At 63.2% G+C, this 57,310-nt stretch carries 52 protein-coding genes, 2 tRNA genes and 1 pseudogene (1 of these 55 only partly in view); 35 read left to right on the forward strand and 20 right to left on the reverse strand.

Going from position 1 to position 57,310, the window contains the following annotated elements; translation table 11 throughout:
* Positions 1-127: 127 nt before the first annotated feature.
* From CFE42_RS20585 to CFE42_RS20595, 3 genes are all read left to right on the forward strand, one after another.
* Positions 128-218 (forward strand) — tRNA-Ser (locus CFE42_RS20585).
* Between the two features lie 150 nt (positions 219-368).
* Positions 369-836 carry a (2Fe-2S)-binding protein gene (locus tag CFE42_RS20590; protein ID WP_004634339.1) on the forward strand — a complete coding sequence of 156 codons (468 nt, stop codon included), beginning with the start codon at positions 369-371 and terminating at the stop codon, positions 834-836.
* Positions 833-3,130 carry a xanthine dehydrogenase family protein molybdopterin-binding subunit gene (locus tag CFE42_RS20595; protein WP_004634336.1) on the forward strand — a complete coding sequence of 766 codons (2,298 nt, stop codon included), beginning with the start codon at positions 833-835 and terminating at the stop codon, positions 3,128-3,130. Before CFE42_RS20590 ends, CFE42_RS20595 begins: the two co-directional genes overlap by 4 nt.
* A gap of 72 nt (positions 3,131-3,202) precedes the next feature.
* Here CFE42_RS20595 and CFE42_RS20600 read toward each other — a convergent pair whose 3' ends face one another.
* The 12 genes from CFE42_RS20600 to lpxO all read right to left on the reverse strand — a co-directional run bounded on the left by CFE42_RS20600 (position 3,203) and on the right by lpxO (position 17,029).
* On the reverse strand, positions 3,203-3,793 hold the full coding sequence (locus CFE42_RS20600) for a peroxidase-related enzyme (RefSeq protein WP_004634335.1): 591 nt from the start codon (positions 3,791-3,793) through the stop codon (positions 3,203-3,205).
* Positions 3,790-5,670, reverse strand: coding sequence for a CMD domain protein (locus CFE42_RS20605; RefSeq protein WP_004634332.1), 1,881 nt, complete (start codon positions 5,668-5,670; stop codon positions 3,790-3,792). Before CFE42_RS20605 ends, CFE42_RS20600 begins: the two co-directional genes overlap by 4 nt.
* A gap of 5 nt (positions 5,671-5,675) precedes the next feature.
* Complete coding sequence (locus CFE42_RS20610) at positions 5,676-7,244, reverse strand: ABC transporter substrate-binding protein (protein WP_004634329.1); 1,569 nt, start codon at positions 7,242-7,244, stop codon at positions 5,676-5,678.
* A 50-nt stretch (positions 7,245-7,294) separates the two neighbouring features.
* Complete coding sequence (locus CFE42_RS20615; protein ID WP_004634326.1) at positions 7,295-8,296, reverse strand: oligopeptide/dipeptide ABC transporter ATP-binding protein; 1,002 nt, start codon at positions 8,294-8,296, stop codon at positions 7,295-7,297.
* The gene (locus CFE42_RS20620) at positions 8,293-9,297 is read right to left on the reverse strand and encodes an ABC transporter ATP-binding protein (protein ID WP_004634324.1); all 1,005 of its coding nucleotides are present in this window, start codon (positions 9,295-9,297) and stop codon (positions 8,293-8,295) included. The genes CFE42_RS20615 and CFE42_RS20620 overlap by 4 nt, the downstream gene beginning before the upstream one ends.
* The gene (locus tag CFE42_RS20625) at positions 9,294-10,223 is read right to left on the reverse strand and encodes an ABC transporter permease (protein ID WP_004634322.1); all 930 of its coding nucleotides are present in this window, start codon (positions 10,221-10,223) and stop codon (positions 9,294-9,296) included. Before CFE42_RS20625 ends, CFE42_RS20620 begins: the two co-directional genes overlap by 4 nt.
* Complete coding sequence (locus tag CFE42_RS20630) at positions 10,220-11,203, reverse strand: ABC transporter permease (protein WP_004634321.1); 984 nt, start codon at positions 11,201-11,203, stop codon at positions 10,220-10,222. The genes CFE42_RS20625 and CFE42_RS20630 overlap by 4 nt, the downstream gene beginning before the upstream one ends.
* Positions 11,200-12,699 (reverse strand): NAD(P)/FAD-dependent oxidoreductase, encoded by a 1,500-nt coding sequence (locus CFE42_RS20635; protein WP_004634319.1) that lies wholly within the window; start codon positions 12,697-12,699, stop codon positions 11,200-11,202. The genes CFE42_RS20630 and CFE42_RS20635 overlap by 4 nt, the downstream gene beginning before the upstream one ends.
* Positions 12,696-13,670, reverse strand: coding sequence for a LysR family transcriptional regulator (locus CFE42_RS20640; RefSeq protein WP_004634317.1), 975 nt, complete (start codon positions 13,668-13,670; stop codon positions 12,696-12,698). Before CFE42_RS20640 ends, CFE42_RS20635 begins: the two co-directional genes overlap by 4 nt.
* Before the next feature lie 162 nt (positions 13,671-13,832).
* Entirely contained in the window at positions 13,833-14,984 is a 1,152-nt protein-coding gene (locus CFE42_RS20645; RefSeq protein WP_004634315.1) for an ABC transporter substrate-binding protein, read from the reverse strand.
* 213 nt (positions 14,985-15,197) lie between these two features.
* Positions 15,198-15,815, reverse strand: coding sequence for a YSC84-related protein (locus tag CFE42_RS20650; protein WP_004634313.1), 618 nt, complete (start codon positions 15,813-15,815; stop codon positions 15,198-15,200).
* Positions 15,816-16,126: 311 nt separating this feature from the next.
* The gene (lpxO, locus tag CFE42_RS20655) at positions 16,127-17,029 is read right to left on the reverse strand and encodes a lipid A hydroxylase LpxO (protein WP_012435984.1); all 903 of its coding nucleotides are present in this window, start codon (positions 17,027-17,029) and stop codon (positions 16,127-16,129) included.
* A gap of 260 nt (positions 17,030-17,289) precedes the next feature.
* Here lpxO and CFE42_RS20660 point away from each other — a divergent pair, with 260 nt between their 5' ends.
* Entirely contained in the window at positions 17,290-17,850 is a 561-nt protein-coding gene (locus CFE42_RS20660) for a hypothetical protein (RefSeq protein WP_004634309.1), read from the forward strand.
* 26 nt (positions 17,851-17,876) lie between these two features.
* Here the strand turns inward: CFE42_RS20660 and CFE42_RS20665 are convergent, their stop codons facing one another.
* Positions 17,877-18,272: a hypothetical protein gene (locus CFE42_RS20665; RefSeq protein WP_004634308.1), complete on the reverse strand. Its 396-nt coding sequence runs from the start codon at positions 18,270-18,272 to the stop codon at positions 17,877-17,879.
* A 104-nt stretch (positions 18,273-18,376) separates the two neighbouring features.
* Here CFE42_RS20665 and CFE42_RS20670 point away from each other — a divergent pair, with 104 nt between their 5' ends.
* The 9 genes from CFE42_RS20670 (at position 18,377) to CFE42_RS20710 (ending at position 23,713) form a co-directional block, all read left to right on the forward strand.
* Positions 18,377-19,231 (forward strand): DUF4743 domain-containing protein, encoded by an 855-nt coding sequence (locus tag CFE42_RS20670; protein WP_004634305.1) that lies wholly within the window; start codon positions 18,377-18,379, stop codon positions 19,229-19,231.
* A gap of 8 nt (positions 19,232-19,239) precedes the next feature.
* Positions 19,240-20,106: a formyltetrahydrofolate deformylase gene (gene purU, locus CFE42_RS20675; protein WP_004634303.1), complete on the forward strand. Its 867-nt coding sequence runs from the start codon at positions 19,240-19,242 to the stop codon at positions 20,104-20,106.
* Between the two features lie 23 nt (positions 20,107-20,129).
* The gene (gene dnaQ / locus CFE42_RS20680) at positions 20,130-20,858 is read left to right on the forward strand and encodes a DNA polymerase III subunit epsilon (RefSeq protein ID WP_004634302.1); all 729 of its coding nucleotides are present in this window, start codon (positions 20,130-20,132) and stop codon (positions 20,856-20,858) included.
* 71 nt (positions 20,859-20,929) lie between these two features.
* Positions 20,930-21,004: transfer RNA gene (locus CFE42_RS20685), tRNA-Val, on the forward strand.
* A 271-nt stretch (positions 21,005-21,275) separates the two neighbouring features.
* Positions 21,276-22,157, forward strand: a complete 882-nt coding sequence (locus CFE42_RS20690; protein WP_004634300.1) for a site-specific integrase — start codon at positions 21,276-21,278, stop codon at positions 22,155-22,157.
* A 28-nt stretch (positions 22,158-22,185) separates the two neighbouring features.
* Positions 22,186-22,329 carry a hypothetical protein gene (locus tag CFE42_RS20695; protein ID WP_193747943.1) on the forward strand — a complete coding sequence of 48 codons (144 nt, stop codon included), beginning with the start codon at positions 22,186-22,188 and terminating at the stop codon, positions 22,327-22,329.
* 12 nt (positions 22,330-22,341) lie between these two features.
* Positions 22,342-22,605, forward strand: coding sequence for a hypothetical protein (locus CFE42_RS20700; protein WP_004634299.1), 264 nt, complete (start codon positions 22,342-22,344; stop codon positions 22,603-22,605).
* Positions 22,602-22,874: a hypothetical protein gene (locus CFE42_RS20705; RefSeq protein WP_004634298.1), complete on the forward strand. Its 273-nt coding sequence runs from the start codon at positions 22,602-22,604 to the stop codon at positions 22,872-22,874. Before CFE42_RS20700 ends, CFE42_RS20705 begins: the two co-directional genes overlap by 4 nt.
* 293 nt (positions 22,875-23,167) lie before the next feature.
* Positions 23,168-23,713: a 3'-5' exonuclease gene (locus CFE42_RS20710; protein WP_004634297.1), complete on the forward strand. Its 546-nt coding sequence runs from the start codon at positions 23,168-23,170 to the stop codon at positions 23,711-23,713.
* Positions 23,714-23,803: 90 nt separating this feature from the next.
* Here the strand turns inward: CFE42_RS20710 and CFE42_RS20715 are convergent, their stop codons facing one another.
* Together CFE42_RS20715 and CFE42_RS20720 are read right to left on the reverse strand one after the other, a co-directional pair.
* Positions 23,804-25,321 carry a hypothetical protein gene (locus tag CFE42_RS20715; protein ID WP_004634296.1) on the reverse strand — a complete coding sequence of 506 codons (1,518 nt, stop codon included), beginning with the start codon at positions 25,319-25,321 and terminating at the stop codon, positions 23,804-23,806.
* Positions 25,322-25,654: 333 nt separating this feature from the next.
* Positions 25,655-26,089, reverse strand: a pseudogene (locus CFE42_RS20720) (xanthine dehydrogenase family protein molybdopterin-binding subunit); the annotation flags it as partial.
* A 278-nt stretch (positions 26,090-26,367) separates the two neighbouring features.
* Between CFE42_RS20720 and CFE42_RS20725 the strand changes: the two are divergent.
* The 4 genes from CFE42_RS20725 to CFE42_RS20740 all read left to right on the forward strand — a co-directional run bounded on the left by CFE42_RS20725 (position 26,368) and on the right by CFE42_RS20740 (position 33,001).
* A complete protein-coding gene (locus tag CFE42_RS20725; RefSeq protein WP_004634294.1) occupies positions 26,368-27,270 on the forward strand; it encodes a LysR family transcriptional regulator in 903 nt (300 codons plus the stop codon).
* An 867-nt stretch (positions 27,271-28,137) separates the two neighbouring features.
* A complete protein-coding gene (locus CFE42_RS20730) occupies positions 28,138-30,060 on the forward strand; it encodes a PrkA family serine protein kinase (protein WP_004634293.1) in 1,923 nt (640 codons plus the stop codon).
* 55 nt (positions 30,061-30,115) lie between these two features.
* Positions 30,116-31,378 carry a YeaH/YhbH family protein gene (locus CFE42_RS20735; protein WP_004634292.1) on the forward strand — a complete coding sequence of 421 codons (1,263 nt, stop codon included), beginning with the start codon at positions 30,116-30,118 and terminating at the stop codon, positions 31,376-31,378.
* 114 nt (positions 31,379-31,492) lie between these two features.
* On the forward strand, positions 31,493-33,001 hold the full coding sequence (locus CFE42_RS20740; RefSeq protein ID WP_004634291.1) for a SpoVR family protein: 1,509 nt from the start codon (positions 31,493-31,495) through the stop codon (positions 32,999-33,001).
* 90 nt (positions 33,002-33,091) lie between these two features.
* Here CFE42_RS20740 and CFE42_RS20745 read toward each other — a convergent pair whose 3' ends face one another.
* On the reverse strand, positions 33,092-33,370 hold the full coding sequence (locus tag CFE42_RS20745; RefSeq protein WP_004634289.1) for a DUF1488 domain-containing protein: 279 nt from the start codon (positions 33,368-33,370) through the stop codon (positions 33,092-33,094).
* Positions 33,371-33,542: 172 nt separating this feature from the next.
* Positions 33,543-34,202 (reverse strand): response regulator transcription factor, encoded by a 660-nt coding sequence (locus CFE42_RS20750; protein ID WP_004634286.1) that lies wholly within the window; start codon positions 34,200-34,202, stop codon positions 33,543-33,545.
* A 248-nt stretch (positions 34,203-34,450) separates the two neighbouring features.
* Between CFE42_RS20750 and CFE42_RS20755 the strand changes: the two genes are divergently transcribed.
* From CFE42_RS20755 to CFE42_RS20770, 4 genes are all read left to right on the forward strand, one after another.
* Entirely contained in the window at positions 34,451-35,119 is a 669-nt protein-coding gene (locus CFE42_RS20755) for a DUF2589 domain-containing protein (RefSeq protein WP_004634285.1), read from the forward strand.
* Positions 35,120-35,228: 109 nt separating this feature from the next.
* A complete protein-coding gene (locus CFE42_RS20760) occupies positions 35,229-35,981 on the forward strand; it encodes a DUF2589 domain-containing protein (RefSeq protein ID WP_004634283.1) in 753 nt (250 codons plus the stop codon).
* Entirely contained in the window at positions 35,971-36,423 is a 453-nt protein-coding gene (locus tag CFE42_RS20765) for a lysozyme (protein ID WP_004634281.1), read from the forward strand. Before CFE42_RS20760 ends, CFE42_RS20765 begins: the two co-directional genes overlap by 11 nt.
* A 34-nt stretch (positions 36,424-36,457) precedes the next feature.
* On the forward strand, positions 36,458-36,967 hold the full coding sequence (locus CFE42_RS20770; RefSeq protein ID WP_004634279.1) for a hypothetical protein: 510 nt from the start codon (positions 36,458-36,460) through the stop codon (positions 36,965-36,967).
* 17 nt (positions 36,968-36,984) lie between these two features.
* Here CFE42_RS20770 and rnhA read toward each other — a convergent pair whose 3' ends face one another.
* The gene (rnhA, locus tag CFE42_RS20775; protein ID WP_004634278.1) at positions 36,985-37,431 is read right to left on the reverse strand and encodes a ribonuclease HI; all 447 of its coding nucleotides are present in this window, start codon (positions 37,429-37,431) and stop codon (positions 36,985-36,987) included.
* A gap of 39 nt (positions 37,432-37,470) precedes the next feature.
* Positions 37,471-38,376, reverse strand: a complete 906-nt coding sequence (locus CFE42_RS20780; protein ID WP_193747942.1) for a class I SAM-dependent methyltransferase — start codon at positions 38,374-38,376, stop codon at positions 37,471-37,473.
* Here CFE42_RS20780 and gloB point away from each other — a divergent pair.
* The 8 genes from gloB to CFE42_RS20820 all read left to right on the forward strand — a co-directional run bounded on the left by gloB (position 38,375) and on the right by CFE42_RS20820 (position 49,553).
* The gene (gene gloB / locus CFE42_RS20785) at positions 38,375-39,214 is read left to right on the forward strand and encodes a hydroxyacylglutathione hydrolase (protein ID WP_004634275.1); all 840 of its coding nucleotides are present in this window, start codon (positions 38,375-38,377) and stop codon (positions 39,212-39,214) included. The two genes, CFE42_RS20780 and gloB, sit on opposite strands and share 2 nt — an antisense overlap.
* 138 nt (positions 39,215-39,352) lie before the next feature.
* Positions 39,353-40,903, forward strand: coding sequence for a transglycosylase SLT domain-containing protein (locus CFE42_RS20790; RefSeq protein ID WP_004634273.1), 1,551 nt, complete (start codon positions 39,353-39,355; stop codon positions 40,901-40,903).
* A gap of 144 nt (positions 40,904-41,047) precedes the next feature.
* Positions 41,048-42,949 carry a propionate--CoA ligase gene (gene prpE / locus CFE42_RS20795; protein WP_004634272.1) on the forward strand — a complete coding sequence of 634 codons (1,902 nt, stop codon included), beginning with the start codon at positions 41,048-41,050 and terminating at the stop codon, positions 42,947-42,949.
* Positions 42,950-43,294: 345 nt separating this feature from the next.
* Complete coding sequence (carA, locus tag CFE42_RS20800) at positions 43,295-44,431, forward strand: glutamine-hydrolyzing carbamoyl-phosphate synthase small subunit (RefSeq protein ID WP_004634270.1); 1,137 nt, start codon at positions 43,295-43,297, stop codon at positions 44,429-44,431.
* A 21-nt stretch (positions 44,432-44,452) separates the two neighbouring features.
* Positions 44,453-45,127, forward strand: a complete 675-nt coding sequence (leuE, locus tag CFE42_RS20805; RefSeq protein ID WP_004634267.1) for a leucine efflux protein LeuE — start codon at positions 44,453-44,455, stop codon at positions 45,125-45,127.
* A gap of 16 nt (positions 45,128-45,143) precedes the next feature.
* Positions 45,144-48,389, forward strand: a complete 3,246-nt coding sequence (carB, locus tag CFE42_RS20810) for a carbamoyl-phosphate synthase large subunit (RefSeq protein ID WP_004634266.1) — start codon at positions 45,144-45,146, stop codon at positions 48,387-48,389.
* A 199-nt stretch (positions 48,390-48,588) separates the two neighbouring features.
* The gene (gene greA, locus CFE42_RS20815) at positions 48,589-49,065 is read left to right on the forward strand and encodes a transcription elongation factor GreA (protein WP_004634264.1); all 477 of its coding nucleotides are present in this window, start codon (positions 48,589-48,591) and stop codon (positions 49,063-49,065) included.
* A gap of 20 nt (positions 49,066-49,085) precedes the next feature.
* Positions 49,086-49,553, forward strand: a complete 468-nt coding sequence (locus CFE42_RS20820; protein ID WP_004634262.1) for a DUF4149 domain-containing protein — start codon at positions 49,086-49,088, stop codon at positions 49,551-49,553.
* Positions 49,554-49,610: 57 nt separating this feature from the next.
* Here the strand turns inward: CFE42_RS20820 and CFE42_RS20825 are convergent, their stop codons facing one another.
* The gene (locus CFE42_RS20825) at positions 49,611-50,111 is read right to left on the reverse strand and encodes a YhbY family RNA-binding protein (protein ID WP_004634261.1); all 501 of its coding nucleotides are present in this window, start codon (positions 50,109-50,111) and stop codon (positions 49,611-49,613) included.
* Positions 50,112-50,219: 108 nt separating this feature from the next.
* Between CFE42_RS20825 and CFE42_RS20830 the strand changes: the two genes are divergently transcribed.
* From CFE42_RS20830 to pstC, 6 genes are all read left to right on the forward strand, one after another.
* A complete protein-coding gene (locus CFE42_RS20830) occupies positions 50,220-50,885 on the forward strand; it encodes an RlmE family RNA methyltransferase (protein ID WP_004634259.1) in 666 nt (221 codons plus the stop codon).
* Positions 50,886-51,017: 132 nt separating this feature from the next.
* Entirely contained in the window at positions 51,018-52,904 is a 1,887-nt protein-coding gene (gene ftsH, locus CFE42_RS20835) for an ATP-dependent zinc metalloprotease FtsH (RefSeq protein ID WP_004634256.1), read from the forward strand.
* 154 nt (positions 52,905-53,058) lie between these two features.
* On the forward strand, positions 53,059-53,922 hold the full coding sequence (gene folP, locus CFE42_RS20840; protein WP_152458853.1) for a dihydropteroate synthase: 864 nt from the start codon (positions 53,059-53,061) through the stop codon (positions 53,920-53,922).
* Positions 53,923-54,031: 109 nt separating this feature from the next.
* On the forward strand, positions 54,032-55,375 hold the full coding sequence (gene glmM, locus CFE42_RS20845) for a phosphoglucosamine mutase (protein ID WP_004634251.1): 1,344 nt from the start codon (positions 54,032-54,034) through the stop codon (positions 55,373-55,375).
* A gap of 191 nt (positions 55,376-55,566) precedes the next feature.
* Entirely contained in the window at positions 55,567-56,598 is a 1,032-nt protein-coding gene (gene pstS, locus CFE42_RS20850; protein WP_004634249.1) for a phosphate ABC transporter substrate-binding protein PstS, read from the forward strand.
* A gap of 120 nt (positions 56,599-56,718) precedes the next feature.
* Positions 56,719-57,310 carry the 5' portion of a phosphate ABC transporter permease PstC gene (gene pstC / locus CFE42_RS20855; protein WP_004634247.1) on the forward strand. The gene runs 383 nt beyond the window's last position, so only the first 592 of its 975 coding nucleotides appear in the window; its start codon is at positions 56,719-56,721; the stop codon falls past the right edge of the window.

Raw genomic sequence — 57,310 nt, forward strand, 5'->3', positions numbered from 1 at the left:
GCGAGGGGATGCCGACCAGGTAAGTTGAGTCGGCGGTGGGATGCAAAAGGCCTTGTCGGGAGACCGGGCCTTTTGTTCGTGAGGGAAACTTGGCGAGACCGTGCAGTGTGCTACAATCGAGGGCTTCGGAGAGATGGATGAGTGGTTTAAGTCGCACGCCTGGAAAGCGTGTATAGGTTAATAACCTATCGGGGGTTCGAATCCCCCTCTCTCCGCCAGGAATCCAAGGCCCGAGTGCGCAAGTGCTCGGGCCTTTTTGCATTCGCCGATGTTGCCATGTCGAGGTGGACCACTATTGCTGACCTCAGCCGTTTGAACGTACGCTTGGCCAGCAAAAAAGAATCACAACACAAGGAGACCACCGCCCCATGGAACTGGACGTCAACCACAAGCCGGTCAGCGTTGATTGCGACCCGGCCACGCCGCTACTGTGGGTGCTGCGTGATCACCTGAACCTGACCGGTACGAAGTTCGGCTGCGGCGTCGCGGCGTGCGGCGCATGCACCGTACACGTGGACGGCGCGGCCGTGCGGTCGTGCGTGCTGCCGGTGGCGGCTGTGGCCGGCAAGCACATCACCACCATCGAAGGACTTGCCGGCGGCGGGGGCAAACGCCACGCGCTGCAGCAAGCCTGGATTGACGAGCAGGTGCCCCAGTGCGGCTACTGCCAGTCCGGCATGCTCATGGCCGCGGCGGACTTGCTGGCCCAACACCCTGACCCGACGGATGCCGACATCGACGCGGCCGTGACCAACATCTGCCGTTGTGGCACATATCCGCGCATGCGCGCCGCTATCAAGCGCGCTGCCAAGGCGTTGCGGGAGGGCCGCGCATGAACGCGAAGACTACAAAACCGCGCAGCGGACGCCGCCGTTTCCTGCTCGGCGCACTCGGCATTGGTGGCGCACTGGTAGTCGGTTGGGGTGTGATGCCGCCGCGCAGCCGCGTGGGCGATCCGGGCATTTTCCCCGAGCACAACGGCGAGATTGCCCTCAACGGCTGGATCAAGATCACGCCCGAAGGCAACGTCGTGCTTGCCATGCCGCGCGTGGAGATGGGCCAGGGCATCCACACTGCGCTGTCGATGCTGGCAGCCGAAGAGCTGGACATTCCGCTCGCGCGCGTGCGCATCGAAAGCTCGCCGGTGGAACGCATCTACGGCAACGTCGTCGCCATGGGCGACAGCTCGCTGCCGCTGCATCCTGATAGCGCTGACAAGACGTGGGCGCGCGCACTGCACTGGATCATGGCCAAGAGCGCGCGCGAGATCGGCCTCATCATTACCGGCGGCAGCAGCAGCACCGCCGATGGCTGGCAGCCCGTGCGCGAGGCCGCCGCCACGGCGCGTGCGGCGCTGGTGGAAGCCGCGGCGCGCGAATGGAATGCGCCAGTTGCGCAAGTCAGCATCCGCGAAGGCCAGTTGATCGGCCCCGGCGGCAAGCAGTCCACGTTTGGCGAGATGGCCAAGTCGGCGCGTGGTCTCTCTGCGCCGTCCAACGTGACGCTCAAGCCGGCCTCGCAATTCCAGTTGATCGGCAAACCGGCGCCGCGCAACGATCTCGCCGCGAAGACGGATGGCAGCGCGCGATTCGCCATCGACACGCGCCTGCCCGGCATGTTGTATGCCGCTGTCGTGATGTGTCCGGTGTTTGGCGGCAAGCTCAAGACGTTTCAATCGAAAGCGGCGCTTGGCATGCCGGGCGTGCATTACGTGGTGCCGTTCGAGGGCACAGGCGGCGGCGCTCCCGGCGTGGCGGTGGTGGCAGACCATTACTGGCAGGCCCGGCAGGCGCTGGCAACACTCGAACCCGTGTGGGACAACGGCCCGCATGCCAAGCTCGATTCCGCGGGCATTCGGCAGCAGCTTGTCAGCGCCCTCGACAGTGACAAGGGCGGCTTCACGTATCGATCGATGGGCGACGGCCTGAAAGCCTTCGACAAGGCTGATGGCGCCACCCTCGTCGAGGCCGAATACAGCGCGCCGTATCTCGCGCACGCCACGATGGAACCGATTAACTGCACCGCGCAGGTGACGCCGGAAGGCGTGCATCTCTGGGCGCCCACGCAGGTCGCCACGCTGGCGCAGCTGGTGGCGGCGCGTGCGGCAGGTGTCAGCGGCGACAAGGTGCAGATCGATATCCCGTTCATCGGCGGCGGTTTCGGGCGGCGGCTGGAATCGGATTTCATCGGTCAGGCCGTCACCATCGCCACCAAGACCGACGGCAAGCCCGTGCAGGTCATCTGGTCGCGCGAAGAAGACGTCCGCCACGACTTCTATCGCCCGCACGCCATCGCCCGGCTCAAGGCGCGTGTCGAGAACGGCAAGGTCACCGCGATTGCCTCGCGCAGCGCCGGCCAATCGATTCTCGCGGGCGAACTGGACCGTCTGTTCGGTGCGCCGTCAGTGGGCATCGATCGCTACACCGCTGAAGGCCTGTTCGACCTGCCGTACGAAATCGAGCACGAGCACATCGCGCACCTGGCAGTCGATCTGCCGGTTCCCGTAGGCTTCTGGCGCAGCGTGGGGCATTCGTACAACGGGTTCTTCATGGAGGGCTTTCTCAACGAGGTGGCGGCCGCGGCCAAGCTTGACCCGTTGGCGATGCGGCGTGACTTGCTGAAGGACCATCCGCGCGAGCTGAAGGTGCTGGACACGGCAGCGCAGGCCGCCGGCTGGGGGCAGCCGCTGGCACCAGCCGCTGACGGCGCACCGCGTGCGCGCGGCATTGCGCTGCACCCGAGCTTCGGCTCCGTGGTCGCGCAGGTGGTGGAGGTGTCGATGAAAGACGGCAAGCCACGCGTGCATCGCGTTGTGTGCGCAGTCGATTGCGGCACGGTGGTCAACCCGGGCATCGTTGCGCAGCAGATGGAAAGCGCGGTCATCTTTGGCCTGACGGCGGCGCTGTATGGCCGGATCGACATCAAGGACGGCCAGGTCGTGCAGTCGAACTTCCCCGATTACCCGGCGCTCAAGATGGCAGAGACGCCCGTCATCGAAACGCACATCGTACCCAGCACGGCAGAACCCAGCGGCATGGGCGAGGTGGGTGTGCCGCCAATCGGGCCGGCCGTGGCCCATGCCGTGGCGCAGTTGACGGGCAAACCGGTGAGGCAGTTGCCAATGGCGTGACGCCGCTGCGCTGAAATGAAAAAGCCGCAGGTGTGCGCCTGCGGCTTTTTCTTTGGAGCGATGCCGCCTGGCTCAGGCCGCGTCCGGAAACACGGGTTCGCCCAGATTCAGCATCAGTCGATTCGCCCACGCAAAGATGGCCACGGCGTGTATCAGGTCGAGAATCTCCGCGTCGGTCAGGCCAGCGGCCTTGAGGGGCTGCAGGTCTTCGCCGCGCAAGTGCCCTGGGTGCAATGTCAGGTCGATCGAGAACAGCACGATGGCACGTTCACGCGCGTTCGTGCCTGCGATGTGCGGGTCTTCAAAGACTTGCTTGATCACATCGTTGCGCTTGGCCAACTGCTCGAAGCGCTGTGCGTGGACGGATGCGCAATACACGCAGCCGTTGACGCGCGAAACCACCGCGCTGGCGAGTTCGCGCTCGGCACGCGACAGTCCGCCGGGCGCATACATGATCGCGTTGAATGCCGCCGACCGCTGACGCAGGATCTCGGGCTGGTGAACGAGAAACCGGTAGTAGTCCGACGTTTTCGCCTTCGGATGGCTTTCTTCCAGCACGGCGATCTGCTCGGGCGTGGCGCGGTCGAGGTCGACCACATCCAGCCACGCTTGCCATTCAAGCGATTCGTTGGTGAAGCCGTGTGCGCGGATGATCTCGGTCATGCTGCGGTCTCCGTGGAAGCGGTGGCGCTGCCGCTGCCGGCGGCTTCGCGGAGGGCGCGCAAGCCGGCGACGAGCCGCGTCTGATACGACAGGAAAGCGATGAGCTGCGCGAGCGTCACGACGTCGGCCGTGGCGAGGCCCGCGGCGGGCAGGCGCAACAGCGCATCGCGGTCGCCCTCGATGGGGCGCTCGACGAGCGTGCGCGTGAAGGTGAGGATGGCGCGCAGGCGTGCGTCGGTCAGCGTGTCGATATCGCCGTGGTCGACGGCTTGCAACGCATCTGCGTCGACCGGCGTATTCGCGAGGCGTGCGCGGTAGTGTTCGGCCAGTTCAGCCGCCGGTGTCAGGCGGCAGGCGTACAGCGCCACGAGCAGGCGTTCGCCCAACGTAAGGCCGGGCGGGTCTGCGTCGAACAATGCGTTGTAGCTGCCCTGTGTGGCCGTTGCCACCTTTTCGCGGGCATGGCGTAGCGCATGCGTGGGGTTGCCGTCGTCCAGGCCGGCAATCTGGTCGACCACATCGTGTGCGGGCGTGAAATCCATCGATGAAAGACTCCGGGAATCGGGTACGGACGCGCCGCGCGCGGCCACCGCGCTGGCGAGGAAGCGAAGCACTGCTGCCCATGACTGGGCGTCGGCGCGGGCGTTGGCGCGCGGCTCGCCGCCCCCGGTGCTGATGCGGCCCGACACCGGGTGCGCATAGACGAGCTGCGTGGTCGGCACGTATGGGAAGACGATGGCGTGACCCGCGCCTTCGTAATCGAAATGTTGGACGGGGTAGGGGTGGCGTACCTCGGCTAGTTTGGCGGTCACCATGCGCGAGTAGTCGCTCGAGGGCCACGAGCCGTCATCGGTGGCGGAGAGCAGCAGCACCGGTCCACGCGCGCGCTCAATGCGGATGCGCGCACGTGCCACGGCATCGGCATCCTGCAGCGCGGTGCGGATGGCGCGCTCGTGGCGATGCGGCGCGGGGCCTTCGTCGAACGGTGCCCAGGTCGCCGTGCGGTTGCCTTCCCACAGATGCGGCAGCGGCTGACCTCGATACAGCCACGTGGGGCCTTCGCGGCCGACAGCGGGGTCGGCGGCGTTCTGCCCGCTGTGCACGACGGCGCCCGGCACGTAACCGATGACCGCAGATACCGCCTCAGGGAATGTCGCGCCCAGCAGCAATGCCAGTTCACCCCCGCGCGACTGGCCGCTCACGGCAACGAAGTCGTGCAGCGGCTCCACGCGTTTGCGCAGCCAGGCAAGCGCGCGCTCGAAATATTCCAGCGGCGTATTCGAGATGTAGTCCGGCAGCCCCGGCGCCTTGAAGTACGCCAGCGCAAAGGCGGCATAACCGTGCGAGGCATACAGCGCCGCGCGCGGCTCGTTGATGCCACCGCCCGAGCCGTTGAGGATGAGCACGGCCGGGCGCGGGCCCGGGTGCGCATACGGATCGGGCAGGTATAGCGTACCGACCAGACCATCGTCGCGCACATCGTGGCGCGTCACCCCCGGCGCGGCCAGCCGTTGCACGAAGCTCGCGTGGACCGACTCGCCGTTGGCCGTGGCCGTCAGCGTGGTCGTCAACGGCTCTGCGACTGGCTGTGGAAACACCTCGCGTGCCTTGCCGTCTTCCGGGCGCTGGCTCCAGACGATGCCCATCGCGCTGACGCCGGCGTAGTCGCCGGAGACGGGCGCGTCGCGCGTCAGGTCCACGGTGCCTTGCGCATCGGCGACGAACGCGGCGCGGCTGTGCCACAGCACATCATTGCCGCGACGCGTTTGCGCGACGATGCCGACTTGTGTGCCAGGCGCGAGCCCCGTCACGACGATGCCGCGCGATACGTCGATCAGGTCATCCGCCGGCGTCACGCTGAGCGCGAAGGTTCCCATGGCGCTTACTTGCCGTCCTTGGTGACCATCTGGGCCGCGGTGCGATCGCTCGTCATCGGCGTCACCTTCAGGCCCTTCTTGGCGGCCCACACGTTCTGGTAGTGGTACAGCGGCATCACGCCCACGTCATCCGAGACCAGCTTGACCGAGTGGCGCAGGATGGCCGCGCGCTTTTCCACGTTGAATTCCTCGGTGGAGGCGTTCAACGCGTTGTCGACAGCCGCGTTGCTGTAGTGGCCCCAGTTGGATGCGCCCAGACCCTTCTTGGTATCGACGGTGGCCAGCACGTTGACAAGCGCGTAGCTTGCTTCGCCCGTGCCGTTGCCCCACGCCAGCATGCTCATCGCATATTCATTCTTGTTGGCGCGGCCCGAGTAGACCGACCAGGGCACCACTTCCACGCGCGCCTTCACGCCGATGCGCGTCCAGAACTGCGCCACCGCCTGCGCCGTTTCGGGGCCTTGCGGGTAGCGATCATTCGGCACGTGCATCACGAGGTTGAAGCCCTGCGGAAAGCCCGCATCGGCCAGCAGCTTCTTGGCCTGCGCCGGGTCGTAGGCGATATCCTTCACGTCGGGGTTGTAGCCGTACGTGTTCGACGGCATCCACTGGTTGGCGACAGTGGCGGCGCCTTGCAGGATGCGGTCGACAATGGCCTTGCGGTCGATGGCCAGCGACAGCGCACGGCGCACGCGCACATCCAGCAGCGGATTGTTCGGCAGCGGCTTGCCGTCGTTGCCGGTGACGTAATCGTTCGGCCCCTTGCGGAAGCTCGGTTGCAACAGCATCACACGCAAGCCCGGATAGGAAAACACCTTCACGTTGGGCGACTGGCGCAGGCGCGCCAGGTCAGACACCGACACCTTGTCGATGACATCCACCTCGCCTGAGAGCAGGTTGGCCGTGCGCGCGGCAGCATTGTTGATGTAGCGGTAGTTGACCTTCTCCCAGAGCTGTTTGCCGCCCCAGTAGTTGTCGTTGCGCGCCATCACCACGCGATCGCCCGGCACATACGAGACGAACTTGTAGGGGCCGGTGCCCACCACGGCGCGGCCCGCGTTGTAGTCCTCAGTCGACGACTTCTCACCCACATGCTTGCTGACGATGTGCACGGACGCGAGGTTCAGCGGCAAGTCCGGGTTCGGGATGTTCGTCTTGATGATCAGCGTCAGCGGGTCTTTGGCCGTGACGGACTCCACCGTGCGCAGATAGCCCGCGAACGTTGCCACGCTGCCCGGCACGCTGCGCGCGCGCTGGTACGAGAAGATGACGTCATCCGCCGTGAACGGCTGGCCGTCGTGCCATTTCACGTTCGGGCGCAGCTTGAATTCCCACGTCTTCGGGTCCAGCGTCCTCCACGACAGCGCCAGGCCGGGCTGCAGCTGGTTCCACTTGTTCTCGACCAGCAGATCCCAGAAGTGCACGTCGACGGAGCGGTCGCCTGCGTGATTGTTCAACTGCGGGTCGAGCGACGACAGCGGATCGGCAAAGGCAATGTTCAGCGTCTGCGCGCCGGCAGCGCCGGCAGCGGCAAACAGCGCGACGGCAAGCGACGAGGCTAGGAGGCGTTTCACGTGGGTTCCCTTTTTCCTGTTTTTGGAATCGTTGGCTTATTGAATGTCGTTCAGGTCGCGTCGTTCAGGTGGCACGCGCTGATGTGGTTGACCGCAATGCCGCGCAGCGTCGGCGTCTCGGTCTTGCAGCGGGGCATGGCGTGCGGGCAGCGTGGGTGGAAATGGCAGCCCGTGGGCGGATGCAGCGGACTCGGCATCTCGCCCTGAATGGCGGTGAACGTCTTGTGACGGGCCGACAGGCGCGGAATCTCCGCCAGCAAGGTCTGCGTGTAAGGATGGTTCGGGCGGCGGAAGACTTCCTCCGCAGGGGCGGATTCCACCACGCGGCCGAGGTACATGATCACCACCCGGTCGGACAGGTGCTCCACCACGCCCAGGTCGTGGCTGATGAACAGGTAGGTCAGGTTGAGCTGCTCGCGCAGGTCCATGAACAGGTTCAGGATCTGCGCCTGGATCGACACGTCCAACGCTGCCACCGCTTCGTCGCAAACCAGCATCGAGGGCTGCACGGCCAGCGCACGCGCAATGCCGATGCGCTGGCGCTGGCCGCCGCTGAACTGATGCGGGTAGCGGTCGCGCAGGGCGGGGTCCAGGCCGGCGCGTTGCATCTGCGCGGCCACATAATCGGCAAAGTCGGCGCGGTCGGTCAGGCCATGCACGCGCGCCGCTTCGCCAACGATTTCTTCCACGCGCAGGCGGGGGTTGAGGCTGGCGTATGGGTCCTGGAAGATCATCTGGATCTTCAGGCGGGCCGCGCGGGCTTCGTCTGCCGTGAGCATGTCGATAGCCTTGCCGTCCACGCGAACCTCGCCGGCCGAGGGCGGCATCAGGCCCGCAGCAATGCGGCCGAGCGTGGATTTGCCGCAGCCCGATTCACCGACGAGGCCGACGACTTCACCGGGCTGGATCGCGAGGTCGACACCATCGACAGCACGAACGATTGCAGGCGGATGCGCCAGGCCGAAGCGCTGCAGAACGCGATCAGCGGCGCCGACTTTGCGATCGCCAAAGCGTTTGCTGACCTGCTTGAGTTCGACGAGCGGCGTGCTCATGCGACCTCCCGCGAGGAAGCGTGCTGCGCGCCCGGATGGAAGCAGCGCACGAGGCGGTCGGGTATGGGCTGCGTGATGTCCGGGCGTACGCCGCAGACCTCGGTGGCACGCGGGCAGCGCGCCGCAAACGCACAGCCCGCGGGCAGCGACAGCAGGTTCGGTGTCATCCCGGGAATCTGGCGCAGGCGCTGACCGCGCCGGTTCTCGCTGGGCAGGCTGTCGATCAGGCCCATGGTGTAGGGGTGCAGCGGGGCATCGAGCACGGCATCAACCGGACCGTGTTCGACGATGCGCCCGGCATACATCACGGCCACCTCGTCAGCCAGGCCGGCCACGACAGACAGGTCATGCGTGATCCAGATCAGCGCCGTGCCGTGCATGCGCGCGAGCTTCTGCACTTCGGACAGGATCTGCGCCTGGATGGTCACGTCCAGCGCCGTGGTCGGTTCGTCGGCAATGATCAGGTCGGGCCGATGCAGCATCGCAATGGCAATCGCCACGCGTTGGCGCATCCCGCCGGAAAGCTGATGCGGATACGCCCGCAGCCGCTCTTCGGGACTCGGAATGCCCATCAGGCCGAGCGTGTCGCGTGCATGGTCCCACGCCTGCTTGTGGCTCATGCTGCTGTGCGCGCGCACGGCCTCGATCATCTGGGCATCGATGCGCAGCACGGGGTTGAGCGTCATCATCGGGTCCTGGAAGACCATGGCGATGCGATTGCCCTGCAGCTTGCGCAGTTCGCGCGGGGCGAGCTTGGTGAGGTCGCGGCCCTGGTAGAGGATCTCGCCGCCGACCACGCGGCCGGGCGGGTCCACCAGACCCATGATGGAGAAACCGGTGACGGACTTGCCTGAGCCGGACTCGCCGACCAGCCCGAGGATGCGCCCGCGCGCGAGCGAGAACGACACATCGTCCACCGCCGGCAGCACGCCTTCACGTGTGAAGAAATGCGTGCGCAGGTTGCGGACTTCGAGTGTGGTCGCGTTGGTGGACGCCGTCATCGTTGCGCCCTCGGGTTCAGCACTTCGCGCAGGCGGTCGCCCACCAGGTTGATGGCCACCAGCGCCAGCAACAGCGCGATGCCCGGATAGAAACTGATCCAGTACTGGCCTGAGAGCATGTATTGGTATCCGTTGGAAATCAGCAGGCCCAGAGACGGCTCGGTAATCGGCACGCCCAGGCCCAGGAACGACAGCGTGGCTTCCAGCGTGATCGCGCGCGCCACCTGCAGCGTGCCCACGACGATCAGCGGCGGCAGGCAGTTCGGCAGGATGTGCTTGAGCGCAATGCGCCAGCCGGGCAGGGCGAGCGAGCGGGCGGCTTCCACGTATTCGCGGCGACGCTCGACCAGCGCTTGCCCGCGCACCGTCCGCGCGTAATACGCCCACTCCAGCACCACCAGCGTCAGCACGACATTGGTGATGCTCTTGCCCAGATAGGCGAGGATCATCATGGCCACCAGCACCGACGGGAACGACAGCAGCAGGTCGACCGTGCGCATGATGATGCTGTCGACGCGGCCACCGGCATACGCCGCAATGAGGCCGAGCAGCGTGCCGATCACCGCCGCCACGGCTGCCGAACCGATCCCCACGCCCAGGCTGATGCGCAGGCCATAGAGGATGCCTGAGTACAGGTCACGCCCCTGGCCATCGGTGCCGAGCCAGTACGTGAACGTCCCCAAGCCATTCGGCGAACCCGGTGGCAGGCGCGAATCCAGCACGTCGAGCTGCATCAGGTCATACGGATTCTGCGGCGTGATCCAGGGCGCAGCCAGCGCGGCCAGCATCAGGATCACGACCACGGCGAGCCCAAAGACGGCGGTCTTGGATGCCAGAAAATCGGACACCACGCGCCGCCACGGCGATTGCTTGCGCGGGGCGGCAACCGCGGCTGCGGTGGTGGGTTGCGGAGTTGTATTCATCATGCAGCCTCCGCGCTGTCCGCCGCACGCACGCGCGGGTCCAGCAGCCGATACAGGATGTCGACGATCAGGTTGAGCGACACGAACAGGCACACCACAACGATGAGGTACGACACGATGACCGGCCGGTCCAGCGAGTTGATGCTATCGAGAATGAGCTTGCCCGCGCCGGGCCACGCAAAGATGCTTTCCGTCACCACCGCGAAGGCGATGGTCGAGCCCAGCTCCAGGCCCAGCACCGTCACCAGCGGGATCAGCGTGTTGCGCAGCACGTGCGCCAGCACCACGCGCAGCGGTGACAGGCCCTTGGCACGCGCGAACTTCACGAAATCCAGCGGCAGCACCTCGCGCACGCCGGCAGAAGTCAGCCGCAGCACCAGCGAGAGCTTGAACAGCGACAGGTTGACCGCCGGCAGCACGAGGTGCCGCAGCCCATCGACCGTCAGCCACGACCATTCGACGCCGAACAGGCGTGCGGTTTCTCCGCGCCCGCTGGCGGGCAGCCAGCCGAGGCTCACGCTGAACGCCATGATCAGCATCAGGCCCACCCAGAACGTCGGCAATGAGAATCCCACCACGCTGCCCGTCATGAGCAGGCGCGATACCGGATGGCGCGGATACAGCCCCGCGAACAGCCCAAGCGGCACGCCGATCACCACCGCGATGATCAGCGCCGAAAACGCCAGCTCCAGCGTGGCCGGCAGGCGTTGCAGGATCAGCTGGATGGCCGGTTCGTTGTAGACGAAGCTCTTGCCGAGATTGCCATGCAGCGCGCCGTTCAGGAAGGCGAGGTACTGCTCCCACAGCGGTTTGTCGAGGCCCAGTTCGGCAATGATGCGCGCGCGGTCGATCTGGTCGATGTCCTGGCCGATCAGGATGTCGACCGGGTTGCCGATGGCGTGCAGGCCGATGAAGACGATTACCGTCATCACCAGCACGACCAGCAGCGCCTGGCCGATGCGGCGGATTAGCCAACCTGTCATCGGGCAGCCTCCTGGCTGGAAGTGGCATTCGCTTCCACGCCGGGCGGTGGGGCTGGGGTCCATTCATCGCCAAAGATTTCCGGCTCGGCGTAGGCCTGGATGGCGGCGTAGTGCGCGTCGATGTCTTCCTGGTACAGCAACCCGGCGATGCCCTGCGCCAGCCGCTTCGCACCTTCGCTGATGGCCGGGATGTCGCCCGAGACGCTGCCGTGCGTGACGGACGCGGGATAGCAGAAGCAATGCACGCGCGACAGGCCAGGCAGCGTGCCGGGCGTTTTCTCGCGAAATTCGAACGCGTGCCCGAGATCGGGTGAATCGGCGAGTTCCGCGTCTTCTTCGCCGGGGCGCGGCGTGTAGCGGTCGCGCCATTGGCGGATATGCGGTGCCAGAGCGCTGAATTCGGGGCGTGCGGCCCAATCGGTGCGAAAGCCCGTCGAGAAGATCAGGAAGTCCAGTTGGAATACGCCCTTGGTCGTGGCCACGTGCAGCACGCCGTCGTGCTCGTCCACGCCCAGAATGCCGCAGCCGAAATTGAAGCGCGCATTCGGATGCCGCGACACACGCAGCGTGCTGCCGCGCGGCGGGGGAACCTGCTCGACATTGATGTAATGACGGATGCGCCATTTCCAGGCGTCGGGCAGATATAGGTGGCCATGCACGAGCCCTGGGCTGCCCGCACCCTTGCCCTTGTTCACGCGTGGCAGGTCGGGGCGGCGGATCAGCATGTCGACGCTGGCGGCACCGGCTTCCAGTGCCGTTGCTGCCGAATCCATGGCGGATGCTCCGGCGCCGATCACGCCCACGCGCTTGCCGGCCAGCGTGCCGTAATCCATCTCGTCAGACGAATGCGCCCACCAGCGGCGCGGCAGCCGGCGCGCAAAGTCCGGCACGGATGCGCCGCCAAGCCCGTCACGGCCGGTGGCCAGCACCACGCGGCGCGCAAACACGCGCTGCGTCGGTTGGTCAGGCGCGTCGATCAGCAATTCAACGGCGCCATCCACGCGCGGGTGGATGGCCTTTACGTGGTGTTCGTTGCGAACGTCGAGCTGCAGCACGCGGCGGTACCAGCGCAGGTAGTCCATCCATTGCAAGCGTGGGATCTTGTCGAGCACCTCCCACGCATCGGTGCCGAACTGCGCTTCAAACCATGCGCGAAACGTCAACGCCGGCAGCCCGAGCGCAGGGCCGGTCAACTGCTTTGGCGAGCGCAACGTTTCCATGCGCGCCGTCGTCGCCCATGGGCCTTCGAAGCCGGCGGGCGAGCGGTCGAACACCATCACGCCGATACCGAGATGCTTGAGCGATGCCGCGGCCGCCAGGCCTGCCATGCCGCCACCGATGACGGCCACATCCAGCACGGATCGGCCCTCCAACGTGTGCGGCAGCGTCCAGTGCTTCGCGGGCAGCTCCAACCACGACAGGTCCTGGTGCAAACGGGCTTCGAGCGCTGCGAGCCCGGTCACTTGCAGCGCGTTGTCTTGCTGTGCAGCGGTCATGCGGACGCGCCTTCGGTTTCGTTGATGGATTCGCCATACAGCACCTGCAGCATGCTGGCATGGCGTGCCGGAGCGTGCAGCTTGCAGTCCGGCAGCAGGCGCTGTGCCGCGCGCGCGAGGGCGTCGGTCAATGAGGTCACCGCCGCCGACGGCCGCTTGGCCTCGGGGGTGATCACGCCAAAGAAGAAGGGAATGTCGGCGTCGATCGGGCGCACGGTCACGCCGTCGATCGGCACGCCGTAGGCCGTCACCGGCTCCAGCAACGCGACGCCCAGGCCCGCACGCACAGCGGTCAGCGCATTGAGCGAGGCGTTCGTTTCGATGAGCGAGGTTGGCTCCACGCCGGCCCTCGCCAGCGCCTGGTCCAGACGGCGGCGCAATCGATATGGGTTGTGCATCGTGATGATGGGCTGTCCCGCGCAATCGCCCAATACCACGCGCTTGCCGGCCGCCAGCGGGTCGTGTGTCTGCACAGCAGCCACGCACGCGGCTTCGCCGATCCAATGCACGGTTACGCCGCGATGCTCCAGCGGCAGGCTGCTGAGGCCAAGGTCGGCAGCGCCGGTCAGCACGGCGTGCACAACCTGTTCCGGCGAGGCGCTGCGAATCTGGATGTGTTGCGCGAGTTCCGGCTCATCGGCCAACGCAGCGGGCAGCAAGCCGGCCGCCAATGCGGACGTCGCTGCCAGGCGCAGCGGGCGTGCCTCGCCGCGCGCGATTTCTTCGGCACGGGTTCGGATCTGACGTAAGCTGATCAGCGTGTGCTCGACGTCTTCGTACAGCAGGAAACCCTGCTCCGTTGGCGAGACGCGCGGCCCCGCGCGTGTGAACAGGGCGTAGCCGATTTCGGCTTCGAGATCCTGGATGAGCCGGCTGATGGCGGGCTGCGAGCGTCCCAGCAGCTTGCCCGCCGCAGTGACACTGCCGGTCGACATGACCGCGGCAAAGGCTTCGAGTTGTCGGAGTTCCATCCGCCTGTTTGATCCCAGTCATGCATGTGGTTTGTGCATTCTGGTAGAGGCACTATGCGAATTCAAAATAGTATTTTCTTATGTACTCATGCGTTTTGCGCTGGCAACCGCTATGTCCTGCGGTGCAACCCTTGCCGAGGCAGGGTACACCGCCGTGCGGATCTATTTGACGAAGGTGCCGTTTGGCCCGATCACCGTCAGCTCGACATAGTCCGATCCCTTGCGCACGTTCGGGCCGTAGCGGACTTCCAGCCCGCCAAGGTCGATCGTGCCGGCTGATTCCAGCCCCGAGACAAAGCTGGCCCGCGTGGGTGACTTGCCCGCGCGCTTGAGCCCTTCGACCAGCACGCGCGCGGCTGCGTAGCCTTCCATCATGGCGTACGACGGCGTCACCCCCGCAGACTTCGCGCTGGACGCCAGCTCCCGTCCCAGCAACGAAGTCGAACGCACCGGCGACGGCATCACCTGCGAGATCACGACACCGCGCCCCAGCGCCCCGAGCGATTTCGCAAACGCCAGGCCGGCGTTGTTGGACAGCGCGGCAATCTGCGTCACCGTGCCTTGCTTGTTGAGCGCCTCGATCATTGCGCGCGCGGTCGTGGCTGGGCAGGCCAGGATGACCGCTTGCGGGGCGAACTTGCCCACGTCTGCCGTGGCCTTGGCGATATCCGGTTTCAGGCGGTCGACAGTGAAGATGCTGTGCGCGTCGGGCGGCAGCTTTTTCGTGGCGTTGCTGAAGCCGATCTCGGTGTCCTTGCCGAAGGTGTCATTCACGTTGACGAGCGCCAGGCGGCGCAAGCCGAGCGTGTCGAAGTAATGCACCAGCTCGGCAATCTCGGCCTGGTATTTCGCGCGCACCACGAACAGCAGCGGGTCGGGCTGATCGAAGAAGGTTGAAGCACCGGTGGACGGCGCCACCACCGGGGCGCCAAGCGGACGAGCCTCGGTCATGATCGCTTCGGTGTTTGGCGTGCCGCGCGGCAGGAAGAGGGCGAAGACCTGTTTGTCGACCAGCAGCGCATGTGCGTGTTTTTTGGAGGCGGCCGCATCAAAGCCGTCGTCTTCCGAGATCAGTTCGATCTTGCGTCCATTCACGCCGCCAGCGCGGTTCACCGCATCGAGGTAGAGCCTGGCTCCTTGCGTCATCTCCTGGACTTGCTCGCCGGCGGGCCCGGTGAAGCCCGCGGTCTGTCCGATGACGATCTTGCCATCGGTGATGCCTGGCTCGGCCATCGCCGGACCCGACGCCAGCAACAGCCCCGACAGCCATGCGCACGCGATGGCGCGCTGCAAGGCGGCATTGCAACCTGTCATGTCTCCCCCCTTTTTTCTGGGTGATTGTTTTTTGTGTGCCGAGACGGCGAAACCCATCGCAACATCGGCGGGACGATGCTAGCGGAGAAGCCCCGCGGCGCCGCCTCCGGATTTCCCTAGGGCTGCAGCATTGCCGCAACGCTGCGCGCGGGTTCCATGAAAAAAAAACCGCCGTACGAGACGGCGGCATTGGCGCGTTGCGCGAAGTGCAGATCAGTTGTTCTGCTTCGTGATCTTCGTGCCTTCGATCGACGCGCCGGCCATCAGACCTGCGTTGGTCAGGTTGAAGCCGATGATCGGTTGCTGCGCGGTGTTGGTATCGACCGCGCCGTTCACGCCGATCTTTGCCAGGGCCACGGTGGCATCCACGCCGGCTGTCCAGCCTTGGCTGTTCTGGAATTTCTGCAGCGCTTCGTCCGTCATGAACAGGATGATGAGCGCACGCGACTGCGCGCCAGCCTGGAAGCCTACTGACGCCGAGGCGATGTTGTAGTAGCCCAGCGGACGGCCACCGCCGGTACGCAGCACGCCTTCACCGTATTGGCCTCCCACCACAAAGCCGGCGTTTAGCACCGACGGGAACACCAGCACGCCCTTGGCGCGTCCCACCAGTTCACGCGAGCCGTTGGCCGTGGTGTACAGGCGCGAGAGCACCGAATCTGCCTGCGAGTTGGTGGTGGCGTGCTTGTTGGTGGACGACATCACGTCGGAGCCCTGTGCATTGGGGCTGGTCGTGGTACAGGCCGCGATCTGGGTACCGAGCAGTGCGACAGCAGCAAGCGCGGCGGCGCGGGTGACGATGGTCTGGCGGCTAATGAGGTTCTTTTTCATGGCGATCGATCTCACTGTCTTTGTTGTTGACGAGGGACACAGGCACACGCGTCCCCGCTCTGACTCGGTCCCGTGCAATGAGCATGGGTGTCAGCCAAGGAAAAGCAAGCGGCGTGCCCGCCATATCGCATAAGCGCCGGAGCGCTCAATTCCTGACATTAGGCGAGATTTGTGCCCCATGTGGCGCTTTTGCTTCACTGCTTTGTAAAAACGCAAGCCGACTGCAATGCGAGTAGCTTTTTCATGCGCAACAAAAAACCGGCGCTTCAGGCCGGTTCTTTGTGTAGAGCAGGAGAGGGGAGGGTTGGAGGTCAGATCCAGATGATCAACGCTGCCACGCCAATGATCAGGCCGAACTTCACCACGTAGTAGACCTTGCGGTTCCACGCCTTGAAGCGACGGCGGTACTGGCCCATCACCCACACATAGCGGAACAGCTTGTTGATGCCGCCGGTCTGGTCGCCCTCATCGTTGGGCGAGCTGGCGGCGGTCATGACCTTGCGGCCCAGCCATTTATTGATGCGCTGCGCCCAGCCGAACTTCATCGGGCGTTCGATATCGCAGAAGAGGATCAGGCGGTCCTTGTCGGAGGCGTTTTCGGCCCAGTGCAGATAGGTCTCGTCAAAGACCACGCCCTGGCCGTCACGCCAGCTGTGGCGCTGGCCGTCGACTTCGATGAAGCATCGGTCGTCGTTGGGCGTGGACAGGCCCAGGTGATAGCGCAGCGAGCCGGCAAACGGATCACGGTGCGGGTTCAGCTTGCCGCCCGGCGGCAGTTCGGCAAACATCGCCGCCTTCACGCTGGGCAGATCGCGCAGCAGCGCGACGGTCTGCGGGCAGAGCTGTTCGGCAGAGGGGTGATGCGCTTCATACCACTTCAGATAGAAACGCTTCCAGCCATTTTTGAAGAACGAGTTGAAGCCGGCATCGTCGTTCTTCTCGGCGGCCTTGATCTTGCGCAGGTTGATGAGCGCCAGGCCTTCGTCGCGAATCTGCGGCCACGCGGCTTGCAGTTTTTCCAGATCCGGAAAGCGCTCGACCGGCACATACGGCGTCTGCGGCACGCCCGAAAAGGCGTACATGAAGCAGTTGACCGGCGCGACCACGGCCGAGTGGTCGAACATCTGGCGCCAGAATTTCAGGCGCACCTTGCCGCGAAAGTGCACGTACAGAATGGAGCCCAGATACAGGGCCACGATAATCCACTTGATCAAGGCGATTTCCTTGCCGCACAGGGCGGTCAGCAATTGAGTGCATGCGTTGTCAGCGCAATCCGGCATTTTACCCGTGGCGGAGCCGCGCCGCGTGGACAGCCGCCAACAGTGCACCGTGGTTTGTGATGCCACGTTATCGTTTGCGCTGTCTTTGCGATAAGGAACGTCTGTGTCGATTTGTCGCGAAATGTGCGTCGCGTTCTACAATTCTGTTCTCGTCCGCCAAGTATGCTGGTCACGGACGATCACCGGAGGGAGCGATGGACGTCAAAAAACGCGACGAAGAATCCAGCGATATGCCGACCACCATTGGCATCGTGCCGGGCAATGCGGAATCGCTGGAAGCGTCCATGCGCCGTGCGCAGGAAGCGCTGTCTGCGGTCTCGGCGCGGCTGGCAAACCGGCCACCGATGCCACGGCCAGACCCTGCCACCGAGCGCTTCGTCGAAACGGACGACACCATGTCACCGGCGGAAGCGCGCGCCTTGGCCGAGCGTTGCATCGCCGGCGAGGCCGCGGAGCCGGCAAGCCTGGCGCGCGCGTTTTCCGCGTTGTTGGGACGGATCGATGGGCTGGAAGCCGACCATGCCGGCCGGCGCCGCGTGCTGCGGCAGTGGATGGTGAGCCAACTCACCTACAAGATGCTGTATCTGCACCACACCGGTCAGGATTCGACCGTGCCGCCGCGCGCGATGCGCGCGCAGAAGGAGCGGGTGAAGGCGCAGATTTCGGCCTTGCTCGATGCCGGGCGTTCCTACGCCGATGTGCGCCTGACCGACCTGCGCTTTGTCGAGGATGGCGGTGCCGCCGGTCAGGGCTGAATGATTAGGCGATCAAGCGATTAGGCTCAATCGTCCTCGTCGTCGTCTGGTTCGGAGTCGAGAAACTCGCGGCGGGTGAGCCAGTCGGCGATGGCCTGATCGCAGGCGTTTTTCAGCTTGGTCTTGTTATCCACCTTGTCGAACAGCGTGAAGTTCATCAGGGCCAAGCCCAGATCCGTGATGTAAAACATCCGCTTCGGGTTGTCGAAGTGGACAATGCGGCCGTCGATGTCGCCTTCGTCTTCGGGCTCGGCAGGCGCGTCTTCGAGTTCGACCACGCGGCAGGTGAAGCGCGGCACGCGGGTGTGCGTCAGATATTCGAATTCATCGTGCGACACTTCGCCGGACGGTGTGACGGCAATGGCGAAGCCCCAGATAAAGCGTGGGGTCGGCAGATCCGACAACTCGTCGATTTCATCCATCCTTGTTTCTCCAGTCTGATGACGGCTTGTATTGACGATGCATTATCGCGCGACCCGTGCTGCACGGAAAGCACAATGCACGCCCGGCATGGTGGGGCGCCAACATGACCGACCCGCGCATGCAGCGCATACGGGATGGCCTGGCCGCCCGGCTAGCGTTCGATGCTGAGGCGCTCGTTCCATGGATTGTTGCCGGACAACGCGTCGGCTGGCTGAGCCGTGAGCGCGCGTCGCTGCTTGCGCGCTGGCCGCACTGGTTCGACGTGTCGACGCTGCGGGTCGATCTGCGGAATACGCTTGCCAGCGACGCCGAGCGCACCGGGGCGCTGGCCGAAGTCATTGCGCGCCTGGCTGAAGACGGCCACGTGCGCGGCTGGCGCGACGAGCGTTTCGCCGTCAACACCGGCTGGGGCACGCCCACGCTGGCGCTGATCGAACGTGCCGCTGCGCGCTTCTTCGGCATCCGCACCTATGCTGTCCACATGAACGGCCTGATCGACGGCGCAGATCGCGGCGCGCCGGCGCTCTGGCTGGCCCGCCGCGCCGAAACCAAGCCGATCGACCCCGGCATGTGGGACAACCTCGTCGCCGGCGGCATCGGCCATGGCTTCGACGCACGCGGCGCGCTGGAGAAGGAATGCTGGGAAGAGGCGGGCATCGGCGCCGACCTGGCAGCCCAACTGGTGCCATGCGGCACGCTGGATGTGCTGCGGGAAGTGCCCGAAGGCATCCAGTGCGAAACGCTGTTCGCCTTCGACCTGACGCTGCCGGACAGCTTCATCCCCGTCAATCAGGACGGGGAGGTCGCCGGTCACCTGCGCGCCAGTCCCGACACTTCGCTTGATATCATGGCGGACTTCGCGATGACGGTCGACGCCACGCTCGTTACACTCGACGCCCTTGCGCGCCTGAGTTCGGCCCTTGCGCCACAGGGGTTTGCGCCCGGCAACACTATATAAAACGCTTCATGAGTCACTCCGGTTTCATTCTTACCCTGTCGTGCCCGGACCAGCCTGGCATCGTCCACGCGGTGTCGGGCCTGCTGTTTGAGCAAGGCTGCAACATTCTCGATTCGGACCAGTTCGGCGACGAATTCACCGGCCGTTTCTTCATGCGCGTGCATTTTGTGCCGCAGGGGCAACCGCTTGATCTCGCTACGCTGCGCGACTGCTTTGCGCCCATCGGCGAACGTTTCTCCATGCAGTGGGGCATGTTCGACGCCGCAGCCAAGCCGCGCGTGATGATTCTCGTCTCGAAGATCGGCCACTGCCTGAACGACCTGCTGTTCCGTGCCCGCGCCGGCCAACTTCCGATCGAGATTGCGGCCATCGTCTCGAACCACCGCGATTTCTACCAACTGGCTGCGTCGTACGACGTGCCGTTCATGCACCTGCCCTTGCTGCAGGCGACGGACGCGCAGAAGGCCCAGCAGGAAGCCCGCATCTGGGAAATCGCGCAGGAGCAGCAGATCGACCTGGTGGTGCTCGCGCGCTATATGCAGATTCTTTCCGACAATCTGTGCCGCAAGCTCGAAGGCCGCGCCATCAACATCCACCACTCGTTCCTGCCGAGCTTTAAGGGCGCCAAGCCGTATTACCAGGCGCACGAGCGCGGTGTGAAGCTGATCGGCGCAACGGCCCATTACGTGACGGCCGACCTGGACGAAGGCCCGATCATCGAACAGGAAATCGAGCGCGTGGACCACAGCATGGACCCGGAGCAGCTCACCGCCGTCGGCCGCGACGTGGAGTGCGTGGCGCTGGCCCGCGCCGTGAAGTGGCATGCGGAACACCGCATCCTGCTCAACGGCCACAAGACCGTCGTCTTCAAGTAATCCAGTCAGAGTAGGGGAGCGCGATGCGACAGATCATTCTCGATACCGAAACCACCGGCCTGAATGCCGCCACCGGCGACCGCGTGATCGAAATCGGTTGCGTGGAGATGGTCAACCGCCGCCTGACCGGCCGGAACCTGCACTTCTACATCAACCCGGAGCGTGAGATCGACGCGGGCGCGATGGCCGTGCACGGCATCACCAACGAGTTCGTGGCTGACAAGCCGAAGTTCGCCGAGATCGTCAACGAGATCCGCGACTACGTGCAGGGCGCCGAAGCGATCATCCACAACGCCGCGTTCGACTTGGGCTTCCTGGACATGGAATTCCAGCGCCTGGGCCTGCCAGCCTTCCGTGAGCACCTCTCGGGCCACATCGACACGCTGCGCGAGGCGCGCCAGATGTTCCCTGGCAAGCGCAACTCGCTGGATGCGCTGTGCGACCGTCTGGGCGTGAGCAACGCGCACCGTACGCTGCACGGCGCACTGCTGGATGCGGAACTGCTGGCCGAGGTCTACCTCGCCATGACGCGCGGCCAGAACACGCTGGTGATCGACATGCTGGAGTCGGGCGAGGGCGCGTCGGCCGAAGCCGTTGCCGTCGACCTGAGCGCGTTGCAACTGCCGGTGCTGCTGGCGACCGAAGCGGAGGCCGAAGCGCACGCCGGCGTGCTCAAGGAGATCGACAAGGCCAGCGGCGGCAAGACCGTCTGGACGCGTGAACCCGTGGAATCTGCGCAGCCGGCTGCCTGATCAAAAAAATGTGCGGTCAGGGTATTTACACGGCTGCACCTTTTCGCCATAATCTCGTTTTCACCGCATTCGGGTGGTTAGCTCAGCGGTAGAGCACTGCCTTCACACGGCAGGGGTCACAGGTTCAATCCCTGTACCACCCACCAAGTTCGGAAAGCCAGCCTCGTGCTGGCTTTCTTCATTTCAGGGTTAGGAATCACTAACACGGAATTTTGCACCCTCGCTGAATCGGAACAGCTGCTCCAGATTTGCTCCACGCGCCTCCGCGCAGAGCTTTGGAGATGAGAAGTGGCAACGATTCGACAGCGAGGAAGCTATTGGGAAGCACGGGTCCGCCGCAGAGGGTGGCCAACGCTCTCCCGCAGTTTCCCTACAAAATCAGACGCTCGCGCTTGGGCTACCGTCATCGAGTCGGAGATGGAGCGGGGCGTCTATATCGACCGTACCGAGGCCGAGAAGAACACCCTTGGTGATCTCCTACAGCGCTACGCGGTCGAGGTGTCCAGTCAAAAGAAAGGCCGGGATTCGGAACGGTATCGGGTTGCTTCCCTTCTTCGGGATCCGATCTCCAAGACAAAGGTTGCTGCCTTGTCTGGGAAGCTCATGGCGCAGTGGCGGGATAAGCGCCTCAAAGAGGTGTCGGGCTCGACGACTAACAGGGACCTGAACCTCATTTCTCACGTCATCAACGTAGCACGCAAGGAGTGGGGCGTGCACGTCGACAATCCGATTTCCATGATTCGTCGCCCGCCGGAGAACCGCGGCCGCACTCGCCGGCTTGCCCTCGGTGAGGAGGAGCGCTTGCTTGCAGCTCTTGATGTGCCTCCTCGTGACGAGAAAGGGCGGCTTACTGGTCCAAGCAATCCGTGGATGCGTCCCTTGGTCATCCTGGCCGTTGAGACGGCTATGCGGCGTAGCGAGTTGTTGGCACTTCGTTGGCAGGACGTCGAACTGCAAGACCGGTTTGTGAGACTTCACGACACGAAAAATGGTGATCCTCGCGATGTGCCGCTGTCTACACGGGCGGTAGCCATCCTCGCGGGCCTTCCTCGGCACATCTCGGGGCAGGTTTTCCCTATCAGTGCAGACGCCGTCAAAAAGTCGTTTAGCCGCGCTGCGGTTCGAGCTGGGCTTCAAGATCTTCATTTCCACGACCTCCGGCACGAGGCGACGAGCCGTATTGCGGAAAAGCTGGACAACATTCTGGAACTCTCTGCGGTCACTGGTCACAAGACGGTGCAAATGCTCAAGAGGTACTACCATCCGCGCGCCAGAGATTTGGCGCGAAAACTGGGATAGATGCTGTGGTGCAGCCGTGCCGTACACCATGGCTTCAGCACTGTCGCGCATGGGCCCCGCCGCGCAATGGTTAATGTTTATGGGGCAAGAGCAACACAACGTCGTGAAAGCGATTCAGGCGGCGCGTGCGAGGCTGCAACCTCATTCGCGCCTGACCACCACCCACCTGTGAGAGAGGTGAATCATGGCTACCAGCAGCATATCCCGGTTCTTCGTCGCCAGTCTTCTGATTGAGGCGCAGCCAGATTTGGATGACGCGGTACCTAGTGATCTCATGAATTTTCTGCGGCCATCGCTGCATCGGCTCGTGCGGGCGTGCCGACAAAGGAGGGATCTATCGGGTGTCATCCGTCGCCAGCGGGAGCGATTGGCGCCGGTCGCAACAGCTGCTGCAGCATTTGAGATCTTCGTTGCCAATCTGACCGAGTCCATGGAGGACGAGCAATGACCGTCCAGCAGCTGATTGATATCCTGCACAAATACTCACCCGATACCCGTGTTGTGCTCGACAGCCGCGAGTTCGGCTACGACGACGTAACCGGGGTCGTTGAGCAGCCACTATTGATCGGGGTAAACAATGTGCCGCGTACGTGCGCTTTCGGCAGAGATGAGAGGATTGCACCTGCGGAATATGGTGCGGGCGAACATGACACCCCTAGCGGGGGCGAGCCGCACGACGAACTCGCAGTGCGTGTGAGTGGAAGGCACATCCGCTAGCCCACCGCGTTTCTCAAAGTCGAAGGTGAACGTTTATGGGGAAGCAGCGTTCTAGGATTGATACACAAGTATCACATTCGATAACGTGACGGCGGTGCAAGTTGACACAGTCTGACGCGGCCTCCCGTATGGACAGCCGCTGTGCGGCCCGTGCGGACAAGCTATGGACAAGCCGTGGACAGGCTGTGCCTGCCCATCGGTTGCCCACAGCTTGACCGCAGCTTGCCCACACTCCCGGCCTTGCCCGGCCACGAGTAAGAGAGAAGCTGCCAACCCCAAAAACGCAAGCGGACATGCCGAACATCCTTGTCGTGGATCTGGAAGCGACGTGTGACGAGAACGTGCCGGACTTCGACAATGAGATTATTGAAGTCGGCGCCGTTTGGGCGACGCCGGCCGGAGAAGTCATCGACACATTTCAACGCTTTGTGCGCCCCATCGAGCGCCCACAGCTCACGCCGTTCTGCCTCGCGCTGACCCACATCGACCAGGCTTGCATTGATGCCGCACCGAGTTGGCACGTGGTGGCCGCCGAAGTGGCCGAGTTTGCCAGGCAGCACGCTGGCCAATGCTGGGGAAGCTGGGGGGCTTACGACCTCCGCCAAATCGAGCGCGAGTCTGCCCGCCATGGAGTGACCAATCCTCTTGCAGGATTGGTCCATCAGAACCTCAAGGCTCGCTTTGCCAAGACTCGCAAAATCAAGCAGGTCGGCGCGATGACCGCTCTACGTATTGCCGGAATGGCCCCGCAGGGCGAGCACCATCGCGCGCTAGCGGACGCGCTCAATATCGCCAGGCTGTTGCCTTGCGTGCTAGGGCATACCCCACTACTTTCTTGAGGCCGAAGTTTCGCTAGGTCGGCAATTGGGGCCGAGGAGCGCAGGTGCAAGCGTGCCCGGCTCCATACGGACGCCGAGCCTCGCGTGCGCTTACGCCATCTCGCCCGAGTGCTTGGCCTTGTATTCCGCCAGGAAGGCTGCGATTCCATGGTTGCGCGGAAACGCTTCTTTCACTGTTTTGGCAGTGACTGTCCCGGCGTCCAGGAGGAGGGCGAGCTCATCTTCCCAGCGCAGCAGACGATGGGAGGTCAAGAACTCGTCGACTTCTTCGAACCGTTTCAGCGTGCTGATGTCTTCCCCATTCGCGATATACAGGTCGGCGACCGAGGTTACACCGGAGGTCGTTGGAATATCGACCGTGGCGGCGATGGCGATGATCCGGCTCAAAACACTTTGCTCCTCTATGCTCCCAGTGAGACCTGTGGATGCGATGAACACCTGCGAGAGATCGCTGCCGTACGCCCCGCTGATCAGCAGCGCGTCGTTGCTGAACTCGATCAGCCGTTCCACGTGCGTATAGCTCGGGTTGTAGATGATGCGACGGTAACCCTGTGCGTAAGCGCTCTCGATCGACGGGAGGAACGGCAGCGCGCGGATGGCTTCCGGCACGTCCCAGTCCTTCGACGGGGTGGAGCGATGCCGTGGCATGACGCGAGCCGCAGGACCGCAATGCTCGGTCAGGGCCAGCGATGCCGCCACTAAGTGAGTCGCGGCGTGCTCCTTGAGGGTGCCCGAGCCGAGCAGCAGCAACCCGTTCGTGCGGCTCGCCAGGGCGTTGCGCAGCGGCGCGACGACTGATGTAGGGAATGCGTCCGTGGCGGCCACAGTGGGTGCTGCTTCAACGCGGGGCCACGGGCGGGCGAACGGCGTACATGCTTCCAGCTTCCCGTCGTCGGTGACAATGCCGATCAGGCCGGTTTCTTCATCGGTGTGGTTGGGGCGCGAGGCGACCATGAGCTGAACGTCCTCATGGAGTGTCTCAGGTGTTGGGGTGTCGATTAGTACTGCGACCCGGTGCCCTGAATTCAGCGCGTACTGGCAAGCTATTTCGAGACGCTCGGAGGCATCGCTCCAGGATTGCTGATCCAGCTCGAGAGGCCCGACGACCAGCAACGTACCGCTTGGCACCCGGTCAAGGCCGGACGACCACAACCCGTAATCGCCCAGGTCGATGCTGCTGGCCCAGCCGTTGCCGGCGCGTTCAGCGTAGAGCAGCGCGCCGTCGGTGGCGTCCTCGTAGACCTCGAACAGAGCATCGATCGCGGCCTGGGAAGTCGTGACGTAGACGCCGGGAATGGGGCCTGCGGGCCAGATGTGCGGAGCGCGGCGAGTTCCGCGCGCCTCGGGCGACAGGGTGGCGAGGAGGCTCTGTGCGGTGACGTCCAGGCCGAATCGCTTGTTGAGGCGAAACGCCAGGCGACCGATCGAGGTTGTGTCTAGCTCCGTAGCGGAGACCCGCTCGGGGAACGCCATAACCTCGGGCCAGTTTCGAAGGCCGGGGAGCGCAGCTACGAGGTCGAGCGCCTGATTGTGGCCAACGGGATGGTTCGAGCGTTGTAAAAGGCCGCGGATGTGCGCAGCCATCAGCTTCAGTTGCTGAGTGTCCATTGCTTTCTCCAGGGCGGCGAATCCGGTGCACGCTTTGCGGGCCGCCCATCGAAAACAATGACTATGGAATGGGGAGGGTGCCTTGAAACATCGTCTTCGTCATACCCTTCTCTACGCTGCTCTGTAGTTCGATCTCCAATCTGGACACACAGGCTAGGTCGCCTTGACCGCAGTACCCATGGCCGATCAGTTGATTCGACGCGTCCTGGCAATCCCGTATCGACGCGGATTCCCGCGACCTCGGAGTGGACCGATTCCGCTTGTCCCTTCACGGGCTCCAGAGCCTCAGCCGCTCCCGGCATTCATGGGATGGGCCCAAGAAAAAATGGCGGAATCCACCCGCACAAGGTCGAGTGCGTCCTCGGCCAAGGCACGGCTCTCAGCCACGACCACGGCGACTGGCTCACCGACGTATCGCACGCGGTCCATTGCCAGTGTCCATTGCTCCATCGGCGCTTTGACGCCCACCACGAAGGGCTTGGACCAGGCTGGCAGGTCGGCCCCGGTCAGCACCGCGCGAACCCCCGGCGCCTTCAGCGCGGCGGCGAAGTCAATCAGACCGAGTTCGGCGTGCGCGTGTGGCGAGCGAAGTATGGCGGCGTGGAGGGTGCCGGGTTTTACGCCGAGGTCGTCGGCATAGCGACCGCGGCCCGTAAGGATGGCTGCATCTTCGACGCGCTGCATCGGGCGGCCGACGTAGGGCTGCCCCGTTGTCTGCTGTGTCTCCTGCGCCGTGCCGGTCGTCTCGCCAGCATCGAATCTCTTCATTTGCGACTCCGTTGTACGCGTCGGGATTGCGCCGGAGGATCGGCGCGACCGCGTAACGTGCATCGCAGATTAGTGAGAGCAAGATATAAGTTCTAATACTATTTTGTGATCAACAAAATAATTTATTCTGATACCTGCTTTCGCGCACTTCCAGCACGGGCGCCGACGGGGATGGAACCGCTGTGTCTCATAATTGATGGCATGGGGTGCCATGACCATCGTCGCAGGGACCGCAAAGATTGATGCCGCCACACGGTACCGTTCATACCCATCCGAATATGGATCTCAAGCAAATTCAGTACTTCATCGCGCTTTTCGAAGAAGGCTCTGTCACGCGGGCAGCCAAGCGGTTGAATATCGTGCAGCCGGCCCTGAGCATGCAGATAGCCAAGCTCGAGGATGAGTTCGGACAGAAGCTTTTTGAACGCATCCCGCACGGTATGGCGCCAACTGCCGCTGGCCGGATGATGCACCGACTGTTTCTGCCGATCGTGCGCGATCTCGCGAGTGCCCGGCAGCAGATGATGCAGCGCGAGGAGCATATGGCCGGCCGCATCACGATCGGCATGGTGGCTTCCGAGACGGAGAGCGTGCTGGTCGGAGCCCTGGCACGCTTTAACGCGAGCTATCCGAATGTAGAGGTGTCTGTGGCAGATGGCTTCAGCACGGCACTGATCAACCTTGTTTCCGCTGGCCAGCTTGATGCAGCGGTGGTCCATCGCCAACGTGGTCGGCTGGCGCTGCAGGTGCAGTCGCTGCATGACGAAGAGATGGTGCTAGTGACGAGCGTCGCAAATGGCCCTGAATTGCCGGAATCGGTGGAAATGGCGAAGCTGCCTGGACTGGAGCTTGTGTTACCGACGAAGTCGCACGGCCTACGCGTGGTATTGGATACTGCCACGCAGGCGCATGACGTCACGCTGGCGCCAAAGTTCGAAATTGACATCCTTGGGACCATCGTGCAGTTCGTTGAAGCTACGCGTTTCGCCACTGTGTTGCCGCGCATCGTGGTGCAGCGTGCCGTGGAAGAGGGACGGCTGCGCATGCATACCATTGTTGCGCCGCGCATCGTGCGGCATCTGGTCTGCGTCAGCCATCCTCAGCGGCCGTTAAGCACGGCGACCGAGGCGTTGATTGCAATCGTGACCGAAGAAATCAAGCGCGTTTCGGGGATGGCGTAGCGCAGTGGGGGCCGATGCGCGGCGCATTTGGCTACGGGGGCGTGCTCCGGCAGAAATGATGCGTCGTGAGCCATGTGTTCGGTCGCTTCCGTCGGCGGAAAAGTGGCGGGATCGGTACTCGCGACTGAGAGATAGGATCGAGGCGCCGTCTAGGCGAGGCGGCGTTAGGAAGGGCTGATTTTCGTTTCACACGACTGAGTTACAGGGTTCGATCCCTGCACCACGCACCAAACTGACGAGAAGTCGCTTCTTTGTCCGCGTCATCCGTGCGGGCTTTTCGGACAGCGTCTTCATCGCGTCCGGCAAAACTTTCCTCTGGCGTAAAAAAGAGACACCTTCGGTCGATCTGTTTCGGTCGTTCCTCCAGGAGCTGTGGGCGCCTGCCCGGCGATAAAACGCATATCGTCCCGTGCTTTGCACACTGGGTTGTTGCGTCACCGCAAGAAAGGCTGCCGCTACAAACGTAGCGCCGCGGGTGCGCGCCATGCGCAGTACGGCGGTATCACAGTTGGCGGCGCACTGAAATGCAGGGATATCCCCCTCCTGTATTCAGCGTGCGCGCGGGAACTCGCGCAGATCGGTTACGTACCAACCTGCGAGCGCGGGAAGGCGGCATGGGTACGCTTTCTGCTGCGCTCGGGGTAGCCGATCGTCGTGGTGCGTGTGCTGATGCATCGAGCAAGGTCCGTTTAGCACTTGATGCTGCCGAGCGCTAACGCAATCGCGACGTGTTGTGCACCATTCCAGTCGCTCGACCGTTCTTGTGATCATCGGTGATTCGTCTACAGTGGAATCAGCAACGCACGCAAGAACTAGCCTGGCTCTCGCTTGTTGGTGTGGAGTAGGGAAGAAATCTACGGGGGAGATATGGATATTTTCCGCCACTACGCAACGCGTTTTGAAGCTCGCAAAGAGGACGAGTACAGCATCCAGGAGTACCTGGACATCTGTAAGAAAGACTCGACCGCCTATGCGACCGCCGCTGAGCGCATGCTCACCGCAATCGGTCAACCCGAACTGGTGGACACCCACCACGATCCTCGGCTGTCGCGATTGTTCTTCAACAAGGTCATCAAGATCTACCCGGCCTTCCGGGAGTTCTATGGCATGGAGGACACGATCGAGCAGATCGTCTCCTTCTTCAAACATGCCGCGCAGGGCCTTGAGGAACGCAAACAGATCCTTTACCTGCTCGGACCTCCGGGCGGCGGCAAATCCTCGCTCGCCGAGAAGTTGAAGTCGTTGATGGAGCAGATCCCCATCTACGCCCTGAAGGGCTCGCCGATTCACGAGTCCCCGCTCGGACTGTTCTCGCCCGAGGAAGACGGCAAGATTCTGGAGGAAGACTACGGTATCCCGAGGCGCTACCTGAACTCGATCGCTTCGCCGTGGGCCGTCAAGCGGCTGCACGAGTTCAATGGCGATATCACGCGTTTCCGGGTGGTGAAGCTTCACCCGTCGGTGCTGTCGCAGATTGCGATCTCCAAGACCGAGCCGGGCGACGAAAACAATCAGGATATTTCGTCGCTGGTCGGCAAGGTCGACATCCGCAAGCTGGAGGACTATCCGCAGGACGATCCGGATGCGTATTCGTATTCGGGCGGGCTGTGCCTGGCCAACCGTGGCTTGCTCGAGTTCGTCGAAATGTTCAAGGCGCCGATCAAGGTCTTGCACCCGCTGCTGACGGCCACGCAGGAGGGCAACTACAAGGGCACGGAGGGTTTTGGCGCGATCCCGTTCGATGGCGTCATCCTGGCGCACTCGAACGAGGCGGAGTGGCAAAGCTTCAAGTCCGACCGCAACAACGAGGCCTTCCTGGATCGCATCTACATCGTCAAGGTGCCGTACTGCCTGCGCGTGTCGGATGAAGTGAAGATCTACGACAAGCTACTGCGTAACAGCTCGCTGGCCGCTGCGCCCTGTGCGCCAAACACGCTAAAGATGATGGCGCAGTTCGCGGTGCTCACGCGCATCAAGGAGCCCGAGAATTCCAACATCTTCTCGAAGATGCGCGTGTATGACGGCGAGAGCCTGAAGGACGTCGATCCGAAAGCGAAGTCGTACCAGGAGTACCGCGACTTTGCCGGCATCGACGAGGGCATGACGGGCTTGTCGACACGCTTTGCCTTCAAGGTGCTCTCGAAGGTGTTCAACTTCGACGGCACGGAGGTGGCGGCCAATCCGGTGCACTTGCTGTACGTGCTCGAGCAGCAGATCGAGCGCGAGCAGTTCCCGCCGGAGACAGAATCCAAGCTGATGTCCTACATCAAGGAGTACCTCACGTCGCCGTACGTGGAGTTCATCGGCAAGGAGATCCAAACGTCGTATCTGGAGTCGTATTCGGAGTACGGGCAAAACATCTTCGACCGCTACGTGGTGTTCGCCGACCTCTGGATCCAGGATCAGGAATATCGCGATCCGAACACGGGCGAAATTCTCGATCGCAGCGCGTTGAATGACGAGTTGGAGAAGGTGGAAAAACCCGCGGGCATTTCCAACCCGAAGGACTTCCGCAACGAGATCGTCAATTTCGTGCTGCGTGCGCGGGCCAAGAACGGAGGCAAGAACCCGGTCTGGACAAGCTACGAGAAGTTGCGCGCGGTGATCGAGAAACGGATGTTCTCGACCACGGAGGATCTGTTGCCCGTGATCTCGTTCAATGCCAAGTCGTCGCATGACGACAAGGAGAAGCACGAAAACTTCGTCAACCGCATGGTGGAGAAGGGCTATACCCAGAAGCAGGTCCGCTTGCTGGTGGAGTGGTACCTGCGCGTCAGGAAATCATCTTAAGGAGGTCAGGAGAGGGCAAGGACACCCCAGCGAACTTCCAATCGAGGGCAGTTACATGGGCACGATCATTGATCGGCGGGAGAACGGTGGCGGCAAGAGCACCGTCAACAAGCAACGCTTCATCAAGCGTTACCGAGACCAGATCCGCCGCGCGGTGGCCAAGGCCGTGACGGGCCGCAAGATCATGGACATCGAGCAGAGCGGGCAGGTGTCCATTCCCGTCAAGGACATCTCGGAGCCCATGTTCCACCACGGCTCGGGCGGACGCCGCGAGGGCGTTCACCCGGGCAACAAGGAGTTCATTCGCGGCGACAGCTTCGACCGCCCGCAGCAGGGCAGCGGCGGTACCGGTTCGCAAGCCAGCGACTCGGGCGAGGGCGAAGACGATTTCATCTTCACGCTCTCGCGCGAAGACTTCCTCAACTTCTTCTTCGAAGACATGGCGTTGCCCGATCTTGCCAAGCGCAGCCTGGCCAAGATCGCGGAGGTGCGCAAGGTGCGCGCGGGTTTCTCGCTCGATGGCACGCCGTCCAACCTGTCGATTCTGCGTACGATGCGCAGCTCGCTCGGTCGCCGTATCGCGTTGTCCAGCCCGTATCAGCGTCGTCTGCACGAGTTGGAACGCGAGTACAACGAAGAACTGGAAAACGACGGCCCTTACGGCGTGCGCGCGCAAGAGCTGATGAAGGAGATGCGCCATCTGCGCTCCTGCCTGGATCGCGTGCCGTTCATCGAAAAGCTCGACCTGCGCTACAACAACCGCGTATTGCGCAAGCGCCCGCAGGCGCAGGCGGTGATGTTTTGCGTGATGGACGTGTCCGGCTCGATGGACGAATCGCGCAAGGACTTGGCCAAGCGCTTCTTCATGCTGCTCTACCTGTTCCTGAAGCGGAACTACGAACGCATCGACGTCGTCTTCATCCGTCACCACACCGTGGCCAAGGAGGTGGACGAAGAGGACTTCTTCCACTCACGCGAGTCGGGTGGCACTGTTGTGTCGAGCGCACTCAAGCTGATGGCGGAAGTGATGCAGGAGCGCTATTCGCCAAGCCAATGGAACATCTATTGTGCGCAGGCTTCGGATGGTGACAACTGGGCGGGCGATTCAGAACTCTGCGCGAAGCTGCTGCGCGAAACGATCCTGCCGCTGACGCAGTATTACGCTTATGTTGAGGTGGTCTCGACGGAGCCCCAGAACCTGTGGGAGGAGTATCTTACGTTGAAGGCTGGGCACGAGAACTTCGCGATGCAGCGCATTCTCAAAGCGGACGAAATCTATCCGGTGTTGCACGAGCTGTTTCAGAAGCGCGCCGCCTGATCGCTGATCTGCAGCAGGTTGCTCCCAGCCGGGCGCTGCCGCCGTCCAGTGGCAGCGGGTGCCATGGTGAGCACGCCACCTGTGACCCTGAGTGATCGACAAATGGGAACGAGCATGGCCTATCTATCTACGGGCTCGGAGTGGACCTTCGAGCTGATCAGGCGCTACGACCAAAGCATCGCCCAGATTGCCGCAGACTTCGGCCTGGACACCTATCCGAACCAGATCGAAATCATTACCGCCGAGCAGATGCTCGATGCCTACGCGTCGTCCGGCTTGCCGCTGGGCTACAACCATTGGTCATACGGCAAGCACTTCCTGGCGTCCGAACGCGGCTACCAGCGCGGCCTCATGGGGCTGGCTTACGAGATCGTCATCAATTCGAACCCCTGCATCGCCTACCTGATGGAGGAGAACACGATGCCGATGCAGGCGCTGACGATCGCACATGCCTGCTATGGCCACAACTCCTTCTTCAAGGGCAATTACCTGTTCCGCACGTGGACGAACGCCGACGCGATCGTCGATTACCTGCTTTTCGCCAAGAACTACGTGGCCGAATGCGAGCAGCGCTACGGCGAGCAGGAGGTGGAACTGCTGCTCGACTCCTGCCACGCATTGCAGAACTACGGGGTCGATCGTTATCGGCGGCCGAAGAAGCTGTCGATCAACGAAGAGCAGGCGCGCCAGGCGGAGCGCGAGAAATACCTGGAAGCGCAGGTGAACGACCTGTGGCGCACGCTGCCGACGCACCGCGCTCGCGCGCTCGCAACGGCCGACGACATACCGGAACCCGATCCGCAATTCCCGCCGGAACCGGAAGAGAACCTGCTGTACTTCATCGAGAAGAACGCGCCCAAGTTGCAGCCATGGCAACGAGAAATCGTGCGCATCGTGCGCAAGATCGCGCAGTACTTCTATCCGCAGCGGCAGACCAAGGTGATGAACGAAGGCTGGGCGACGTTCTGGCACTACACCATCCTGCACAAGCTGTACGACGAAAAACTCGTCAACGACGCCTTCATGCTCGAGCTGCTGCAGGCCCACACCAACGTGATCTATCAGCCGCCATTCAACAGCCCGTATTACAGCGGCCTGAACCCGTACACGCTGGGCTTTCTGATGTTCCAGGACATTCGGCGCATCTGTGAATCGCCGGAAGAGGAAGACTACCGCTGGGCGCCCGAAATCGCGGGCAGCGATTGGCAGAAGACGCTCGACTTCGCCATGCGCAACTTCAAGGACGAGAGCTTCCTCTTGCAATTCCTCTCGCCGCGCGTGATCCGTGAGTTGAAGCTGTTCTCCGTGCTCGATGACGACCGCGATGCCAAGCTGCGCGTCACCGCCATCCACGACGAGGATGGCTACCGCAAGATCCGAGAGTTGTTGGCAGGGCAGTATGACTTGTCGAACATCGAGCCCAACATCCAGGTGACCAACGTCGACGTGGGTGGAGATCGCTCATTGACGCTGCGCCACTTGCAGAGCAGCCGTCGCCCGCTCGGGTCGAACTACGAAGAGATGCTGCGCCACGTCGTACGCCTGTGGGGCTTCACGTGCCGGCTGGAGGTGGTCTACGAAGATGGGCGCCGCGAGATGAAGCACGAGTGCAGGCCTGACTAGCACCCGTCCGTTTCCACAAGGCCAGCCTCGCGCTGGCTTTCTTCTTATCCACCGCAGGCGCGGATGTCGACCATGCTGCTCACGGCGCAGCTACATGCCGAAGCGGAAATGGCCGCTACGCAGCACGATGTTGTGCGAGTCCCTCAGCTTGAAGAGTGAGCGCGCCATGTCTTCAATGGTGCCGCGGTGCGATTCCATGGCTTGGAGCAGATCTTCCTGCCGCCACGAGCGGGCGCCGAAATGCTCTTCGAGCGCTTCAGCCGTCACCGCATAGCAGGCCGGGATGCCGTCGACGCTGGCGGTGCACGTGAGGGTGAGATCCGCGGCGCAGTAGCGTGGCGGGCTGGTGTGGAATTCGATGCTTTCCATGGGCGGCCTCCATGAAAAAACGGCGATGCACCGTGCGCCGCCTTGCAACCAGTGTATGGCGTGGTTGCGTGAATGCAATGACCGGCTCAGTGTTTTCATGGGTGGCGACCTCGCTGGCCCGTAACGTCCGGCAAGGCTGCCGGAGGCTACGGGCGAGTGGTGGCGTGCGGTGCTACATCGCACACATCTGCAGGCGGACGAGGCTTGCCTTGCAGCGCGAGAGCCAGAGCGCGGCCTCGGTCCGGTTGTTGACGCCAATCTGCCGGAACAGCGCGTACAGATGGTTCTTGATCGTGCCCTCAGCCACGTTGAGCACGCGACAGATCTGCTTGTTGGATTTGCCTTCTGCAAGCAGTTGCAGCACCTCATGCTGCCGCGGCGTGAGCCGGCGCCAGAGTTCGGCTGGGCTTTCTCCCGGGCTCTGGCGCGGATCGTCGGGATAGAGATTGCTGATGGGCGGCAAGTAGACCGCGCCCGAGGTAATGCGCTGCAGGGCTTCGAGCAGAACATCGGCCGTTGCCTGCCGGTCAACCACGCCGGCCGCGCCAAAGCGCAGCGCGTCGCCGACCACGTGGCGGCCCACAGCTTGTACCGTCAGCAACACAGGCACTTCCGGCAACACCGCTTTCAACTCCGACAGGCGCTGCCGTGCGTCGTCGTCCTGTGCGCTCCATTCCATCACCACGGCGCTGGGCTCGGCTTGCCTGCAAGCCGGTCCGATTTGCGCCGTGTAGTGCGTATCGATAAACACACCCTGTGCGTCGAGTGCATTCAATACATTAGACACACCTGCCGCAAAAAGCGGCAAGCTATCGATTACCAGAATATTCATCGACCCCTCGTACTTCAGTTAATTATTTTCGGCGAAACCGATTGTTTTGTAGGGCGGGATCGATCCGGTTGCATTGAAACGGAAGTTCAGTGCCGAAAGTCACGGGCAGCAAGTCGATACGTACTGTGCCGCTGTTCCGTGGCCTTGGCTGGGACTTTCGAGGCATCGAGCCCCGCAGGAAAAACGCTTACTTTGGATTCGGGCACACAAACCTGTGCGCCCAAATAATTCAATGTGAGGAGTTTTAAATGGACAACGGACTTATCGGGTCGGTTATCAATGCGCTGCCAATCGACAAGATGATCTCTGCGCCGCTGCAGGCAATGATCGCAGCGCAAACCTCGGCGGCAAAATCCTATGCGGATTTTCTGCTGCAGGTCTGTATTCAGAACGGCAAAGCCGTTGCCGTGCAATTTGACTACGACGAAACCATCGTCGACGAGAAGGGGGTGTCGCAAGGCACGATCCAGAAGACGATGCGCATTCCGTTGCTGTGCGCGGTCGTGCATCCGGTGATCGCCATCGAGGAAGGCACGATCGACTTCGAGCTGGAGATTTCGCAGTCGGAGAAATCGTCGTCCAGCACCGAGGCGGAAGGGTCGTTCCAGGCCAAGCTCGGCTGGGGCCCGTTCAGCGTGTCGGTGTCGGGCCGCGCCTCGCACAAGTCCGAGCAGACGCGTAGCACCGACACGCGTGCCAAGTACTCCTTCCACACCCAGGTTAAGCGTCAGAACCCGCCGGAAGCGCTGATGCGCGTGATGGAGTTCTTGACTGACGCGGCAACCAAGCCGGTGGTCGTCAAGGGCAAGGAGAACGACGTCAAGCCGCTGCCCGCCACGCCGACCGACGGCACGATGATCGGCGAAAAGGTGCCGGCTGGCGGTAACGCGCCGGCCCCGGCTCCGGCAACTCCGTAAGCCGCCCCGGCGATGGACGCCGGCCGGCCTCCCCACGGTCGGCGTCCTGATCGGTGCGCGCCTGCCGCGCGCCGCCCATTGATCTGATCGATCCGACCGACCCGACACCATGTTCAAACTCTTCAGCCGCCGCGGGCGTGACGATGACCGTGCATCGTCAGCGCCCGCCACACCGTCGGCACCGCTCACCAGTTCGCCGTCGGCGCCACCTGGGTCTTCCGGTGCCGCGCCGTTTTCCGAGGCAGCGTCCGATGCGCCTCCGCCGTCGCCTCCGGGTTCATCGCCCCCTGGCGGCGGTGGCGGCAGTAACAGCCACGGTCATCCGGGCTTGAATGGCCTGACGCTGGACGACATTACGCGTGGCATGCAGCACGCCGCCGCGTCCGCCAACCAGATGCTTGCGCAGCAGTACACCGCGCTGCTCGATCAGTTTTTCGATGCCGACGAGACCGGCACGCTGGTGGCACGGGAGGTCGAACTTGCGCTCGACAGTCAGCACCGGCTGGCGCTGCCTCTGGTGTCGCTGGCGATGCCGCGTGGCCTCGCGCTCGATGAAATGACGGTGAACATGACCGTACGCAGCGACATTGCCGAGACCTTGCCCGTGCACGGCGCTGCCACCGGCGGTGTTGGCCGGTTCTACGTCTCGCTCGCGCCGCATTCCAAGCGTGACACCGGCCGCGACAGCGAGCACATCGACATCGAGATGAAGTTCACCGCGTTGCAGCCGCCAGAGGCCGTCATGCGGCTGATCGACGAATACACAAATCGGCTGGTGCCAAGGCCCGTGCAGTCAAATGCCGCCGCCTCCGATGGCTCCGGCACAACCAGCACGCCGCGGGAGAAGAGCGATGAGCACTGAGCACAACCCACGCACCACCGGCGAGCGAGGCCTCGCGCTGATCAAGGAATCGGAAGGGCTGCGTCTGTCGACGTATCTGGATGCGGTCGGTAAGCCGACCATCGGCTACGGCCATTTGATCCGGCCTGGCGAGACCTTCAACGGGCCGATCTCGCAGCAGCATGCCGAAGCGCTGCTGCGCAAAGACCTGGCCGACACCGAGCAGGGCATTGCCAAGGCCGTGCGCGTGTCGATTACGCAAGGTCAATTCGACGCGCTGGCGTCCTTCGTCTTCAACCTGGGAGCGGGGCGGCTGCGCTCGTCGACGCTGCTGCGCAAGCTCAACGCCGGGGACTACGTCGGCGCAGCCAACCAGTTCCTGCTCTGGGACAAGGCCGGCGGCAAGCCACTCAAGGGGCTGACTAAGCGTCGTCAAGCCGAACGCAAATTGTTCCTGTCCTGATGCACAACCACGTTACTTCAACGGAGAAGCTCGCATGCATACCGAACCGATGTCCGTGATTCCCACCACCCGTCCGCGCCGCCTGTATCGCGTGCTGACATGGCTCGCGGCCGCTGCCATTGCCATCGGCATGTCCTACGCGCGCGCGGCCGACAATGCCGCGCCAACGTGCATGGCGGAGGCGGAGCGCATCCGCAGCGAACTCGGCAAGCTGGATCTCCCGACGTTCAACGATCAAGCCGGGGGCTACCTGGCCGACACGCTGAATCAGCTCTACGCGTATGGCACGTTGCCCAACCGCTACGTGCCCGAGCGCCAAGCCAACTGGGAGCCGGGCGCAAATCGCCCCGTCATGATGCACAAGCGCAGCATCGGCGGTGATGCATGGGCGCAGACCGGCCTGCTGCAGGCGGATATCGACGATGGCCTTTCCAAGCGCGGCCCGCTGCGGCTGATCTATGCGCAGGATGGCAAGCCGCAGTACGTCACGACCACCGCCGCGAATGCGCCGCAGATCCCGACGCAGCGCTGCGCGGGCAGGTGAGCGTGCGCCCGGCTGCGTCAGGCTTTCGCCTGGCGCGCCATCTCGACGCCTTTGTTGGCCAGCGCATCGGCGCGCTCGTTGCCGGGGTGGCCGGCATGGCCCTTGACCCAATGCCAGCTCACCTCATGTCCGGCGACCAGTTCGTCGAGCGTGCGCCAGAGGTCGTCGTTCTTGACCGGCTTCTTGTCGGCCGTCTTCCACCCGCGCGCCTTCCAGCCGGCCAACCATTCGCTGATGCCTTTCTGGACGTACTGCGAATCGGTATAAACCTGCACCCGGCATGGCCTTTTCAGCGCGCGGAATGCTTCGATCACGGCCATCAGCTCCATGCGGTTGTTGGTGGTTAGCGTTTCGCCGCCAAAGAGTTCTTTTTCGTGGCTGCCCGAGACGAGCACGGTGCCCCAGCCACCAAGGCCGGGGTTGCCCTTGCACGCGCCATCGGAATAAACGGTGACTTCCTGCATTGAGAAACGATGGGTGATCAGTGAGTGGAAGGGTCGCGCTCACGCGCCCGATTTGCCGTCACGCGCCGTGGCCGATGGCGCCTTGGTCGAATGTGATCCCGAAGGCGTCGCGACCGGCGTTCCGGCCGGCACCAGCGCCGGCGATTTGCGCGTCTTCCATGCCGGACCGACCAGTCGCATGGAGCGCACGCGCTTGACCGCCTGCAGCATGTAAACCGCACCGAAGATCGGCCACCAACGGTCGCCGGCCTTTTCCATGAAGGCGGTGCGCTGCAGCCATTTGTCCGAGCGATTAGGCGGGCAGTAGCAGCCGAAACGGCCGCGCACGATATCAAATCCGAGCAGCTTGAGCCAGTCTTTCAGACGCGTGAACGCAATCATCTGGCTCTGTGCAGGGAGAAACGATTCCGTGCCCAGGCGCCGCATGCCCTGGCGCATGCCCCACAGGCTCAGCGGGTTGAAGCCGGTGATGATCAGGCGCCCCTCGGGCATCAGCACGCGCGCCACTTCGCGCAGCACTTCGTGCGGATCGTCAGTGAACTCCAGCACGTGGGGCAAGGCGACGAGGTCGATGCTCTGCGAAGCGAAGGGCAGTTCGTCATAGCGGCAGATCACGCGGGGCGTGGCTTGGCGTGGTGGCGTGCTGGTGTCGGGTTCTCCGTCGGCCGCATCGGCGGATTCAGCGGGGTCGCCATCCATCGGGTCGAGCGTTTCGGTGGGGGCCGTCGGGTCGATGTCGTCCACCACGCGGGCAATCAGCGGGATGCGGTTCTCGCGCAGCGCCCCAAAGCCAGGATGGCCTAGCTGCAGCGCGTGATAGCCGAACATGTCGGCCACCGTGCGATCGAACTGGGCGTGCTCCCACCGCAGGACATATTGCCCGGGCGGCGAAGCGAGCCAGTGGTGCCAATCTATAATGCGACGATCGTTAGAGGAGTCGGACATGGTCCAGGGTGGTGTGCCGCGCGGTGTAGCGCTTGAGGTCGAGGCGATCGCTGCGTTTACCGACAATTATATTTGGGCACTGCACGATGGCCGTGTGGCTGCTGTCGTCGACCCGGGCGACGCGCAACCGGTGCTGCGCTTCTTGAAGGAACGCGGGCTCGCGCTCGGTGCCATTGTAATCACACATCATCATGGCGATCACGTCGGCGGGGTGCGCGAACTGCTCGCGGCGTATCCGGAGAATCCCGAGGGTGCGCCGCTGCAGGTCATCGGCCCAGCGGACGAATCGATCCCGTGCCGCACGCAGGCCGTGCGCGAAGGCGACGTCGTGACGCTCACGCAGCCAGCCGCCACATTCCGGGTGATCGATGTGCCGGGTCATACCAGCGGTCACGTCGCCTATGTAGGGCACCTTCAGGGTAATGCCGCATCGGCGAGTCTGTTTTGTGGCGATACACTCTTCGCCACCGGCTGCGGCCGGCTTTTTGAGGGGACGCCCGCGCAGATGCGCGCGTCGCTGGCCAAGCTGGCGGCACTGGCGCCCGATACGCGTGTCTATTGCGCGCATGAATACACGGCATCGAATGTGCGTTTTGCGCGTGCAGTCGAACCTGGCAACGCCGACTTGGCAGCCTGGGAGGATGAGGTAGCGGCGTTGCGGGCCGAGGGCCGCTCGACTGTACCCACGACCGTTGGACACGAGCGGGCGACCAATCCCTTCATGCGGTCGGATGACGCCAATGTGACGCTGGCCGTGGCACGCCATGCAGGTATCGACGCGGATGACCCCGTTGCAGTATTCGCCGCGTTGCGCCAGTGGAAGAACGATTTCCGTTGAGAACGCTCGGCGCGCGGCGATAACGCGGCCAGATGTGATGCATTGGGCAAGCGGCACGCCGGGTGAACGCGGGTTGACGCGGTCGGATGCGTTTCTTACTATCTGGGGCAATTTTTAGCCCTAACCCCATAGAACTTGATGCGATCCGTGCGACTTCTTGCGGCAACTGTGCTCAGTCTGCTCCTTGCGGCCTGTGCAACGGCCCCCGGGCCGAACGCCGACACGGCCAGCACCAGCGCCTCCACCGCCACCGGCCAGGCCCCCGCGCCGGTCGTCAATGTCGATCAGCAGCCCGTGGCATCCCTGAAAGGGCCTGCCAAGGATCTCTGGGCGCGCATTCGCCAAGGTTTCTCCATGCCCGACCTGCAAAGCTCGGCTGTGGACGACCGCACTGACTGGTATGCGCAGCGCCCGGATGCCTTCCGCCGGATGGTGGATCGCTCGAACCGCTACCTGTACCACATCGTCGAAGAGCTGGAGCGGCGCAACATGCCCACCGAGCTGGCGCTCCTGCCGTTCGTGGAAAGTGCGTTCAACCCGCAGGCAGTATCGACTGCCAAGGCTGCCGGGATGTGGCAGTTCATCCCGAGCACTGGCCGAACCTACAACCTCAAGCAGAACGTCTTCCAGGACGAGCGCCGCGATGTGCTTGCCTCGACCGACGCCGCGCTCGACTATCTTTCCAAGCTGCACGACCAGTTTGGCGACTGGCAACTCGCGCTGGCCGCCTACAACTGGGGTGAAGGCGCGGTGGCGCGGGCGATTGCACGCAACCAGGCCGCGGGGCTGTCGACCGATTACGTCAACCTGAACATGCCCGCCGAGACGCGCATGTACGTGCCCAAGCTCCAGGCGGTGAAGAACATCATCGCCAACCCGGAGCGCTACGGCGTCACGCTGCCGGAAATTCCCAACCATCCGTACTTCGTCACCGTCACGACTTCACGCGATATTGATGTGACGCTGGCTGCCAAGCTGGCCAATCTGCCGATGGATGAGTTCAAGGCGCTGAACCCGTCGTTCAACCGGCCGGTGATCCTGGGCGCGTCGAACCCGCAGATCCTGCTGCCGTACGACAACGCGGAAACTTTCCAGTACAACCTGAACACCTATCGAGGCGGCCTCTCCAGCTGGACGGCCGTGACGGTCGGCAACCGCGAGCGCGTCGAAGCATTGGCGGCCCGGCTGAAGGTTGACCCCGACACCATTCGCGAGATCAACCGCATTCCGAAGGGCATGCGGCTGAAGGCCGGCTCCACCGTGGTTGTGCCGCGTGCCGACGGCGCCCAGGAAAACGCTCCCGACATCAGCCCGGAGTTGGCCGAGAACGCCACCATGGCGGTCGAACCCGACATGCCGGATCTGAGAAAGGTGGTCGTGCGCGCAGGCAAGCGCGATACGGTTGCGGGTCTGTCGCGACGCTACGGCGTGTCGGTTGCCCAGATTCGTGCGTGGAACCAGCTCCCCGGCGACGCCATTCCCAAGGGGCACAGCGTTGTGCTGATGCTGCCGCAAGCGCGCGGTGGCGGTCGTGGCGGGCATGTGCGCGTGATGCGCGTATCGGCCACAACGTCGCGTGCCACAGCGGCAACCACGCGCGTGCCAACTGCGAAGGTGGCCGGCAAGCCGGTGGTCAAGGCGAAGCCGGTGGCAACTTCATCCAGTTCGGTCAAGCGCAAGAAGCGCTGAGACTGGCAACAGAAACGGCGTCCTGCGGGGCGCCGTTTTGTTTTGGGGCGGCGGTAAGACCCGCGTAAGTTGGCGATCGCAAAGTAGGTGCATCAAGCACAACCAAGATTGAGCCATCGCGTACGATGGCCAGGAGACAACATCATGCCCATGTCCGCCGCGTACCGCGCGCTGTATCAGCGCTCCATTGATGACCCCGCTGGCTTCTGGGGCGAACAGGCCCAGCGCATCGAATGGCAGGCGCCGTATTCTGCCGTCCTCGACGATTCGCGCTTACCATTCGCCAAGTGGTTCGTGGGCGGACGCACCAACCTGTGCCACAACGCCGTCGACCGGCATCTCGCCACGCGTGGCGAGCAAGCGGCGCTCGTGTATGTCTCCACTGAAACCGGTCTGGAGGCCACGTACACGTATCGCCAGCTCCATCGCGAGGTCAACCGCATGGCGGCGAGCCTGCAGGCCCTGGGCGTGAGGCGGGGCGACCGCGTGCTGATTTACCTGCCGATGATTCCTGAAGCCGCGTTTGCGATGCTGGCCTGTGCGCGCATCGGCGCGATCCATTCGGTGGTGTTCGGCGGTTTCGCGTCCAACAGTCTCGCCACGCGCATCGACGACGCTACGCCGCGCGTGATCGTCAGTGCCGATGCGGGCTCGCGAGCGGGCAAGGTGGTCGAGTACAAACCGTTGCTCGATGCCGCGATTGCGCTGGCGGCCCACAAGCCCGAGCGCGTGCTGCTCGTCAATCGCCAACTCGCGCCCATGCAGCGCAACCCGCGCGATGTCGACTACGCAACGCTCGCCGCCCAGCACGCGAACGCCGAGGTGCCGTGCGAATGGATGGAATCCAGCGAGCCCTCGTACATCCTCTACACCTCCGGCACCACCGGCAAACCAAAAGGCGTGCAGCGTGATACCGGCGGCTATGCGGTGGCGCTCGCGGCGTCGATGCCGCTCATTTTCGGTACGCAGCCCGGCGACACGATGTTCACCGCTTCGGACGTGGGCTGGGTGGTGGGACACAGCTACATCGTCTACGCGCCGCTGCTCGCGGGCCTGACGACGGTCATGTACGAAGGCACGCCAATCCGTCCCGACGGTGCGGTCTGGTGGCGCATCGTCGAGCAATATCGGGTGAACGTGATGTTCACCGCACCGACCGCCATTCGCGTACTCAAAAAGCAGGATCCGGCGCTGCTGCAGCGACATGATCTGTCGAGCCTGCGCCGCCTCTTCCTTGCCGGCGAGCCGCTGGACGAGCCCACCGCAAGCTGGATCGGCGAGGCACTGCACAAGCCCATCGTTGACAACTACTGGCAGACCGAGACCGGCTGGCCGATGCTGGCCATTCCGCAAGGGGTTGAGCCTTCCGAGCAAAAGCTTGGCTCGCCGGGCTTCCCGGTCTACGGGTACAAGCTCGACATCTTGGATGAGGCCACCGGGCAACCTTGTGCTCCTGGGGAGAAAGGCCTGCTCGCGGTGTCCGCGCCGCTGCCGCCGGGCTGCATGACGACCGTCTGGGGCGACGATGCCCGCTTTCTGAAGACCTACTGGTCTGCGTTCCCGGGGCGACACATCTATTCGAGCTTCGACTGGGGCGTGCGTGACGAGGAGGGCTACGTGACCATCCTCGGCCGCACCGACGACGTCATCAACGTGGCGGGCCACCGTCTGGGCACCCGCGAGATCGAAGAAAGCCTGTCGTCGCATCCCGCCATCGCCGAGGTGGCGGTGGTGGGCGTGGCCGATCAGCTCAAAGGGCAGGTGGCGATGGGGTTTGCCATCGTGCGTGACGCTTCGCGCATTGCCGAGCCGACGGGGCGCCTGGCCCTCGAAGGTGAGTTGATGCGCACAGTCGAGGTGCAGCTCGGGGCAGTGGCACGGCCCTCGCGCGTGTTCTTTGTCGGGGCGCTGCCCAAGACGCGCTCCGGAAAGCTGCTGCGCCGGGCGATGCAGGCCGTAGCGGAAGGGCGTGACCCGGGAGATCTGACGACCATTGAAGACCCCACGGCGCTGGCTCAGGTGCAGGCTGCCGTGCGAGGTGACTAGATGATGAGAAAGTGACGTTCTCGCCAGCTCGATCACGGACTCGTGGGCACGGCGGGACGTCACAAATCGGGCGGCACGCGCCGTTAAGTCCTTCCTTTCATTGAGTTTTTTGCGGTGTCCGGGTATACTTGTTGGGTTTGAGTTCAGAAACCCATCACCCTAGCGCCAACCGCTTCCTACCTCCCGCCTACCGCCCCGTCTGCCTCGTTTCTCGGTGATTTCTGGTGAGTTCTGTCCCAGCCCCGACTCTCGGCGCGCAAACGGCCCGGATTCCGCATAGCCGGAATTCCGCTTCGGCGCCAAGGTGATCAGGTCGGCACAGGGTGAATCCAGCAGGAGCTACCCGTGTTGCCGTCTTTCCCGCCCGCCATTCTCGCGCTTGCAGACGGCACGGTCTTTCGTGGCTATTCCATCGGTGCGGCCGGTCATACGATCGGCGAAGTGGTGTTCAACACCGCAATCACCGGCTATCAGGAAATCCTTACCGATCCGAGCTACTCGCGCCAGATCGTCACGCTCACGTATCCGCATATCGGTAACGTTGGCGTGAACCGTGAGGATGTCGAAGCTACGAAAGTCCATGCCGCCGGTCTCATCATCAAGGATCTCCCGATCCTGGCGTCGAACTTCCGCAAGGAGCACACGCTCTCGCATTACCTCAAGGGCGAGAAAGTTGTCGCCATTGCCGGGATCGATACGCGCAAGCTGACCCGAATCCTGCGCGAGAAGGGCGCCCAGAACGGTTGCATTCTCGCCGGCGAAGACAACGTGCAGAAGGCCATCGACCTCGCGCGCTCGTTCCCGGGCCTGTCGGGCATGGATCTGGCGAAAGTCGTGTCCGTGACCCAGCCGTACGAGTGGACTCAAACCGAATGGGCGCTGGGCCGCGGCTACGGCAAGCAGGAAGCCCCGAAGTACCACGTGGTCGCGTATGACTTCGGCATCAAGTTCAACATCCTGCGCATGCTCGCCGAGCGTGGCTGCCGCGTGACGGTGGTGCCGGCACAAACCAGCGCAGCCGACGTGCTGGCGCATAACCCGGATGGCGTCTTCCTTTCCAACGGCCCCGGCGATCCGGAGCCGTGCGACTACGCTATCGCCGCCACCAGGGAGTTCCTGGAGCGTCGCCTGCCGACGTTCGGCATCTGTCTGGGCCACCAGATCATGGGCCTGGCTGTCGGTGCCAAGACGCTCAAGATGAAGACCGGCCACCACGGCGCGAATCACCCGGTCAAGGATCTGCAGGACGGCCGCGTGGTCATCACCTCGCAGAACCACGGTTTTGCAGTGGACCCGGAATCGCTGCCGGCCAACGCGCGCGTGACGCACGTCTCGCTGTTCGACGGCACGCTGCAGGGCTTCGAGCTGACCGACCGTCCGGCGTTCTGCTTCCAGGGCCACCCGGAAGCGTCGCCCGGTCCGCACGACATCGCGTATCTGTTTGACCGCTTCACCGCGGTGATGGACGCAGCCAAACAGTAAAGCAACGAGAGCGCATCCGCCATGAACGCCTTCATGCTCGCCCACTTCGGCATCACCGAGTTCTGGACCTTTCTGCTCGGCACGATTTTCATCGTGCTGCTGCCGGGGCCGAATTCGATGTACGTGCTGTCGGTGGCGGCCCGCCGCGGTGTGCGCGCGGGCTACCAGGGCGCGTGCGGCGTGTTTCTGGGTGATGCCATCCTGATGGTGTTGTCGGCAGCGGGCGTGGCTTCGCTGTTGAAGGCGAGTCCGGCGCTGTTCTACGTCGTGAAGTACATCGGCGCGGCGTATCTGGCGTGGATCGGCCTGCAGATGCTGCGTGGCGCGGTTCGCAACTGGCGTGTGCGCAAGGCCGGCGAGTCCGTCGCACAAGACGCGGCTCCGGCCGATGAATCGCACCCGTTCAAGAAGGCGCTGATCATCAGTCTGCTGAACCCGAAGGCGATCCTGTTCTTCATCTCGTTTTTCATCCAGTTCGTCGATCCGCACTACGCGTTGCCGGTCGTGTCGTTCGTCGTGCTTGGGCTGGTCTGCCAGATCTGCAGCTTCCTGTACCTGACCACCATCATCTTCGTGGGCGCGCGGCTGGCCGCGGCGTTCCGCGCGCGACGACGTTTGTCTGCCGGTATGAGCAGCGGCGTCGGCGCCATGTTTATCGGCTTTTCCGCCAAGCTGGCGACGGCCACACTGAATTAATCGAATCGAGCGGGTTATGCCAAAACGTACAGATATCAAAACCATCCTGATCATCGGCGCGGGTCCGATCATCATCGGCCAGGCGTGTGAATTCGATTACTCCGGCGCGCAGGCTTGCAAGGCGCTCCGTGAAGAAGGCTTCAAGGTGGTCCTGGTCAACAGCAACCCGGCCACGATCATGACCGACCCCAACACGGCCGATGTGACCTACATCGAGCCGATCACGTGGGAAGTCGTCGAGCGCATCATCGCCAAGGAACGCCCCGACGCGATCCTGCCGACGATGGGCGGCCAGACCGCGCTGAACTGCGCGCTGGACCTGCATCGCCACGGCGTGCTGAAGAAGTACAACGTCGAGCTGATCGGCGCATCGCCCGAGGCCATCGACAAGGCGGAAGACCGCCAGAAGTTCAAGGACGCGATGACCAAGATCGGTCTGGGTTCGGCCAAGTCGGGCATCGCGCATTCGATGGACGAAGCCGTGGCTGTGCAGTCGCAGATCGCCAAGGAAACCGGCACGAGCGGCTACCCGATCGTGATCCGTCCGTCGTTCACGCTGGGCGGCACGGGCGGCGGCATCGCCTACAACCGCGAAGAATTCGAAGAGATCTGCAAGCGCGGTCTCGACCTCTCGCCGACCAACGAGCTGCTGATCGAAGAATCGCTGCTCGGTTGGAAGGAGTACGAGATGGAAGTCGTGCGCGACAAGGCCGACAACTGCATCATCGTCTGCTCGATCGAGAACCTGGACCCGATGGGCATCCATACCGGTGACTCCATCACCGTGGCGCCGGCACAGACGCTGACCGACAAGGAATACCAGATCCTGCGTAACGCCTCGCTGGCTGTGTTGCGCGAGATCGGCGTGGATACCGGCGGCTCGAACGTGCAGTTCTCGATCAATCCGCAGGATGGCCGGATGATCGTGATCGAGATGAACCCGCGTGTGTCGCGTTCGTCGGCGCTGGCGTCGAAGGCCACCGGTTTCCCGATCGCCAAGGTCGCGGCCAAGCTGGCCGTGGGCTACACGCTGGACGAGCTGAAGAACGAGATCACCGGCGGCGCGACGCCGGCGTCGTTCGAGCCGTCGATCGACTACGTGGTCACCAAGGTGCCGCGTTTCGCGTTCGAGAAATTCCCGCAGGCCGACAGCCACCTGACCACGCAGATGAAGTCGGTCGGTGAGGTGATGGCCATGGGCCGGACGTTCCAGGAGTCGTTCCAGAAGGCGCTGCGTGGCCTGGAAGTCGGCGTGGACGGCCTGGACGAAAAGTCCACCGACCGCGACGAGATCATCGAAGAGATCGGCGAAGCCGGTCCGGATCGCATCTGGTATCTGGGCGACGCATTCCGCCTGGGCCTGTCGATCGACGAGGTTTATGCCGAGACGTCCGTTGATCCGTGGTTCCTGGCGCAGATCGAAGACATCGTCAAGACGGAAGCACTGGTGAAGTCCCGCACGCTGGAAAGCCTGTCGGCTGCCGAGCTGCGTCTGCTCAAGCAGAAGGGTTTCTCCGACCGCCGCCTTGCCAAGCTCACCAAGACGACAGCCAAGGCCGTGCGCGAGAAGCGTATCGCCGAGAAGGTACGTCCGGTCTACAAACGTGTCGACACGTGCGCCGCTGAATTCGCGACAAACACGGCATACCTGTACTCCACGTACGAAGCCGAGCACGGCGAGTGCGAAGCCGAGCCGACCAGCAACAAGAAGATCATGGTCCTGGGCGGCGGCCCGAACCGGATCGGCCAAGGTATCGAGTTCGACTACTGCTGCGTGCACGCCGCGCTGGCGCTGCGCGAAGACGGGTACGAGACCATCATGGTCAACTGCAACCCGGAAACCGTTTCGACCGACTACGACACGTCCGACCGCCTGTACTTCGAGCCGGTGACGCTGGAAGACGTGCTCGAAATCGTTGACAAGGAAAAGCCGGTCGGCGTGATCGTGCAATACGGCGGCCAGACGCCGCTGAAGCTCGCGCTGGATCTGGAAGCCAACGGCGTGCCCATCATCGGCACGTCGCCGGACATGATCGACGCGGCCGAAGACCGTGAGCGCTTCCAGAAGCTGCTGCACGCGCTGGGACTGCGCCAGCCGCCCAACCGCACCGCGCGTGCCGAAGACGAAGCCCTCAAGCTGGCCGAAGAAATCGGCTACCCGCTGGTGGTGCGTCCGTCGTACGTGCTGGGTGGCCGCGCGATGGAAATCGTGCACGAGCCGCGCGACCTCGAGCGCTACATGCGCGAAGCCGTGAAGGTGTCGAACGACAGCCCCGTGCTGCTCGACCGATTCCTGAACGATGCCATTGAATGCGACGTGGATTGCCTTTCCGACGGCAAGCGCGTGTTCATCGGCGGCGTGATGGAGCACATCGAACAGGCCGGCGTGCACTCGGGCGACTCGGCTTGTTCGCTGCCGCCGTACTCGCTGTCGCAGGCGACCGTCGACGAGCTCAAGCGCCAGACCGCCGCGATGGCCAAGGCGCTGAACGTGGTCGGCCTGATGAACGTGCAGTTTGCGATCCAGCAGAAGGGCGGCGAAGACATCGTCTACGTGCTGGAAGTGAACCCGCGTGCTTCGCGTACGGTGCCGTACGTTTCGAAGGCGACCGGTATTCCGCTGGCGAAGGTTGCGGCTCGCTGCATGGCTGGCCAGTCGCTGGATTCGCAAGGCGTCGAGACGGAAGTCGTGCCGGCGTACTACAGCGTCAAGGAGGCTGTGTTCCCGTTCAACAAGTTCCCGGGGGTCGACCCGGTGCTCGGACCGGAAATGCGCTCCACCGGCGAAGTGATGGGCGTTGGCAAGACCTTTGGCGAGGCGCTCTTCAAGAGCCAGCTGGCTGCCGGTTCGCGCCTGCCCGAGAAGGGTACCGTGCTGATGACGGTCAAGGACAGCGACAAGCCGCAAGCCGTGGAAGTGGCCCGTGCGCTGCATACGCTGGGCTACCCGATCGTGGCAACGCGCGGTACGGCCTCGGCCATTGAAGCTGCGGGCATTCCGGTGCGCGTGGTGAACAAGGTGAAGGACGGCCGTCCGCACATTGTCGACATGATCAAGAACAGCGAGATCGCGCTCGTCTTCACGACCGTCGACGAGACGCGTGCCGCAATCGCTGACTCGCGCTCGATCCGCCAGGCTGCATTGGCGCAGCGTGTCACGTACTACACGACCATCGCCGGTGCGCGTGCCGCGGTGGAAGGTCTGAAGCACATGCAGCACCTCGATGTGTATGACCTGCAGGGCCTGCACGCGACCCTGTAAGTAAGCCCATCGTCAGGGCCCGCGACGCGGCATAGCGTCGCGGCGACCGCCCGGAGAGGGGGCAGTTGCCGCCTCCGGACGGTTCGCCTAAACTAGAGCGTCCGTGTCAAAACAACGACAGCCGCCGTCAGGCGGGTGTGCGCTACGCGCCCTCCCGCTTCGCAGCGGCTGATTTTTTTGTGATTCTGAAAGACTTACGATGAGCACCATTCCGATTACCAAGCGCGGTGCCGAGATGCTGAAAGACGAACTCCAACGTCTGAAGACCAAGGAGCGTCCGGCCGTCGTCAACGCTATCGCCGAGGCGCGTGCCCAGGGCGATCTGTCCGAAAACGCCGACTATGATGCCGCCAAGGAGCGCCAGGGCTTCATCGAAGGCCGCATCCAGGAAATCGAAAGCAAGTTGTCGGCTGCACAGATCATCGATCCGGCTTCGCTCGATGCTGAAGGCCGTGTGGTCTTTGGCGCCACCATCGACCTGGAAGACCTGGATTCGGGCAAGCCTGTTACGTACCAGATCGTCGGCGATGACGAAGCCGATATCGAGATCGGCAAGATCTCGATCAGCTCGCCGATCGCCCGTGCGTTGATCGGCAAGTTGGAAGGCGACGTCGCCACCGTGGTCGCCCCGGGCGGCGAGCGCGAGTACGAAGTCCTGGCCGTCAAGTACCTCTAACCCGATCCGAGACAGCCGCCATGCCGCAGCGCTTCTTCCAGTTGCTTGCCACGGTATGGTGCGGTTCGCTCTGGACCATCGGTTACATCGTCGCGCCGACGCTGTTCGCGATGCTGGGAGATCGCCAGTTGGCCGGCTCCATTGCCGGTCGGTTGTTTCATGCGGAAGCGTGGATCGGCCTGGCGGCCGGGTGCTTGCTGTTGCTGGCTGCCACGGCGCTAGTGCGCCGCGGTGAGGCCGGTTACCGGCGGCTGCGCTGGCTCGTGCTGGCGATGCTGCTGTGCGTGCTGGTGGGCTATTTCGGCCTCCAGCCATTCATGGCTTCACTGCGCGAACAGGCCGATGCACTCGGCATGGCGGTGGGAGATTCGCCTTACCGCGCACAGTTCGGCATGCTGCACGGTGTATCGAGCGTGTTCTATCTGCTGCAGAGTCTGTTGGGGTTGGCGCTGATCTGGAAGGCAGCCGATGTTCGACAAGCCGCCTGAAGGCCAAAAAAAGACCGGCTGAAAAGCCGGTCGTTTTGTGTGCAGCCCCGAATTGGATCAGGACAGCGCCTTCTTTTTCTGGCTGGTTTGACGCGGCTTGGCGCGCTTGACGTTGCCGCCGGCCGTGACACGTTCGTTGCCGAGCACGCTCAGGCGGACGGGCTTCGGGCGGCGTGCGCTGTTCGGGTTCGGCTTGCGCACGGTGACCGAGCGCGGACCGGCGCCCACGGTCGTCTTGCGCGGCGGCTTGAGATCGCGCGGCTGGTTTTCCTTCAGGTACGCCGGGCCTTCGCGCCAGATCACCAGCAGCTTGCCGATGTGCTGTACGGGGGCGGCTTGCAGGCGGGCGCAGATGGTGTCGTAGAGTTCGATGCGTGCTTCGCGGTCATCGCCGAAGACGCGAATCTTGATCAGCCCGTGTGCCGCCAGCGAGCGGTCGATTTCGGCCAGAACGGCCTTGGTCAGACCCTCCGCACCGATGATGACGACCGGGTTCAACGCGTGCGCTTCGGAGCGCAGTTCCGATCGTTGGGCAGGGGTGAGGATAAGGGCGGGCATAAATAAGCGCGGGATCGCGCAAAGAGACAAACGGCGCGTATTATCCGCCAAAACCAGTCCTGGCCGCCATGTTTGGCGCTACATTCGGGCGAAATTGCAACCAATTCGATGGCAAAGAACAAGTTTAACCAGTCGTGGCTGCACGACCATATCAACGATCCGTACGTCAAGCTGGCGCAGCGCGAAGGCTATCGCGCACGTGCCGCCTACAAGCTCAAAGAGATCGACGAGCAGGACAAGTTGATCAAGCCGGGCCAGGTCATCGTTGACCTGGGTGCCGCGCCGGGCAGTTGGAGCCAGTACGTGCGCAACAAGCTGGCGGCCTCGCCGCGTGCCAAGGATGGACGTATCGACGGCGCGATCGTCGCCATCGACATCCTGCCGATGGAAGCCATCGCCGACGTTACCTTCATCCAGGGTGACTTCCGCGAGGACGAGGTATTCCGGCAACTGGAAGAAATCGTGCTGGAAGTCAGCGGTGGCGGCAAAGTGGACCTTGTTTTGTCCGATATGGCCCCCAATCTCTCAGGTGTGGCGTCGGCAGACGCCGCGCGCATGGAGCACATCGCCGAGCTGGCAGTGGAATTTGCCATGGCGCACCTGAAACCTGAAGGCGCGCTGCTGATCAAATGTTTCCACGGCAGCGGCTATAGTCAGATCGTCGAGATGTTCAAGCGTCATTTCAAGATCGTGGCGCCGCGCAAGCCGAAAGCCTCCCGTGGCAAATCGTCCGAGACATTCTTGTTGGGCCGCCAGCTCAAGCATCCGGGCTGACGGACGATACTCAAGAAGGGGCCCCTCGGCTGGCACGGTGGTTCGTTGGTCTTGCGGGCAATCAACCCGCGGCGGTGTCCGTGCATTACAATGCCAAGCATCCCGTCAAGGCATTTCTAAAGGAGTCTCGCCTTGAATAACAACTGGTTTCAGAAGGCGGCCATCTGGCTGGTGATTGCCTTGGTGCTGTTCACCGTCTTCAAGCAGTTCGACAAGCCGCGCACCCAAGAGGGTGTGACGTACTCGCAATTCATGGACGATGCGAAGGCCGGCAAGGTCAAGCGCGTCGAGGTCCAAGGCCGTACGCTGTTGGTCACGCCCAACGAGGGCAACAAGTATTCGATCATCTCGCCGGGCGACATCTGGATGGTCGGCGACCTGATGAAGTACGGCGTGCAGGTGACCGGTAAGGCGGAAGAAGAGCAAGGTGTGCTCCTTACCGCCCTTTACTACCTCGGTCCGACGCTGCTGATCATCGTGTTCTGGTTCTACATGATGCGGCAGATGCAGGGTGGTGGGAAAGGCGGTGCCTTCTCGTTCGGCAAGTCGCGGGCGCGGTTGATTGATGAGAACAACAACAGCGTCACGTTTGCTGACGTGGCAGGCTGTGACGAATCGAAAGAAGAAGTCGTCGAACTGGTCGACTTCTTGAAAGATCCGCAGAAATTCCAGAAGCTCGGCGGGCGCATCCCGCGCGGCGTGCTGCTTGTTGGCCCTCCGGGTACTGGCAAGACGCTGCTCGCACGCGCTATTGCTGGTGAAGCCAAGGTGCCGTTCTTTAGCATTTCCGGTTCGGACTTCGTTGAAATGTTCGTCGGCGTGGGCGCGGCCCGCGTGCGCGACATGTTCGAAAACGCCAAGAAGCAGGCGCCCTGCATCGTGTTCATCGATGAAATTGATGCGGTTGGCCGCCATCGTGGCGCCGGCATGGGCGGCGGCAACGACGAGCGCGAGCAGACCCTGAACCAGATGCTGGTCGAGATGGATGGCTTCGAGGCAAACTCGGGCGTCATCGTGATCGCGGCAACCAACCGTGCAGACGTGCTCGACAAAGCGCTGCTGCGTCCGGGCCGGTTCGACCGTCAGGTCTACGTGGGTCTGCCGGATATCCGTGGTCGCGAGCAGATTCTCAAGGTGCACATGCGCAAGGTGCCGATCGGCAACGACGTCGATGCATCGGTGCTGGCGCGTGGCACGCCGGGCTTCTCGGGCGCCGATCTGGCCAACCTGGTCAACGAAGCTGCGCTGTTTGCTGCGCGCCGTAACAAGCGCGTAGTGGACATGCAGGACTTCGAAGACGCGAAGGACAAGATCTACATGGGTCCGGAACGCAAGTCGGCCGTGATTCGGGAAGAGGAGCGCCGCGCCACGGCGTACCACGAGTCGGGCCATGCCGTGGTCGCTAAGCTGCTGCCGAAGGCTGATCCGGTGCACAAGGTCACGATCATGCCGCGCGGCTGGGCTGGCGGCCTGACCTGGCAGCTGCCGGAGCACGACAAGCACTACGCCTACAAGGATACGATGCTTGAAGAGGTCGCGATTCTGTTCGGTGGCCGTGCTGCAGAAGAGGTGTTCCTGGGTGCGATGAGTACCGGCGCCTCCAACGACTTCGAGCGCGCCACCAAGATGGCCCGCGATATGGTGACGCGCTATGGCATGAGCGACGCGCTCGGCACCATGGTCTACGTCGATACGGAACAGGATGGCTTCTTCGGCCGCATGGCATCGAAGACGGTGTCCGAGGCGACGCAGCAGAAGGTGGATTCGGAAATCCGCCGCATCGTGGACGAGCAGTACGCCCTGGCCAAGGGGCTGCTGGAAGCGAATCGCGAGAAGGTGGAAGCCATGACTGCGGCGCTGCTCGAGTGGGAAACCATCGACGCCGATCAGGTCAATGACATCATGGACGGCAAGCCACCGCGCCCGCCGCGCTACGGCTCGACCGGCGGTGGCAGCACACCGCCGGGTGGCGGCACGCCGGCTGGGGTGAACCCGGGCAACGTGCCTGCCACGGCGTGATGTGTTGATGGTCCGTTAGTTTGTCGCCCGGGCGGCGACGCAAAAGAGCCGGTGCAAGCGCACCGGCTCTTTTTTTTGTTGGCGCATTCTGGCATGCCTGGCGTAGCATTCCGGTCCTGCACAGCATTTCCATCGATCTATCTTGTCCGCTTCCATTCCCACCACAACGCACTTCCAGTGCGGACGCTTCCGTTACCCACGCGATCGCCGTCCGCTCGTCATGGGCATTCTCAACGTCACGCCCGATTCGTTCTCCGATGGCGGGCGGCACGCCACGCGTGATGCAGCGTTGCGCCACGCCGAGCAGCTGATCGCCGAAGGCGTCGACATGATCGACATCGGTGGAGAGTCGAGCCGGCCGGGCGCCGAGCCGTTGAGCCTGCAAGCCGAGTTGGACCGGGTGATGCCCATCGTCGAGGCGCTACGCGAATGCGGCAAGCCGCTGTCGATCGATACCTACAAGCCCGAGGTGATGCGGGCCACGCTGGATGCGGGCGCCGATTTGATCAACGATATCTGGGGTTTTCGCCGGCCTGGCGCGATCGAGGCGGTGGCCAAGGGCAACGCGGGCCTTTGTGTCATGCATATGCAGCGCGATCCCGAAACGATGCAGGAAGCGCCCAGCTATGTAGACCTGATGGGCGAGGTGGAGGCCTTCCTGTGCACGCAGACGGAGGCGCTGATGGCTGCCGGCGTGGCGGCCGAGCGTGTCTCCCTTGATCCGGGGTTTGGTTTTGGCAAGACGCCGGATCACAACCTCACCATGCTCAATCGCTTGGCGGAGTTTCAGCGCATCGGTTTGCCGCTGCTCGCCGGTTTGTCGCGCAAATCGACGCTGGGCGCGGTGTTGGGCGGCAAACCGCCAGCCGAACGTGTGACCGTCAGTGTGGCGGCAGCGCTACTGGCGGCGGAGCGGGGCGCGTTCATCGTGCGTGTGCACGACGTGCAGCCGACCGTGGAGGCAATTCAACTCTGGTGGGCCATGCGTCATGAACGCGTAAATCCGCCAATGGCCTGATAGCCGCCCAAGCCTCACGCGGCTGGGGGTCAAGCGAACAGAGGATTGCCCGGCGATGGCCAGCGCCTTACAAACAAAGAAAGAAACATTTCTCCAGGAGAGACTCCCAATGTCCAGGAAGTATTTCGGCACCGACGGCATCCGTGGGCGTGTCGGTGAAAGCCCGATCACGCCGGATTTTGTGTTGCGCCTTGGTTATGCAGCCGGCCGTGTGTTGGCCCATGGTGGGGAAGCGCATGGTCACGGCCGTCCCACCGTGCTGATCGGCAAGGACACGCGCCTGTCGGGCTACATGCTGGAAGCCGCGTTGGAAGCAGGCTTCACAGCAGCCGGCGTGGACGTGCTGATGAGCGGGCCGCTGCCAACGCCTGGCGTGGCGTATCTCACGCGTGCGCTGCGGTTGTCGGCGGGTGTGGTGATTTCCGCTTCACATAACCCGTATTACGACAACGGTATCAAGTTCTTCTCGGCCACCGGCGACAAGCTGCCGGATGAAACCGAGCTGCAGATCGAAGCCGAACTGGAAAAGCCGATGGCGTACGCGGCCTCTGATGCGCTGGGCCGTGCCCGTCGTATCGAGGATGCCGCTGGACGCTACATCGAATTCTGCAAGAGCACATTCCCGAGCGACCTGAACCTGTTCGGTATGAAGGTCGTGCTGGACAGCGCGCATGGCGCGGCCTATCACATTGCACCGCACGTCTTCCACGAACTGGGTGCGGACGTGGTATCGATCGGCAACCAGCCGAATGGCCGCAACATCAACGACGGCTATGGCGCGACGGCGCCGGGTAAGTTGGTTGAGGCTACACGCGAGCATGGGGCTGACATTGGCCTGGCCTTCGATGGCGATGCCGACCGCCTGCAGGTGGTGGACCGCAATGGGCGCCTCTACAACGGCGACGAGCTGCTCTACGTGATGGTGCAGGCGCGCCGTGCGGCGGGCCAGACGGTGCCGGGCGCGGTCGGTACGCTCATGACCAATCTTGCCGTGGAACTCGCACTCAAGGCGCAGGGGGTCGAGTTCGTGCGCGCCAAGGTGGGCGATCGCTATGTGCTGGAAGAACTGAAGAAGAATGGTTGGCTGCTCGGCGGCGAAGGTTCGGGCCACTTGCTCTGCCTGGACAAGCACAGCACGGGCGACGGCATCATTTCGGCGCTGCAGGTGCTTGCAGCATTGCGTCGCAGCGGCCAGACGCTGGACGAGATGCTCGACGGCGTGCGCCTGTTCCCGCAAAAGCTTATCAACGTGCGGGTCGAAAAGGGTTTCGACTGGAAATCGCACGCGGGCTTGCAGGCGGCTCTCAAGACGAGCGAGGCCGAGTTGGATGGCAAGGGGCGTGTGCTGATTCGTCCGTCGGGTACGGAGCCGGTCGTGCGCGTCATGGTGGAAGCGCAGGACGCTGAGCTGGCCAACCAACATGCGGAGCGTCTTGCCGCGACGTTGCAGTAAGTTGTTGCCAGATCAAGCAAACATGTCGAAAAGCGGCCTCCGGGCCGCTTTTTTTATGCGTGGGGGTCGACTTTCCTGCCGTGCAGGCCGGCTATGAGAAGTTTTCGTGTTGTCACAGAACTGTCATTTGAGCGGCCTAAAGTTCGGATGTCAAAAATCTGTCATCGCTCAACCGCTCCTCTGGAGAACTCATGAAACTGGTCAAAACCGCAATCGCTGGCGTGGCTGCGCTGGCTTTCGCTGGTGCCGCATTCGCTGTTGACATCACTGGCGCAGGCGCAACGTTCCCGGCACCCGTCTACAACAAGTGGGCGGCCGACTACAACAAGGCGACCCAAACCAAGGTGAACTACCAAGGTATCGGTTCGTCGGGCGGCATCAAGCAGATCACCGCCAAGACCGTCGACTTCGGCGCATCGGATATGCCGCTGAAGGACGAAGAGTTGAACAAGGATGGCCTGATCCAGTTCCCGACTGTGATCGGCGGCGTGGTGCCCGTGATCAACCTGCCGGGCGTGAAGCCGGGCGAGCTGACGCTGAACGGCCAATTGCTTGGTGACATCTACCTGGGCAAGATCAAGAAGTGGAACGATCCGGCCATCGCCAAGCTGAACCCGAAGGCCAAGCTGCCGGACCAGGACATCCTGGTGGTGCGCCGTGCTGACGGTTCGGGCACTTCGTTCATCTTCACGAACTACCTGTCGAAGGTCAATGCCGAGTGGAAGAGCAAGGTCGGCGAAGGCACGACCGTGAACTGGCCGACGGGTACGGGTGGCAAGGGCAACGAAGGCGTGGCCGCTTTCGTGCAGCGTCTGGGTGGCGCAGTGGGCTACGTTGAGTACGCCTACGCCAAGCAGAACAAGATGACGTACGTGAACCTGCAGAACAAGGCGGGCGCCGTGGTGAAACCGACCGCAGAAGCCTTCAAGGCCGCAGCCGCCGGCGCCGAGTGGAGCAAGTCGTACTACCAGATCCTGACGGACGAACCGGGTAAGGACGCATGGCCGATCGCTGGTGCCACGTTCATCCTGCTGCACAAGACGCAAGCCAAGCCGGAGCAGGGCGCTGAAGTCATGAAGTTCTTCGACTGGGCCTACAAGGGTGGTGACGACGCCGCCAAGAGCCTGGACTACGTGCCGCTGCCGGACGCTGTGAAGAACCAGATCCGCGCAACGTGGAAGTCGAGCGTGAAGGATGCATCGGGCAAGGTTGTCTACAACTAGTGACCGCTGCCTGCTGCATAACGGCTCGTAACTAGATGCAGCACTAGGTGCGGGAGGTCGGTACGAATCGGCCGCCCGCATCATTTCAAAAGCTTCTTTCACGGCTGACCGGTTTCCCTCATGGCCACGCTCTCTGATTCCTCCGGCGCTTCCCGTATGCGAGCACCCAGCCGCCTCGGCGACCTGGTGTTTGGCGGTATGACCCGCCTTGCCGCAATCGTTACGCTGCTGCTGCTGGGCGGTATCATCATCTCGCTCATCATCAGCTCCTGGCCCACGATTCAGAAATTCGGCCTGTCGTTCCTGTGGAATTCGGAGTGGGATCCGCCCTCCGACATCTATGGCGCGCTGGTGCCCATCTACGGCACCCTGGTCACATCGCTGATCGCGCTCATCATTGCCGTGCCTGTGAGCTTCGGCATTGCCCTGTTCTTGACCGAGCTGTCGCCGGCCTGGCTGCGCCGACCGCTGGGTACCGCCATTGAGCTGCTCGCCGCAGTGCCATCCATCGTGTACGGCATGTGGGGGCTGCTCGTGTTTGCGCCGATTTTTGGCGAATACTTTCAAAAGCCGCTGGCCGCGACCGTCGGCAAGATCCCTGTCGTCGGGGCGCTGTTTCAGGGCGCGCCGATCGGCATCGGCCTCCTGTGTGCCGGGGTGATCCTGGCGATCATGATCATCCCGTACATCTCGGCGGTGATGCGCGACGTGT

The organism is Ralstonia sp. PBBBR1 (assembly GCF_002256165.1).
Classification (GTDB): domain Bacteria; phylum Pseudomonadota; class Gammaproteobacteria; order Burkholderiales; family Burkholderiaceae; genus Ralstonia; species Ralstonia thomasii.

Coding starts and splice junctions, on each gene's coding strand:
- CFE42_RS20590 (WP_004634339.1), top strand. CDS start 369: ATGGAACTGGACGTCAACCACAAGCCGGTCAGCGTTGATTGCGACCCG.
- CFE42_RS20595 (WP_004634336.1), top strand. CDS start 833: ATGAACGCGAAGACTACAAAACCGCGCAGCGGACGCCGCCGTTTCCTG.
- CFE42_RS20600 (WP_004634335.1), bottom strand. CDS start 3,793: ATGACCGAGATCATCCGCGCACACGGCTTCACCAACGAATCGCTTGAA.
- CFE42_RS20605 (WP_004634332.1), bottom strand. CDS start 5,670: ATGGGAACCTTCGCGCTCAGCGTGACGCCGGCGGATGACCTGATCGAC.
- CFE42_RS20615 (WP_004634326.1), bottom strand. CDS start 8,296: ATGAGCACGCCGCTCGTCGAACTCAAGCAGGTCAGCAAACGCTTTGGC.
- CFE42_RS20620 (WP_004634324.1), bottom strand. CDS start 9,297: ATGACGGCGTCCACCAACGCGACCACACTCGAAGTCCGCAACCTGCGC.
- CFE42_RS20625 (WP_004634322.1), bottom strand. CDS start 10,223: ATGATGAATACAACTCCGCAACCCACCACCGCAGCCGCGGTTGCCGCC.
- CFE42_RS20630 (WP_004634321.1), bottom strand. CDS start 11,203: ATGACAGGTTGGCTAATCCGCCGCATCGGCCAGGCGCTGCTGGTCGTG.
- CFE42_RS20635 (WP_004634319.1), bottom strand. CDS start 12,699: ATGACCGCTGCACAGCAAGACAACGCGCTGCAAGTGACCGGGCTCGCA.
- CFE42_RS20640 (WP_004634317.1), bottom strand. CDS start 13,670: ATGGAACTCCGACAACTCGAAGCCTTTGCCGCGGTCATGTCGACCGGC.
- CFE42_RS20645 (WP_004634315.1), bottom strand. CDS start 14,984: ATGACAGGTTGCAATGCCGCCTTGCAGCGCGCCATCGCGTGCGCATGG.
- CFE42_RS20650 (WP_004634313.1), bottom strand. CDS start 15,815: ATGAAAAAGAACCTCATTAGCCGCCAGACCATCGTCACCCGCGCCGCC.
- CFE42_RS20660 (WP_004634309.1), top strand. CDS start 17,290: ATGGACGTCAAAAAACGCGACGAAGAATCCAGCGATATGCCGACCACC.
- CFE42_RS20665 (WP_004634308.1), bottom strand. CDS start 18,272: ATGGATGAAATCGACGAGTTGTCGGATCTGCCGACCCCACGCTTTATC.
- CFE42_RS20670 (WP_004634305.1), top strand. CDS start 18,377: ATGACCGACCCGCGCATGCAGCGCATACGGGATGGCCTGGCCGCCCGG.
- purU (WP_004634303.1), top strand. CDS start 19,240: ATGAGTCACTCCGGTTTCATTCTTACCCTGTCGTGCCCGGACCAGCCT.
- dnaQ (WP_004634302.1), top strand. CDS start 20,130: ATGCGACAGATCATTCTCGATACCGAAACCACCGGCCTGAATGCCGCC.
- CFE42_RS20690 (WP_004634300.1), top strand. CDS start 21,276: ATGGAGCGGGGCGTCTATATCGACCGTACCGAGGCCGAGAAGAACACC.
- CFE42_RS20695 (WP_193747943.1), top strand. CDS start 22,186: ATGGCTTCAGCACTGTCGCGCATGGGCCCCGCCGCGCAATGGTTAATG.
- CFE42_RS20700 (WP_004634299.1), top strand. CDS start 22,342: ATGGCTACCAGCAGCATATCCCGGTTCTTCGTCGCCAGTCTTCTGATT.
- CFE42_RS20705 (WP_004634298.1), top strand. CDS start 22,602: ATGACCGTCCAGCAGCTGATTGATATCCTGCACAAATACTCACCCGAT.
- CFE42_RS20710 (WP_004634297.1), top strand. CDS start 23,168: ATGCCGAACATCCTTGTCGTGGATCTGGAAGCGACGTGTGACGAGAAC.
- CFE42_RS20715 (WP_004634296.1), bottom strand. CDS start 25,321: ATGGACACTCAGCAACTGAAGCTGATGGCTGCGCACATCCGCGGCCTT.
- CFE42_RS20725 (WP_004634294.1), top strand. CDS start 26,368: ATGGATCTCAAGCAAATTCAGTACTTCATCGCGCTTTTCGAAGAAGGC.
- CFE42_RS20730 (WP_004634293.1), top strand. CDS start 28,138: ATGGATATTTTCCGCCACTACGCAACGCGTTTTGAAGCTCGCAAAGAG.
- CFE42_RS20735 (WP_004634292.1), top strand. CDS start 30,116: ATGGGCACGATCATTGATCGGCGGGAGAACGGTGGCGGCAAGAGCACC.
- CFE42_RS20740 (WP_004634291.1), top strand. CDS start 31,493: ATGGCCTATCTATCTACGGGCTCGGAGTGGACCTTCGAGCTGATCAGG.
- CFE42_RS20745 (WP_004634289.1), bottom strand. CDS start 33,370: ATGGAAAGCATCGAATTCCACACCAGCCCGCCACGCTACTGCGCCGCG.
- CFE42_RS20750 (WP_004634286.1), bottom strand. CDS start 34,202: ATGAATATTCTGGTAATCGATAGCTTGCCGCTTTTTGCGGCAGGTGTG.
- CFE42_RS20755 (WP_004634285.1), top strand. CDS start 34,451: ATGGACAACGGACTTATCGGGTCGGTTATCAATGCGCTGCCAATCGAC.
- CFE42_RS20760 (WP_004634283.1), top strand. CDS start 35,229: ATGTTCAAACTCTTCAGCCGCCGCGGGCGTGACGATGACCGTGCATCG.
- CFE42_RS20765 (WP_004634281.1), top strand. CDS start 35,971: ATGAGCACTGAGCACAACCCACGCACCACCGGCGAGCGAGGCCTCGCG.
- CFE42_RS20770 (WP_004634279.1), top strand. CDS start 36,458: ATGCATACCGAACCGATGTCCGTGATTCCCACCACCCGTCCGCGCCGC.
- rnhA (WP_004634278.1), bottom strand. CDS start 37,431: ATGCAGGAAGTCACCGTTTATTCCGATGGCGCGTGCAAGGGCAACCCC.
- gloB (WP_004634275.1), top strand. CDS start 38,375: ATGGTCCAGGGTGGTGTGCCGCGCGGTGTAGCGCTTGAGGTCGAGGCG.
- CFE42_RS20780 (WP_193747942.1), bottom strand. CDS start 38,376: ATGTCCGACTCCTCTAACGATCGTCGCATTATAGATTGGCACCACTGG.
- CFE42_RS20790 (WP_004634273.1), top strand. CDS start 39,353: ATGCGATCCGTGCGACTTCTTGCGGCAACTGTGCTCAGTCTGCTCCTT.
- prpE (WP_004634272.1), top strand. CDS start 41,048: ATGCCCATGTCCGCCGCGTACCGCGCGCTGTATCAGCGCTCCATTGAT.
- leuE (WP_004634267.1), top strand. CDS start 44,453: ATGAACGCCTTCATGCTCGCCCACTTCGGCATCACCGAGTTCTGGACC.
- carB (WP_004634266.1), top strand. CDS start 45,144: ATGCCAAAACGTACAGATATCAAAACCATCCTGATCATCGGCGCGGGT.
- greA (WP_004634264.1), top strand. CDS start 48,589: ATGAGCACCATTCCGATTACCAAGCGCGGTGCCGAGATGCTGAAAGAC.
- CFE42_RS20820 (WP_004634262.1), top strand. CDS start 49,086: ATGCCGCAGCGCTTCTTCCAGTTGCTTGCCACGGTATGGTGCGGTTCG.
- CFE42_RS20825 (WP_004634261.1), bottom strand. CDS start 50,111: ATGCCCGCCCTTATCCTCACCCCTGCCCAACGATCGGAACTGCGCTCC.
- CFE42_RS20830 (WP_004634259.1), top strand. CDS start 50,220: ATGGCAAAGAACAAGTTTAACCAGTCGTGGCTGCACGACCATATCAAC.
- glmM (WP_004634251.1), top strand. CDS start 54,032: ATGTCCAGGAAGTATTTCGGCACCGACGGCATCCGTGGGCGTGTCGGT.
- pstS (WP_004634249.1), top strand. CDS start 55,567: ATGAAACTGGTCAAAACCGCAATCGCTGGCGTGGCTGCGCTGGCTTTC.